The following is a 57,671-nucleotide window of genomic DNA, read 5'->3' on the forward strand; positions in this document are numbered from 1 at the left end:
CTTATCGTATTTCTCGGGAATTTAGCATGACAGGATGTCAGGTCATGGCCAAGCCGGCCAGTTCACGTTGTAACCTGGATTGTCGTTACTGCTTTTACATTGATAAACCCGCCCACCCGGTGATGGATGACACCACGTTATCGACGTTTATTCAGCAGCACATTACCGCACAGCCAGGGCCAGATGTTCTGTTTGCCTGGCAGGGAGGAGAACCGACACTCTGCGGTCTGGATTTTTTCCAGCGCGTGGTGGAGTTACAAAAGCAGTTCGGCGCGGGGAAGCAGATCCAGAACGCTTTTCAGACCAACGGCATTTTGCTCAATGACGCATGGTGCCGTTTTCTGCACGACAATAACTGGCTGGTGGGGCTTTCACTGGACGGTCCCGCCGATTTGCATGATGCCTTTCGCGTTAGTCGTCGCGGCAATCCGACCCATCAAAAAGTGATGATTGCGCTGCAAAAACTGGTCGAATACCGCGTGGAATTCAATCTGCTGGTGGTGGTGAATCGCCTTAACAGCAGCCAGCCGGAGCGGATGTATCACTATCTTCGCCAGCTTGGGACGCCTTTCTTACAGTTTATTCCGCTCGTTGAGCAGGATGAGCACGGCAGGTTGACGGCGGAATCGGTCGAGCCACAGGCGTGGGGGCAGTTTCTTAACTCGGTATTTGATATCTGGGTACGGGAAGATATTGGCCGTGTGTATATTCAGCTCTTTGACTCGACCCTGGGCGTGTGGTGCGGCTATCCGTCGCAGATGTGCGCGCTAAGTCAGGACTGTGGTCATGCTTTCGCGCTGGAGGCCAATGGTGATTTGTACCAGTGCGATCATTATGTTTATCCGCAATACCGGCTGGGCAATATTCATCACACTCCGCTGAAGGCGCTCAATGCCAGTCCGCAGGCGATAGCTTTTGGGGAGCTGAAAAGGTCCACGTTAAGCGCAGCGTGCCAGACCTGTTCGCTGCTGCGCTTTTGTCATGGTGATTGCCCTAAGCATCGGGATGAGAGTGGGAAAAGCATGCTGTGCGCCGGATACAGCGACTTTATCCGTCATACCGCGCCTCACATGCGCGTGATGCGCGATCTGATCAGGCAGCATCGCTCACCGGCAGAGCTGATGGCGATGCTGCGTGCCGGGCGTTAGCGCCCTTTCGCCAGGTATTGCGCCATTTCTGCTTCTGGTACCATGCCGCCGCCCGTCGCCCAGACCAGGTGCGTTGCATTATTGAGCTGCTCAGCGCTAATACCCTGCATTTGCTGATAGTCAGTGGATGCACAAACACGCTGAGGTCCGGCCATTCCCGCCAGCGCCGACGGTTCCAGACGAATGTTCTCTTCCTGCGCCAGCCAGCCCAGCATGTCATACATGGACTGATCGCTGAGGGTATACAACCCATCGAGCAGGCGTTCCATCGCTCTGCCGACAAAGCCCGATGCCCGCCCTACCGCCAGGCCGTCTGCCGCCGTCAGGTTATCAATACCGATTTCCTGCACGGAGATCGCATCATGCAGACCGGTATACACACCCAGCAGCATGCAAGGCGAATGAGTCGGTTCAGCGAAGAAGCAGTGCACGTTATCGCCAAATGCCAGTTTCAGACCAAACGCCACCCCGCCAGGGCCACCCCCACGCCGCACGGCAGGTAAACAAATAACGGGTGATTGGCATCTACCACGCGACCTTGCTGTTCGAATTGCGCTTTCAGACGCTGGCCCGCAACCGCATAGCCTAAAAACAGCGTGCGGGAGTTTTCATCATCGATAAAGAAGCAGTTCGGATCGGACTCCGCCGCCTTACGGCCCTGTTCAACCGCCACGCCGTAATCATCTTCGTATTCAACAACCGTGACGCCGTGGCTGCGCAGTTTGGCTTTCTTCCACGCACGGGCATCCGCAGACATATGCACCGTGACGTTAAAGCCAATGCGGGCGCTCATAATGCCGATAGACAGCCCCAGGTTGCCGGTTGAACCCACCGCGATACTGTACTGACTAAAGAACGCTTTGAACTCCGGAGAAAGCAGAACGCTGTAATCCTCTTCGGGGGTCAGCATCCCGGCGTCCCGCGCCAGTTTTTCGGCGTGCGTCAGCACTTCATAAATGCCGCCGCGCGCTTTAATTGAGCCGGAAATCGGCAGATGGCTGTCTTTTTTCAGCAGGATTTCGCCACTGATTTTCTGGCCATACTGTTTTTCCAGGCGCTGCTGCATGGCCTGAATGGCGACGACTTCAGATTCAATAATCCCCCCGGTCGCAGCGGTTTCCGGGAAGGCTTTGGCCAGATACGGCGCAAAGCGTGCCAGACGGGCGTGGGCGCCCTTAACGTCTTGTTCCGTCAGCCCTACATAAGGTAAACCTTCCGCCAGAGAGGTGGTTCCCGGGTTGAACCAGGTCGTTTCTCGCAGAGCCACCAGATCCTCCACCAACGGATACTGGGCGATGAGTTTTTGTATGTTTTCCATAGGACGTCTCTTTGCGCTTAGATGATAAAGGAAAGCAGGAATGTGCAAGCCAGTGCAATGACCGAGGCGATAAATGTCGCGGTCGTATAGTATTTGAACGTCTCATTCAGGGTGGCGCCGCAGTACTGCTTAACCAGCCAGAAGAGGGAGTCGGTAACGATTGTGCAGCCAATAGCGCCGGAACCGATGGCAATGGCGATAATCTCCGGACTGACGTTGGGATAAAGCGGCAGCATCGGCGCGACAATCGCCGTGGCACCCATCATCGCGACGGTGGCTGAACCGACCGCCGCGTGCAGAATCAGCGCCACCAGCCAGGCCAGCAGAATCGGGTGCATATCCATGTTGGAGAGGATCACCGCCAGCGTGTCTGCCAGACCGCTGCTCTTGAGGATGGCGTTGAACGCCCCGCCCGCCCCGATAATCAGCAGAATGTTGGCGATAGAACCAAAACCGTTTTCGGTATGGGTGAGCAGTGCGCTCATACCGATATGCTGGCGCAGACCGAGAATGTAATACGCCACGAAGACGGCGATAAACATCGCGGTGATCGGGTTACCGATAAATTCCAGCAGAGTGTACAGCGTGCTGCCTTTGGTCATGTTCAGTTCAGCCACGGTTTTCACCAGCATCAAACCAATCGGCAGCAGGACGGTAAACAGCGTTGCGCCCAGTGACGGCAGCGTGCTTTCTTCGCGAACCTTGAGGTCTGCAAACTCAGCAGGAACCGGTTTGAACGGCAGGCGATTGCCGAGAAATTTCAGGAACAGCGGGCCGCCGATCAGCGATGCCATCAGGCCAACCAACAGGCCGTAGACGATCACCGAACCAATATCCGCGCCCAGTTTATTGGCGACAAACAGCGCTGCCGGGTGCGGTGGTACGACGCAGTGAACGGCCATCAGCGCGGTACACAACGGGATGGCCAGTTTCAGCAGCGAGGTGTTGGTTTTTTTCGCGATGGAGAACGCCAGCGGAATTAACAGCACCACGCCAACTTCAACGAACAGCGTGATCCCGCAAATCAGCCCCACCAGCACCATAATGACGTCAGCAGAGAGCCAGCGACAGCGCTGGAGCGTTAAGCCGATACGTTCTGCCGCGCCGGAAACCTCCATCATTTTGCCGAGAATCGTACCCAGACCGATGACGGCGGCGAGAAAGCCCAGCGTTCCGCCAATCCCGCTCTCAATGGCGTTGACCATATCCAGCGGCCCCATGCCCATCATGGCTCCCACAAAGAAACTGGCGAGCAGCAGTGCCAGGAACGGGTGGAATTTGAATTTCACGATGGTCAATACAATTAACACAATGCTAATTAGCAGCGTGCTCACAACCCAGATTTGAGAGTGCATATCTCACCTTGCCCTGTGATTAACCTGTCCTTATTGGACAAAAATTCGGCGTGGGCTGACAAACGATATAAATCCTCACTCACATGAATCAGATTGAATCAAAGAGGTGATTTACATCGAATATTCACGCAATTTTGCGATATGGTTCACTCTCATTCATCTTTGTGCTGTTTTTTTCTGCGGTTTTTTTTACACTTCGCCGGACTGAAGCTGAAGTCACCGAGGTATCCATGGAACCCCTTCGCGAAGTCAGAAACCATCTCCTCAACGGCTGGCAATTATCCAAACTGTACACGTTTGAAGTGGCCGCGCGGCATCAGTCGTTTGCGATGGCCGCAGACGAACTGTCGCTGAGTCCCAGCGCCATCAGCCACCGCATTAACCAACTGGAAGAAGAGTTGGGGATCCAGCTTTTCGTGCGTTCGCACCGCAAAGTGGAGCTTACCCATGAAGGTAAGCGGGTGTTCTGGGCGCTGAAATCGTCGCTGGATACGCTGAACCAGGAGATCCTCGATATCAAAAATCAGGAACTCTCCGGGACGTTGACCGTCTATTCTCGCCCGTCTATCGCGCAATGCTGGCTGGTGCCCGCGCTGGGTGACTTCACCCGCCGCTATCCATCAATCTCGCTCACGATCTTAACCGGCAACGACAACGTAAACCTGCAGCGCGCCGGGGTCGATCTGGCGCTCTACTTTGACGATGCGCCGTCGGCCCAACTGGAACACCATTTCTTGATGGACGAAGCGATTCTCCCCGTTTGTAGCCCGGATTATGCCCGGCGCTTTGATTTAATGGGTTCGCTGGTGAATTTGCCGCATTGCACGCTGTTGCATGACCGTCAGGCCTGGAGCAATGATTCAGGAACCGATGAATGGCATAGCTGGGCGCAACATTTTGCAGTGAATTTGCCGACATCGTCCGGAATTGGCTTCGATCGTTCCGATTTAGCGGTGATTGCCGCCATGAACCATATCGGCGTGGCGATGGGACGCAAACGGCTGGTACAGAAGCGACTCGAAAGCGGTGAGCTGGTCGCCCCGTTTGGCGAGATGGCGTTGACCTGTCACCAGCATTACTACATGACGACGCTACCCGGCAGGCAATGGCCGAAAATTGAAGCCTTTATCAGCTGGCTGCGTGAGCAGGCGAAGTCGTTTTCCCAAAGCGAAACTGCTACACGATAACGCAAAAAGCGTGCTAAATACGTGATAGTGCGCCTGCAACATTACTGAGGGTCATCGTGATTAAACCGCTCGTCTCGCTCTTCGTGTTGGTCAGTTTCGCTCTGGGGGCGGCGCAACCGCCGCTGACGGCGACACATTATGCGCAGCAGCTCGGTGTGGGGATGGACGTCGACTGGGCGCGTACCGAACAAGGCATCCGGGAGTTTGACCCGCTGGTGGTGCGGGACTTCCACGCGAAAGGGATTACCCATGTACGCATTCGGGTGGCGGGAGAACCCACCGAGGCGCGGCTTATTCATCTGCGCAAGCTGGTGGAAGCTTGCGAGCAGTATGGCGTCATTCCGATTATCGCCTACCAGGCCGATGAGTATAAAAATGATCCCAGTGCGAGCAACGAAAAAGAGGTGACCAACTGGTGGGTCGCGGTGGCGCACTATTTTGCTCACAGCGCGCCGCTGCTGGGGTTTGATCTGATTTACGAACCAGCCGGTAAGCTGAATCATAATCTGACCGCCCTGAACCGGGTGTATGACAAAACCATTCGCACTATCCATGCCATCGATTCGCAACGGATGATTTTTGTCGCGCCGCGTCTGCGCGCCGCGCCGGAAGATCTGCAGAATCTGCGACTGCCGCCGCAGAGCCAGAACTATGTCCTGGCGGAATGGCATATCTTCCCGTGGGGACCGGTGAAAAATAACGGTAAATACCCCTGGACGTCGGGGACGGCGACAGAGAAAGCGGCGATTCGCGCGCGCATCGCTACCGCCGTGCACTGGCAACAAAAAAGCGGACATGTCAGCTGGGTTGGCGGTTGGGCCACGGGAGAAACCAGTAAGACCCCCCCATCCTCTTCACAGCTTGCCTTTGCCACGTTTATGGCCTGCGAATTGAAGAAAGCGAAAATTCCCTATGCAATCAACGCCGATACGCAGTTCTACGATGGGGAAGAGGGGGCGTGGCGGCCCGCGCCCGAGCCGCTGTTAATGGCGATGATTACGCCGGACTGCGAAACGCCCGGCCACACGGTCATTAAATCGCCTGCCCCTGGTGTGAAAAACGCGCCGCCAGCGGCAGCCAGCACAGTAAAATCAGCAGCCCCATAAGCGTCATCAACAGGCCGAGACTGCCCTGCCCGGTTTGCGGTAGCATCGCAGAAAGCCATGCCAGTACGCCGGAGCCGATGTTTTGCAGACCGCCGACCAGCGCGCCTGCCGTACCGGCGAGGAACGGGAATGGCTCCATTGCACCGCTGGTTGCCAGCGGGAACAGCATCCCGGCGCCGAAGAAGAACAGCGCGGCGGGGATCAGCAGCGTCCAGACGTTCATCACGCCAAACCAGCCGGGGATCCACATCATCAGCCCCGCCAGCAGACAACTCACCACCGACTGCCACATCAGCGTGGAGAAGCGCTTATTCGGGCGACCGGCAAACCATGCGCCGAAAAACGCCGCCGGGATCGGCAGGATAAACAGGATGCTCACCACCATACTGCTCAGCCCTAACACCGCGCCCATCAGCACGCCGGAACACGCTTCGAACACCGCGATGCCCGCCAGTCCGCCAATCAACATCAGCAGGTAGCAGTTAAACGCGCTGTGACCAAACAAAGTTTTATAGCTGGCAATCAGCCGCGTGCGCGGCGCGCCGGTAGGACGCGTTTCCGGCATCCAGCGCGCCATGCTGAAGGTGACGCCCGCACAGAGCACGAGCAGGAAAACGTAACAGGCGCGCCAGTTCCACATCGTATCCAGCAGCCCGCCAATCAGCGGAGCCAGTAGCGGACTGACCAGGATGCCCATATTCAGCATGCTGTTGGCGTGGCGCAGCTGTGTGCCTTCGTACAGATCGCGCGGTAAGGTTCGTGCCATTACCCCGCCGACGCCGGTCCCCATTCCTTGCAATGCACTGGCGGTGATTAGCACCGTCAGGCTGTGAGTCGTCATCGCGACCAGCGTGGCAAGCATGAAAATCGACATCCCGACGAGGATCACCGGGCGGCGTCCGACGCGGTCAGAAAGCGGGCCATAAAACAGTTGCGATACGCCATAGGTCAGCAGATAGGCTGCCATCACGCTTTGCACGGCCCCTTCGCGAACGTTTAGCTCGCGTGCCATGTCGGCAATGGCAGGGATATAAATGGTTTGCGCCATCTGACCCACAGCCACAAGTAATACCAACATCAACAACAAATTGACGTTTCTCTGCCTTTTCATTTCGCTGAATACTTTTCAAAAAGAGAAAAAATAAGAATAAGGTGCTGCGCATTCCCATAAATGCGAGTGAAATCTACCACACTGAAAAAAGAAGGCCAGATGGTGAGCGGGAATGGAAAGGGACTGAACGGCAGGATATGTAAACAAAAAGCGGCAACAAATGTTGCCGAGTGTGTGTTCTAGGACAGGCGTAACAGAATGGCGCCAGCGGCAATCCCGCCAGCAGCCACCAGGCGCAACCCCGCCACTCGTTCCTTCAGCAGCAGCCAGGCAATCAGCGCACCGAACAGGATTGAGGTTTCACGCAGTGCAGCGACGACCGCCAGCGGCGCGAGAGTCATTGCCCAGAGCGCCAGTCCGTAGGAACCCATGGTAGCAATGCCGCCAAAAATCCCCTTCTTCCAGTGCTGCGTCAAATAGCGCAATGCCTCACGGCGACGGGCCATCATCGCCCATCCCAGCAGGCAGGATCCGTTCAAAAAGAAGGTCCAGAGCGTGTACCCCAGTGCGGTTTCCGAGAGCCTGACGCCAGTGCCGTCGACCAGCGTATACCCGGCAATGAAACAGGCGTTAATCAGGGCGAGCACAATACCTTGCTGCGAACGAGCCCGGCCGTTAAAGGCCATGCCGAGGATGGCGGCGCAGATCACCGCGATACCCGTCCATGCCACTGCGGACAGGCTGTCGCCAAGAAACAGTACGCTGATGACGGCCACCAGCAGCGGCGCTGTCCCGCGCATCAGCGGGTAGGTCTGACTCATATCGGAAACGGTATACGTTCTGGCAACCAGTACGGTGTAGACCACCTGTAATGCGGTCGAGGCCGCTAAAAACGGGATGCTGGCGGTTGAGGGGTGTGGCGCAAAGGGCAGGCACAGGAGCGCCATAATGGCGGCGGAACCGCTGACGCTGATGGCGGCGTAGAGCTTGTCGTTTCCGGCTTTCACAATGGCGTTCCAGCTGGCGTGCAGCAGTGCGGCGAACAGCAAAATGCAGAAAACGGAAAGGGTCATAGCTCAGGCGTCATCAGGGAATGTCATAAAAACGTAACATATCATCGCCACACAAGCATCTGCGATGTAAAAGGGGAGCGGTTGCCCGCTCCCCTTTGGTGCGACTTGAATCTGAATTATTTCAGGTATTTCAGAACAGCATCAAGCAGTTGCATGGCTGCAACGATGAGTTTCAGGATAAGAATAGCGATATCCACGAGGCTCATACGCGTCTCCTTTTGGCAAAGGAGCACGGTGCTGACGTACCTTTCCGCCGCCTGTTACCAGCACCTTCGTTGACATAACACAGTGTGCTCACCGGGGGGTTAAGGCGCTGACGGCACCACCCGTTTCAGCCAGGACTTTGTTGCGCCGGTTTACGATGCGGCCCCACCTAACACATTGCGTACGGAGATATTATAGATAAATACTGTATGAATGAACAGGTATTTGTGGACAGTACCTAACTTCTGATCCATACTCAAAAGCGTCAAAATCCGTGCCGAAATTGCGTGTTCTTCGTAGAACGCGTATACTTTTGCTGTTGACATAACACAGTGTGCTTTGCGGCAACCAACCGCATAACGCTGAAAAAACCTCGCTCCGGCGGGGTTTTTTGTTTTGGGCGTTTTTTCCTGGCAAAACGTGATCGTCGGCGCATTTTTACGCAGATGAAAATTTTTCCGTTGTCAGCTTATGAAAGCTGTGCTTGTATAAATCCTGTTAATCATTAAACAGACAAGGTCCCTAATGAACCCTTCCATGCTGACGTCGACCCTACTAAACACTGCGCCATCTCGCGCAGCGGTCGTCGTGCGTGTGGTGGTGGTCGTCGGCAATGCGCCGTAGGGTCCGGAACAACACACGATTCCAAAACCCCGCCGGCGCAAACCGGGCGGGGTTTTTCGTTTAAGAGACCTGCCCGGAGCGTCGGCCCAGAACAAAAGGACTGGAGCATGGCAAGTTCGGGCACAACATCAACACCCCAGCGTATGCGTTTTACGGGCGCTGAATTCATCGTTCATTTTCTGGAACGTCAGGGCATTAAGATTGTCACTGGGATCCCGGGCGGATCGATTCTCCCCGTCTATGATGCCTTAAGTCAGAGCACGCAAATCCGCCATATTCTGGCGCGCCACGAGCAGGGTGCGGGGTTCATTGCGCAGGGCATGGCGCGAACCGACGGCAAACCGGCGGTGTGCATGGCCTGTAGCGGGCCGGGTGCGACCAATCTGGTGACCGCTATCGCCGATGCGCGCCTGGATTCTATCCCTATGGTGTGTATCACCGGGCAGGTTCCGGCCTCCATGATCGGCACCGACGCCTTCCAGGAAGTGGACACCTACGGCATCTCTATCCCCATCACAAAACATAACTATCTGGTCAGACATATCGATGAACTCCCGCAGGTGATGAGCGACGCATTTCGTCTTGCTCAGTCCGGACGTCCTGGCCCGGTGTGGATAGACATACCTAAGGATATCCAGATGGCGATTCTCGAGATTGACGAGATGCCAGAACCGGCACAGAAAATGGCGACGCCGGAATTCAGCGCAGACAGCATTCGTGAAGCTGCCGCAATGATTAACGCTGCACAGCGCCCGGTGCTGTACCTCGGCGGCGGGGTGATTAATGCGCCGCAGCGGGTGCGTGAACTGGCGGAAAAGGCGCAGTTGCCCACCACCATGACGTTGATGGCGCTGGGAATGCTGCCGAAGGCGCATCCGTTGTCGTTAGGCATGTTAGGGATGCACGGTGCGCGCAGCACCAACTTCATCCTGCAAGAGGCGGATCTGCTGATCGTGCTGGGCGCGCGTTTTGATGACCGGGCGATAGGCAAAACCGAGCAGTTCTGCCCGAATGCCAAAATCATCCACGTCGATATCGACCGCGCGGAACTGGGCAAAATCAAGCAGCCGCACATCGCTATTCAGGCTGATGTGGATGACGTGCTGACCCAGTTGATTCCGCAAATTGACGCGAACCCGCGCGCAGACTGGCACCAGTTGGTCAGCGATTTGCAACGTGAGTTCCCGTGCGCCATCCCGCAAGAACGCGACCCGCTGTGTCACTACGGCCTGATCAATGCGGTGGCGGCCTGTGTGGACGATAACGCGATTATTACGACTGACGTGGGCCAGCATCAGATGTGGGCGGCGCAGGCTTATCCGCTGAACCGTCCTCGCCAGTGGCTGACCTCAGGCGGGCTGGGCACGATGGGATTTGGTCTGCCGGCGGCAATTGGCGCGGCGCTGGCGAACCCGGATAAGAAAGTGCTGTGTTTCTCCGGCGACGGCAGTCTGATGATGAACATTCAGGAGATGGCGACCGCCAGCGAAAACCAGCTGGATGTGAAAATCATCCTGATGAATAACGAAGCGCTGGGGCTGGTGCATCAGCAGCAGAGTCTGTTCTACAAGCAGGGCGTTTTTGCTGCGACGTATCCGGGAACCATCAACTTTATGCAGATTGCCGCCGGGTTTGGTTTGCATACCTGCGATCTGAATAATGAAGCGGACCCGCAGGCGGCCCTGCAGGAGATCATCAGTCGGCCGGGACCGGCGCTGATCCATGTCCGCATTGATGCGGAAGAAAAAGTGTATCCAATGGTACCGCCAGGCGCGGCAAATACTGAGATGGTGGGGGAATAAGCCATGCAGAAACAATCACATGAGAACGTCATTCTGGAACTCACCGTCCGCAACCATCCAGGCGTTATGACCCACGTCTGCGGGCTATTCGCCCGCCGTGCATTTAACGTCGAGGGCATCCTCTGTCTGCCGATTCAGAGCAGCGACCAGAGCCGCATCTGGCTACTGGTCAACGACGATCAGCGTCTGGAGCAGATGATTAGCCAAATCGATAAGCTGGAAGATGTGGTGAAAGTGGTGCGTAACCAGTCAGACCCGACGATGTTCAACAAAATTGCCGTATTCTTTGAGTAACTTAATCGCCGTCTGAATCAGGGGTGATCACTTTGACAGAACCGTTCCGGCAGTGGGTGGCGTAATCTGCCGGTAACGGACGATCGCATATCAGGACATCAAAGGTGGAAAGCGGACCAATGCTGGCGGGAGCGACCTCATCGAACAGGGCGTAACGCGTCAGTAAAATTTTACGCAGTCCGCGTTCCATTGCTTTGCGCTTGGTGGCAAGGTCGTCCGGGTTAAACCAACTGACGCCGAAGTGCTCGTGTACGCCGCTGGAGGAGATAAAGACTTTCCGCGGATTCAGTGAATCCAATGGTGACGGGTTATTGGCATCGTAGAACGCATCGCTCTTCGCCCGATAGGTTCCCCCACAGAGGATTGCTGTGGCGTTGGGTTTTTCATTGAGCGCGATAAAAACCTGATGCGAATAGCAGATCCCGGTAAAGGTGATCTCGTCCGGGATCATGCTGATCACCAACGGCATCTCCGGACCATTATCGAAAAAGATCAGATCGTTTTCGCTCACCAGACCGGCCGCCAGGATCGCGACAGGTAAATCGTCGCGATGATGGGTCTTTTTTGTCGGCAGGGGCGCGTTAACGGGCGCGGCGGGCTTGCTGACCATCACAATATAGCCGCCGAGCAGCGTCAGGGGTAACGGTTCGTCATCCTGACTGAGGTCCCGGCGGATGGTCATTACGGAAACCTCCAGCATCCGCGCGGCGTCTTTCAGATGGATGCGGTCGGTCTTCTTCAACAGTTCCATCAGACGTCGAATACGTTCTTTTTGCTTGGTTTCCATTCACCCTCTCCGCGATTCATGTTGCGTATGTTCCATGAGTAACATTTTTGTGTCTGCTGGAACATTATGTTGCTGCATTACTATACGTCCGGCAGGCAGGAATTAAAAGCGCGTTTGTTCGCGTTTTTTTGATTATAACTAGTTTAATTTCAGTTAATTGTAACGAGTAATGGATGAGGGAGGGGGATCGCTTGTGCAGAATGCGCCTAATAAATAAACAGTGAAATGATCTTCCAATCGCGATCGTAGTCACAAATGATACGGAAGTAACATGATAATGTTATTTTAATATCATTGTTGTGTGATTGTTTCTGAGAGGTAGTAAAATGGATATCGCGGTTATTGGCTCTAACATGGTGGATCTCATCACCTACACCAATCAGATGCCTAAAGAAGGGGAAACCCTGGAAGCGCCAGCGTTCAAAATCGGCTGCGGTGGAAAAGGCGCGAATCAAGCTGTTGCAGCGGCGAAGCTCAACTCGAAAGTGCTGATGCTGACCAAAGTCGGTGACGATATCTTTGCGGATAACACGATTCGCAATCTCGAATCCTGGGGCATCAACACCACCTATGTCGAAAAAGTCCCGTGCACCAGTAGCGGCGTGGCGCCGATTTTTGTGAATGCGAACTCCAGTAACAGCATTCTTATTATTAAAGGGGCGAACAAGTTCCTCTCCCCGGAAGATATCGATCGCGCAGCGGAAGATTTAAAAAAATGTCAGCTTATTGTCCTGCAGCTGGAAGTTCAGCTGGAGACGGTTTATCACGCTATTGAGTTTGGTAAAAAGCATGGCATCGAAGTGTTATTAAATCCCGCTCCGGCATTGCGGGAATTAGATATGTCGTACGCCTGTAAATGTGATTTCTTTGTACCGAATGAAACCGAGCTGGAAATATTAACCGGCATGTCGGTGGAGTCGTATGACCATATTCGTGCCGCCGCCCGCTCCTTAGTGGATAAAGGGTTAAACAATATTATTGTGACCATGGGCGAAAAAGGTGCGTTATGGATGACGCGTGACCAGGAAGTCCATGTTCCGGCGTTTCGCGTTAATGCTGTTGATACCAGTGGCGCAGGCGATGCTTTTATCGGTTGCTTTGCCCATTACTATGTCCAGAGCGGAGATGTTGAAGCCGCGATGAAGAAAGCCGTCCTTTTCGCTGCGTTTAGCGTTACCGGGAAAGGTACACAATCCTCTTATCCGAGTATCGAACAATTTAATGAATTTCTTACCCTAAACGAATAATACTCCTGCACTGTAAAAGGTAGCACTATGAACGATAAAAACATCATTCAGATGCCCGATGGGTATCTGAATAAGACCCCTCTGTTCCAGTTTATTTTGTTATCCTGTTTATTCCCGTTATGGGGATGCGCAGCCGCATTAAATGATATTCTGATTACGCAATTTAAAAGCGTGTTTTCACTCAGCAACTTTGCCTCAGCATTAGTTCAGAGCGCCTTTTATGGCGGTTATTTTTTAATTGCGATCCCGGCATCCCTGGTGATTAAAAAGACCAGCTATAAAGTGGCGATATTAATCGGCCTGACGCTGTATATCGTCGGCTGTACGCTCTTTTTCCCGGCCTCGCACATGGCAACCTACACCATGTTCCTTGCGGCGATCTTCGCGATTGCCATTGGTCTGAGCTTCCTGGAAACCGCGGCGAACACCTACAGTTCGATGATCGGTCCAAAAGCCTATGCCACCTTACGGTTGAATATCAGTCAGACTTTCTACCCGATTGGCGCGGCATCCGGCATTTTGCTGGGTAAATATCTGGTCTTTTCCGAAGGCGACAGTCTGGAAAAACAGATGGCGGGGATGAATGCCGAGCAGATCCATAACTTTAAAGTGTTGATGCTGGAAAACACCCTTGAGCCGTATAAGTACATGATTATGGTTCTGGTAGTGGTGATGGTGCTGTTCCTGTTGACCCGCTTCCCGACCTGTAAAGTAGCGCAAACCGCCAACCATAAACGCCCGTCGGCGATGGACACGTTGCGCTATCTGGCGAGCAATGCCCGTTTCCGCCGCGGTATTGTGGCGCAGTTCTTGTATGTGGGGATGCAGGTGGCCGTGTGGTCATTCACCATTCGTCTGGCGCTGGAGTTGGGCGATATCAACGAGCGTGATGCTTCTAACTTCATGGTTTATAGCTTTGCCTGCTTCTTTATTGGCAAGTTTATCGCCAACATCCTGATGACCCGTTTTAATCCGGAAAAAGTGCTGATTCTTTACTCCATTATCGGTGCGCTGTTCCTTGCCTATGTTTCGCTGGCGCCGAGCTTTAGTGCGGTATACGTCGCGGTGCTGGTAAGCATTCTCTTTGGACCTTGCTGGGCGACTATCTATGCCGGTACGCTGGATACGGTCGATAACGAACATACTGAAATGGCGGGTGCGGTGATCGTGATGGCCATCGTTGGCGCCGCCGTGGTCCCGGCGATTCAGGGTTATGTGGCGGATATGTTCCACTCGCTACAACTCTCGTTCCTCGTTTCCATGCTGTGCTTCGTTTACGTGGGGGTCTATTTCTGGCGTGAAAGCAAAGTGCGCAGCCTGGCTGAAGCGACCGCATCCTGAGGAGAACGATTATGACAACACGTATCACGCTGTGGCGGACGCTCTTTGGTGAACATCCTCAAGTCCTGCTGGAGAACAGCGATTTCACGGTCACCGCCTTTCGTTATGCCAGCGGTGTGGAAGGGCTAAAGGTGCAGAACAGTCGTGGTCATCTGGTGATTCTGCCCTGGATGGGGCAGATGATCTGGGATGCCCGGTTTGATGGTCACGATCTGACCATGCGCAACATGTTCCGCCAGCCGAAACTCGCAACGGAAGTCGTGGCGACCTATGGTTGTTTTGCCTTCCATTCCGGACTGCTGGCCAATGGCTGCCCGTCGCCAGAAGATACTCACCCGTTGCACGGTGAAATGGCCTGTGCCGCGATGGACGAGGCCTGGCTTGAACTGGATGGCGACAGTCTGCGTGTGACCGGACGCTACGAGTATGTGATGGGATTCGGTCATCATTATCAGGCGCAGCCTGCGGTGGTGATGCATAAAGCGAGCGCGCTGTTTGATATTCAGATGGCCGTCACTAACCTCGCATCCGTCGCGATGCCATTGCAGTACATGTGCCATATGAACTATGCGTACGTACCGCAAGCCACCTTCAGCCAGAATATCCCGGATGAGGCGCTGCGGCTTCGCGAATCGGTCCCGGCGCATGTGAAACCCACCGAACAGTGGCTGGCGTTTAATCAGCGGATCTTACAAGGCGAAGCGTCGCTGGCAGCGCTCAATGAACCTGACTTTTACGATCCGGAAATCGTCTTCTTTGCAGACAAACTGGACAGGTATACGGATAAACCCGAATTCTGCATGATCGCCCCGGATGGCACCACGTTTGTCACCCGGTTCGCCAGTTCGGAGCTCAACTACGTGACCCGCTGGATCCTGTATAACGGCGATCAGCAGGTCGCGGCATTCGCCCTGCCCGCCACCTGCCGTCCGGAAGGATTTCTCGCCGCCCAGCGAAACGGCACGTTGCTTGAGATCCAACCCCAACAAACCCGGACATTTTCGGTCACCACCGGCATCGCCTGATCGCTCAAGGCTTGAACAGCAACGCGCTTATCGTTAAGGTAAGCGCGTTTTTTTTAGCGCCAGGATGAACCCCATGATTACCGTTGCCCTGATAGACGACCACCTTATCGTTCGCTCCGGCTTTGCCCAACTGCTGGGGCTGGAGGCCGATTTGCAGGTGGTTGCCGAGTTTGGCTCGGGGCGTGAGGCGCTGGCGGGATTGCCGGGACGCGGTGTTCAGGTGTGTATTTGCGATATCTCGATGCCGGATATCTCCGGCCTGGAACTGCTGAGCCAGTTGCCGAAAGGGATGGCAATCATCATGCTCTCGGTACACGACAGCCCGGCTCTGGTGGAACAGGCGCTGAACGCCGGGGCGCGCGGTTTTCTCTCCAAACGCTGCAGCCCGGATGAACTGATTGCCGCGGTGCATACCGTGGCTACCGGCGGCTGTTATTTGACGCCGGAAATTGCCGTCAAACTGGCGGCCGGACGCCAGGATCCACTGACCCGACGCGAGCGCCAGGTGGCGGAAAAGCTGGCGCAGGGGATGGCGGTAAAAGAGATTGCCGTCGAGCTGGGGCTATCGCCGAAAACGGTGCACGTCCATCGCGCTAACCTGATGGAAAAACTGGGCGTCAGCAATGACGTTGAGCTGGCGCGGCGCATGTTTGACGGCTGGTAATGAAAACTCTGTTCTCGCGGTTAATCACCGTTCTCGCCTGCTTTTTTATCTTCTCTGCGGCCTGGTTTTGTCTGTGGAGCATCAGTCTGCATCTGGTTGAGCGCCCGGAACTGGCGGTACTGCTGTTCCCGTTTGGCTTACGCCTTGGGCTGATGCTGCAATGTCCACGCGGCTATTGGCCGGTATTGCTGGGCGCGGAATGGCTGCTGACCTTCTGGCTGGCGCAGGAAGTGGCGCTGGCGCATCTTCCCCTTTTGCTGATCGGCAGCCTGCTGACGCTGCTGCCCGTGGCGCTGATCTCCCGTTATCGCCATCAGCGCGACTGGCGAACGCTGTTGCTTCAGGGGGCGGCGTTGACGGCGGCAGCGCTGTTGCAGTCGCTGCCCTGGCTGGGACAGGGGGAGGCGGCGTGGAATGCCCTCCTACTGACCCTGACCGGCGGACTGACGCTGGCGCCGATCTGCCTGGTGTTCTGGCACTATCTGACCAGCACCACCTGGTTGCCGCTGGGCCCGGCGCTGGTGTCGCAACCGGTGAACTGGCGCGGTCGGCACCTGATCTGGTATCTGCTGCTGTTCAGCGTCAGCCTGTGGCTCCAGTTGGGATTACCCGCTGAGCTTTCGCGATTTACCCCCTTCTGTCTGGCGCTGCCGATCATCGCGCTGGCCTGGCATTACGGCTGGCAGGGAGCGCTGATCGCAACGCTGATGAACGCTATCGCGCTGATTGCCAGCCAGACCTGGCACGATCACCCCGTGGATTTATTGCTCTCCCTGTTGGCGCAGAGCCTGACCGGACTGCTGCTCGGCGCGGGTATTCAGCGTCTGCGTGAGTTAAATCAGTCGCTGCAAAACGAACTGGCGCGTAATCACCGGCTGGCGGAGCGCCTGCTGGAAACGGAAGAGAGTGTACGCCGCGACGTGGCGCGTGAGTTGCACGACGATATCGGCCAGACCATCACCGCGATCCGTACTCAGGCCGGAATCGTGCAGCGCCTGGCGGTTGAAAACGGCGGCGTGAAGCAGAGCGGGCAGCTTATCGAACAGCTGTCGCTGGGCGTCTATGATTCCGTGCGCCGCCTGCTGGGACGCCTGCGTCCGCGCCAGTTGGATGATTTAACGCTGGAACAGGCGATCCGCTCGCTGATGCGGGAAATGGAGCTGGAAAGTCGCGGCATCGTCAGCCATCTCGACTGGCGGATCGACGAGACGGCGCTCAGTGAGGGCTTGCGGGTGACGCTGTTTCGCGTCTGTCAGGAAGGGCTGAATAATATAGTGAAACATGCCAACGCCAGTGCGGTGACGCTACAGGGCTGGCAGCAGGACGAGCGGCTGATGCTGGTGATTGAGGATGACGGCAGCGGTCTGCCGCCGGGTTCCGGTCAGCAGGGTTTTGGCCTGACCGGGATGCGCGAGCGCGTGACGGCGCTCGGCGGTTCGCTGACGATTTCCTGCACGCACGGTACGCGAGTCAGTGTCTCGCTACCCCTGCGTTACGTTTGAGGAGCGGCAATGCTAACCTTTTTTAACGCCCCGGCGAATGCGCCGCAGTTAACGGACAAGCGCGAGATCGACGATCTCTATCGCTACTGGCGTCGCCATATCCTGCTGACTATCTGGCTGGGCTACGCTCTGTTCTATTTCACCCGTAAAAGTTTTAACGCCGCCGTGCCGGACATTCTCGTCAGCGGCGTGTTAACCCGTAGCGATATCGGTCTGCTGGCGACGCTGTTTTACATCACCTATGGCGTGTCGAAATTCGTTTCCGGCATCGTCAGTGACCGTTCTAACGCCCGCTATTTTATGGGAACAGGGCTGATTGCCACCGGCATCGTCAATATTCTGTTTGGTTTCTCCACTTCACTCTGGGCGTTTGCCCTGCTGTGGGCGCTGAACGCCTTCTTTCAGGGATGGGGCGCGCCGGTGTGCGCACGTCTGCTGACGGCATGGTACTCCCGCAACGAGCGTGGCGGCTGGTGGGCTATCTGGAATACCGCACACAACGTTGGCGGCGCGTTGATTCCGATCGTCATGGCTGCTGCGGCACTGCATTATGGCTGGCGTGCCGGGATGATGATGGCCGGAACGCTGGCAATCGTCGTCGGTGTTTTTCTTTGCTGGCGACTACGCGACCGTCCGCAGGCCGTGGGGTTGCCACCGGTGGGGGACTGGCAGCACGATGCGCTGGAAATTGCTCAGCAGCAGGAGGGCGCGGGACTGACCCGTAAAGAGATCCTCACAAAATACGTACTGCTCAACCCTTACATCTGGCTGCTATCGCTCTGTTATGTGCTGGTGTACGTGGTGCGCGCGGCCATCAACGACTGGGGCAATCTGTATATGTCCGAGACGCTGGGCGTCGATCTGGTGTCTGCCAACATGGCGGTGACGATGTTCGAGCTGGGCGGATTTATCGGTGCGCTGGTGGCAGGCTGGGGGTCGGACAAACTGTTCAACGGCAACCGTGGACCGATGAACCTGATTTTTGCCGCCGGAATTTTACTTTCGGTGGGTTCACTGTGGCTGATGCCGTTTGCCAGCTATGTGATGCAGGCGGCCTGCTTCTTCACCACCGGATTCTTTGTCTTTGGTCCGCAGATGCTGATCGGTATGGCGGCAGCGGAGTGTTCGCACAAAGAGGCGGCAGGAGCGGCAACCGGGTTTGTTGGACTGTTCGCCTATCTCGGCGCATCGCTTTCCGGCTGGCCATTGGCGCAGGTGCTGGAAACCTGGCACTGGACGGGGTTCTTCGTCGTTATTGCTATCGCGGCAGGCATCTCTGCCCTGTTGTTATTGCCGTTCCTCAACGCTCAGGCTCCACGTGAGGTCAGCGAAGCGTGATGCAGCTCACTTTTTTATCGCGAGTGGGGCAAAACTAAGAAATTTTCCCGGTTTCGCCTGGACGCTGTCTCAGGCGTGTCTCCCGACTGATTTTTACAATGCCTGCCATTCGCAGGTATAAAAATTCGCTCGGGAGTGTCCTATGCTGGCCTTTCTAAACCAGGTGCGTAAACCGACCCTGGATCTGCCGCTCGATGTGCGGCGCAAGATGTGGTTCAAACCGTTCATGCAGTCTTATCTGGTGGTCTTCATCGGTTATCTGACCATGTATTTGATCCGCAAGAACTTTAACATCGCCCAGAACGATATGATTTCCACCTACGGGTTGAGCATGACGCAACTGGGGATGATTGGTCTGGGGTTCTCCATCACCTACGGCGTGGGTAAAACGCTGGTTTCCTATTACGCTGACGGCAAAAACACCAAGCAGTTCCTGCCGCTTATGCTGATCCTTTCTGCGATTTGTATGCTCGGCTTCAGCGCCAGCATGGGAACGGGTTCCGTAAGTCTGTTCCTGATGATCGCCTTTTATGCCCTGAGCGGATTCTTCCAGAGCACCGGCGGCTCGTGCAGCTATTCCACCATCACCAAATGGACGCCTCGCCGTAAGCGCGGCACTTTCCTCGGTTTCTGGAATATCTCTCATAACCTTGGCGGTGCTGGTGCGGCCGGCGTGGCGCTGTTCGGTGCGAACGTACTGTTCGACGGACACGTGATTGGGATGTTTATCTTCCCGTCGATTATCGCTCTGATTGTCGGCTTTATCGGTCTGCGCTTTGGTAGCGACTCGCCGGAATCTTACGGTCTCGGTAAAGCTGAAGAACTGTTCGGCGAAGAGATCAGCGAAGAGGATAAAGAGACTGAAGAAAATGAGATGACCAAATGGCAGATCTTTGTTGAGTATGTGCTGAAAAACAAAGTGATCTGGCTGCTGTGTTTCTCCAACATCTTCCTGTACGTGGTGCGTATCGGTATCGACCAGTGGTCTACGGTGTACGCTTTCCAGGAGCTGAAACTGTCCAAAGAGGTGGCAATTCAGGGCTTTACCTTGTTTGAGGTGGGGGCGCTGGTCGGTACGCTGCTGTGGGGTTGGCTCTCGGATCTGGCGAACGGTCGCCGTGCGCTGGTGGCCTGTGTGGCGCTGGCACTGATCATCGCGACGCTTGGCGTGTATCAACATGCCAGTAACCAGTATGTCTATCTCGCGTCACTGTTTGCGCTCGGCTTCCTGGTGTTTGGCCCGCAACTGTTGATTGGCGTGGCGGCGGTAGGCTTTGTTCCGAAAAAAGCTATTGGCGCGGCGGACGGTATCAAAGGCACCTTTGCCTATCTGATCGGCGATAGCTTTGCCAAGTTAGGTCTGGGGATGATTGCCGACGGTACGCCGGTGTTTGGTTTGACCGGCTGGGCGGGTACCTTCGCCGCGCTGGACGCTGCCGCGATTGGCTGCATCTGCCTGATGGCGATGGTCGCCGTCATGGAAGAGCGCAAAATCCGCCGGGAAAGAAAAATTCAGCAGTTAAGAACCGCTTAAGTGTGTAGTGGGTAACATTTTGCCCAGCCAGTGCGCTGGGCTTTTTTATGCCTGTTTCTGGCGATGGTTAACTGAAATCAGTCAGCGATCTCATGGGAGGTGAAGGTAAAGGTTTCACCGTCAAACAGCCCCTGGCTGGTGAGTTTTAGTGCGGGGATCACCGGCAGAGAGAGAAACGCCATCTGAATAAACGGCTCATCAGGCAGAGTGCCACATTCTCTACCCGCCGCTTTTAGCGCATCGATCTGCTCCGCCAGAGAATCGGCGGTGTCGGTGCTCATTAACCCGGCAATCGGCAGCGGCAAATGGCATTGCACCTGTCCGCTGCGGACGACACAAAGCCCGCCGCCATCGTCAATCACCTGATTAACCGCCAGAGCCATCTCTTCCGCGCTGCGACCGATCACCACAATGTTATGGCTGTCATGGCTGACCGTCGCCGCCAGTGCGCCTTCACGTAGCCCGAATCCACCTAATAAACTGCAGGCCGGGGGCGACTGGCGACCGTAGCGTTCAAGCACGGCGATATAGCAAATATCATGACGATCGAAGCCCTCCGCGGAGCACACGCAGTCACTGGCGCCTGTCACCAGCTCGTTAGGGATAACATCGATCACCCGATAGCGTTTGCCGGGGGTGAAATGCAGCGGGAAGTCATCGGCGCAAACGGAGAGGCGCGCAATGGTATTGCCATACGGCGGAACGGTTTGCGCCAGCCTTGCCGGTTCTTCGGTTTTCAGACGTTCGGTGTCAACGGGTTCTCCTTTGACAAACACCTGCTGTACCGTCACGTTGCGAGCATCGCTGAGCAGGACAATATCCGCCTGTTTTCCGGGGGCCAGTAAGCCAAGATGGCGCAGGCCAAAATGATGAGCGGCGGACCAACTGGCGACGCGATAAGCAACGTGTAGCGGGACATTATGATGCAAAATCAACCGGCGAATCAGGGCGTCGATATGCCCTTCATGAGCGATCTCCCACGGGTTGCGGTCGTCGGTGCAGAGCAGACACTGTGGGCTGTTGAACGCGTTGATCAGCGGTGCCAGCGCATCGAGGTTGCGGGCGGCGGAACCTTCGCGGATCATCAGTGCCATCCCGCGTTGTAGCTTGCGACGCCCCTCCTCCAATGTGTAGCTCTCGTGGCAATTCTCGATCCCGGCGGCGATGTAGGCGTTGAGCGCCTTACCGCTCAGTCCTGGACAGTGGCCGTCCAGCGTCAGAGGGCGAAAGGCGTCCATTTTGTCGAGCAACGCATCCTGTCCGGCAATGACGCCTGGGTAATCCATCACTTCTGCCAGTCCGGCGACCAGCGGGTGATCGCGCCAGGTCAGCATCTGGTCGAGGGAGAAATGTGCGCCATTCACATCACATCCCTCCAGAGCGGGAACGCAGGAACTCACCTGCAGATACTGATTCTGCTTCGCCTGTTCGGCGCAGCGGATAAACCAGGAGAATCCTTTTTCGCCCATCACATTGACGATTTCATGTGGATCGCACACGACGGTGGTGAGCCCGCGCGGCAGCGTCGCGGTTTCAAAGGTCACCGGCGTCATCATGCTGGATTCAATGTGCAGGTGAGAGTCGATAAAGCCGGGTACTGCCGTTGCGCCGTGGGCGTCGATGCGCCGTAATGCCGGAGCGTCACAATACTCCGCCCCGATGCCCGCGATATGCCGTCCTTTGATTACGATAGGGCCGGTCATTTCTCCGCCATTGATAATATCGAGAAGGATGACATTATCAATAATATAATCAGCAACCGCTTCGCCGCGTGCGACGGCTAACAATTCCTGCTGTTCCTGACGGCTAATATAATGAAATTTATGACTTATGACGTTATTCATATTTTTCTCATTTTGATTTTATCAATTTGATTATTATTTATCATTAAGAAATGCCGGGTGATTATTTTAAGTTTATCGATTAACGGGCATTTGCATTGTGATTACAATCACTGAATTAAAGACGGGAGATGTTTTAAATGAGGCCTGCTTATATCTTCATGAATGGATGAGAAAAATGAATAATGATATCAGTGATGACGTGCAGCATGATTCAAATCACCTTTCGCGATTATTTAAACTCCGCCAGCATGGCACCGACGTGCGGACCGAAACGATTGCCGGGATGACGACGTTTTTAACGATGGTGTACATTGTTTTTGTTAACCCGCAAATACTCGGGGCCGCGCAGATGGACCCCAAAGTGGTGTTTGTCACCACCTGCCTGATCGCCGGTATTGGCAGCATCGCGATGGGCCTCGTCGCTAATCTTCCCGTTGCATTAGCGCCGGCGATGGGATTGAACGCGTTTTTTGCCTTTGTGGTGGTGGGCGCGATGGGGGTAAGCTGGCAAACGGGAATGGGGGCTATCTTCTGGGGGGCGGTCGGACTATTTTTACTCACCCTTTTTCGCATTCGTTACTGGATGATTTCCAATATCCCGATTAATTTACGTATCGGCATCACCAGCGGAATCGGTTTGTTTATTGCGTTAATGGGATTAAAAAACTCGGGCGTCATTATTGCAAATAAAGACACTCTGGTGACCATTGGTAACTTAAGCTCCCACAGCGTTTTACTCGGTATTTTAGGTTTCTTTATTATTACCGTACTGTCATCACGCCATTTTCATGCTGCGGTGTTGGTCTCTATTGTCGTCACCTCCTGCTGTGGATTATTTTTCGGCGATGTCCATTTTAGTGGCATCTATTCTGTGCCTCCCAGTATTAGCGGGGTGATGGGTGAGGTCGATTTAAGTGGTTCTTTATCGCTTAATCTGGCCGGGATTATCTTTTCGTTCATGCTCATCAATTTGTTTGATTCATCAGGAACATTAATTGGTGTGACGGATAAAGCCGGGTTAATCGGTAGCGACGGTAAATTTCCTGGTATGAGGCGAGCGCTGTATGTCGACAGTGTGAGTTCGGTTGCCGGGGCGTTTATCGGCACCTCTTCCGTGACGGCCTATATTGAGAGTACCTCGGGCGTGGCGGTTGGCGGGCGCACCGGCCTGACGGCGGTGGTGGTTGGCGTGCTCTTCCTGTTGGTCATGTTTTTTTCTCCGCTGGTGAGTATGGTTCCCGCTTATGCAACGGCAGGCGCGCTGATCTTTGTCGGTGTGCTGATGACTTCCAGCCTCTCCCGCGTTAACTGGGATGATTTAACCGAATCGGTACCTGCGTTTATCACCACGGTGATGATGCCTTTTAGTTTTTCCATTACTGAGGGGATCGCGCTTGGTTTTATGTCGTACTGCATCATGAAAGTGTTTACCGGACGCTGGCGGGAACTGAACCTGTGCGTCGTTGTGGTCGCGGTGCTGTTTGCGCTGAAAATCATTCTGGTGGATTAGTATTCACGGGCCGTTTCCAGATATCATGAGCGCTGATAAAGCAGGAGAACGCATGATCTGGATAATGCTGGCCACACTGGCGGTGGTGTTTGTTATCGGGTTTCGGATACTCACTTCCGGATCCCGACGGGCGATTCGCCGCTTGAGCGAGCGTCTGAATATTGATGTGGTGGCGGTAGAATCGATGATCGATCAGATGGGCAAAGCGCAGGGTGAGGCATTTATGCAGTATCTCCATCGCCCCGACGAGTCACATCTGCAAAATGCCGCTCAGGTTTTGTTGATCTGGCAGAGCGTCATTGTGGACGGCAGTGAGCAGAACCTGTTGCAGTGGCATCGCCTGCTACAAAAGGCCAGGCTGGCTGCGCCAATCACCGACGCGCAGGTGCGTCTGGCGCTCGGTTTCTTACGTGAGGTTGATCCGGATATGCAGGACATCAATGCCTTCCAGATGCGCTACAACGCTTTTTTTCAGCCCGAAGACGGTGTGCACTGGCTGCATTAAGATCAATATGGATGATGAATGTCGTTAACTGAGCTGACGATATTCATCATGAACCCTGCCATTCGTCTTTATACCAGAACTTTTAGTCCATGCTTTTGGACGACGCTCAGTAGTTTGAGAGACATTCCGCTTGGGCGTTTCGCACCGCTCTCCCATTTTTGCACTGTGGACACACTGGTGTTCAGGTAGCGTGCGAATACGGGTTGGCTCACGTTGAACTTCTCGCGCAGTGCTTTAATTTCAAGCGGCAGGAGATCGTTAACCTCGCTCAGACAGGTCTTGTCGAAATGGCGCATTGTTTCCTGAGGAATCACCTCAACGCTATACAATCCGGATGCTGCGCTGTGGATGGCTTCGAAGGCTGGGCTTTTAAAGTTATTTTTTTCCGTCATCGCTGACCTCCACCAGTTCTTTACTCTTAAGCAACGCCATAATGTTGTCATCAGTTAGACGAGAGTAATGTTTTGCTAACTCACGAAAGCCCGCCAGTTCGTTGATAGTGATATTTGTCATATCCTGTTTGGCATACAAAAACGTGTAAAACCAGTGGATTCCACCCCTCGCGAGGATAATTGCGCGGTCACGGTTCTGGTTTAGACGCTTTTTAAACACGCCGCCTCCCAGATCGTCTGCCTGCCCCTGCAAAATGGCTGCAATTGCCTGATATAACGCATCATCTTTGATGGCATGGTTTTTTGCTTCCCTGGAAAACCATTTGGTTTTGAATACACGCATCGGAGACATCCTGTAACTATAAGTATAGCACCTGGTGGCATACTATGCGTTTCAAAACGATGTTAAATAACCTCTACGCATATATTTCATCTCTGCGAACCTCCTCGAAAGCGACGATGCAAACGACGAAAGTTGCCAAAACGTTAAATACGTCACAATTAAAATGTTACACTGCGTGACTTTTCCACAAGAACACCACGCAGGTCGCATAAATGAGTGAATGTATCGAAGAGAAAACCCGCGCTGACGTTGTCGCCCGCCCGAACTGGTCGGCGGTATTTGCCGTGGCGTTCTGTGTTGCTTGCCTGATTACCGTCGAGTTTTTACCCGTCAGTCTGTTGACGCCAATGGCGCAGGACCTGGGGATTTCTGAAGGCGTTGCCGGACAGTCGGTGACCGTCACCGCGTTTGTCGCCATGTTTGCCAGTCTGTTTATCACGCAGATCATTCAGTCTACCGATCGTCGCTATGTGGTGATTCTGTTCTCCGTATTACTGACCCTTTCCTGCCTGCTGGTCTCTTTTGCCAACTCCTTTGCGTTGTTGCTGGTGGGACGCGCCAGTCTGGGGCTGGCGCTGGGCGGATTCTGGGCGATGTCGGCTTCACTGACCATGCGGTTGGTTCCGCCGCGTACGGTGCCGAAAGCGCTGTCGGTGATTTTCGGTGCAGTTTCCATCGCGCTGGTGATTGCCGCTCCGCTGGGCAGTTTTCTGGGCGGGATCATCGGCTGGCGTAACGTCTTTAACGCGGCGGCGGTGATGGGTGTGCTGTGTATTGTCTGGGTGGTGAAATCACTGCCGTCACTGCCCGGCGAGCCTTCTCATCAGAAGCAGAACATGTTCAGTCTGTTGAATCGTCCCGGTGTTGCGGCAGGGATGATCGCCATCTTTATGTCCTTTGCCGGACAGTTTGCGTTCTTCACTTACATCCGCCCGGTGTATATGAATCTGGCAGGCTTTGATGTCGATGGCCTGACGCTGGTGCTGCTGAGTTTTGGCATCGCCAGTTTTGTCGGCACCTCGCTGTCGTCCATGATTCTTAAACGCTCGGTCAAGCTGGCATTAGCCGGTGCGCCGCTGGTACTGGCGCTGAGCGCGTTGGTGCTGACGCTGTGGGGGAGTGACAAGATTGTGGCGGCCAGCATTGCGATTATCTGGGGACTGGCGTTTGCGCTGGTGCCGGTGGGGTGGTCGACATGGATTACCCGATCGCTTGCCGATCAGGCTGAAAAGGCTGGATCCGTCCAGGTCGCCGTGATCCAGCTTGCCAATACCTGTGGGGCTGCGGTGGGAGGCTATGCACTCGATAACCTTGGCCTGCTGTCGCCCCTGATGCTCTCCGGCAGCCTGATGCTGCTGACGGCGCTTCTGGTGGCAGCGAAAGTTCGCATAAAGGGTATGCAATGATCTCACACTCTGTTTGCCGGATGGCGCTGCGCTTATCCGGCCTACAATACAGAGACTTGTAGGCCGGATAAGGCATTTATGCCACCATCCGGCATAACGCGATATTGCCCATCAGAACCACGCTTCCCACATCGCGCCGACGTTGAAATCGTCCAGCGTTTCGTCATCCGTGCCGTTCACGCGAGCGGTGCGGTCGTTATCCACTTTGCCGCCGGTGACGTAGAAGCGCAGCATCGGGCGGAACTCCGGTCCCATCGCAATCGACATGTTCTGCGACAGCGTCAGCTTCCAGCCTTTGTTATCGCCGCCGTTGTCATAGTCAACACGCTGATAGCCCGCTTCCAGCCAGGTGGAGTGCACGTCGTTCCAGAAGTACATTGGACGCACAATGGCACCGTAGTTCTTGCGATTTTCACTCTGATCGGCGCTGTTGTCGTAGTCATGGAATGCCAACAGGTATTCAACCTGCGCCTGCTGCGTAAACTTGTGGCTACCTTCGAAGCTGGCGTAAATTGCCGTCAGATCGTCGGTTTTGTTGTAGACGCTATTGTCGGAATTATCAGAGTAACGGGCGATCACTTTGTTGACGCCGCTGTCATTGGTATGGCTTACCACAAACGCGCCCTGCCAGGCGTTCAGGCGGTCGTCGGTATCGACAGCCTTCGAGTCAAAGCCATAGTTGGCATAGATTTCCAGATCTAACGGGCCGAGCTTCATACCGTGAATTTTTGAGGTCACGGCGTAGTTGCCTTTGTCACCGGTGCCGGAACCGCCGGTACAGGTGATGCGTGACGGGTTGGCTTCATCCTCCATCACTTCCGGGCTGCACGATTCCACGGCGGCCACGGTCGCCACGTCAAACTGCACGCCGCCAATATCGAAGTTCTTCACCCCGGCGCCCTGGCCGTCGTGGTTCATCCAGAAGTAGTCGTTGATCCCTTGTTGCGGACGCTGGTGGAAGTCGCGACCCGCCCAGATATAAGCGTTCGGGTTAGATTCCAGAACGTTGGTCACTCCCGCGTAGGCTTTTTTGAGGTTCACCTCGTCGCCCCAGTGGTCGATCATGACGTTGATATCCCAGATTGCGCCGTTGTCGCCTTTGAATGCTTTGGAAAGCTGGAATTCGCCGCCGTTGCCTTCATTACCCAGACGACCAATGGCGGACGCGCCGTTATAGGAACCGTCCACGCCGACGTACTTCTGATCGCCGCTCTGGAAGTGCGCGCCGTAACGCGCATAGCCGCTGAATTTCACACCGAACGGAATGGCCATATCGGGCGACTGCGCGGCGCTTTGCGGCTCAACAATCACATCGGTTTTTTTCGCCACAGCAGCGTCCATTTTCGCCTGACGTTCCGCAAGGGCGTTGTCTACGGCTTTGGCGACAATGGCGTCGATTTGTTCCTGAGTAAATTCCTGTGCGAGTACAGAAATCGGGCAAAGCGCGGCCACGACCGCCATGGCTAATGGAAGTTTTTTTATCATGTTCATGGTTATCTCATTTACGTTTTATCCTTCAGTTTGCATTGAGCATTCTGAATAGATGTGCGCATTAATTTATTTTAAGATAATAACCATCCCGCCTCGGTGTCATTCGCTATCACCAAAACAAGTTGATCTGTTATTTATAGATAGAGGTACAGATAGTATTTATTTAATCGTAGTGACGTCTCCGTTTATTATTATACCCTTCGTCTTTCAAGCAGCTTCTTTGTTGGCTACGTTCGTTCACCCCAGTCACTTACTTGAGTAAGCTCCAGGGGATTCTCTCTCTTGCCGCCTCGAAGCAACTCGAAATCCATTGGGTATAGATTTAAATTAACGTTGATAGAGGTGAATAATTTCTTCTGACAGTTCGCGGGCTAGCAGCGATGTCATTAAATGATCCTGCGCATGCACCATAATTAACGTCATGGGTTGCCGGGCTTCCCCGGCATCCTGTTCGATCAATTTGGTTTGCATGTGGTGGGCCTGACGGGCGTAACCGTCAGCTTCCCGAAGCAGGCTTTTCGCCTCGTCAATGTTGCCTGCGCGCGCGGCGTGCAGCGCCTCGAAGCACAGACTACGGGACTGTCCGGCATTGACGATAATTTCCATTACTGCTTCTTCTAATGCAATCATTGTCTGTATCTCTTAATCGAATCCGTTATGTTCGGCGGTATTGGCGAACCACTCGCCGCTCTTTTTCACCGTACGTTTTTGCGTATCTAAATCTAACTGGACAAAACCATAGCGGTTTTTATATCCGTTGAGCCATGACCAGTTATCAATAAAGGTCCACATATGGTAACCAAGGCACTGACAGCCTTCACTGATCCCTTTATGCAGCCATTTAAGATGTTCAGCGACAAATTCAATACGGTAGCTGTCGTTAATTTGTCCATCCTGAATAAAGCGGTGTTCGTTTTCTACGCCCATTCCGTTTTCAGAAATAAAGCAGCGTGGGTTGCCGTAATTATCACGCAGATTGGTAATAATATCGTAAATACCCGGCTCATAAATTTCCCAACCACGATAAGGGTTCATTTTGCGGCCTGGCATTTCATAGTAATCAAACAGCCACTCCGGCATAAAGGGCGCATTCAGATTAACGGCGGTATCGCGGCATTTCACCCGACGCGGCTGGTAGTAGTTAATGCCCAGCAGGTCGATTTTGCCCTCTGCAATCAGCTGCGCGTCACCCGGTTGGCAGGCTGGCAGTTGATCGTACTCTTTCAGTAATGCCACCAGATCAGCTGGATATTCCCCTTTCAGCACCGGGTCGAGGAAACTGCGGTTGAACAGCAGATCCGCGTGGTGCGCGGCTTTCACATCCGCAGGGTGCTGTGAGCGCGGATAAGAAGGCGTCAGGTTGAGCACGACGCCGATTTCGCCGTCGTTGTTGCCCGCGCGATATGCGCGAACCGCCGTCGAGTGTGCCAGCACGGTGTGATACGCCACGGTGGCTGCGCGTCTGAAATCCACCACGTTGGGGTAATGGAAGTCATACAGATAACCGCCTTCCACCGGCACAATCGGCTCGTTAAAGGTGAACCAGTGCTTAACGCGGTTGCCGAACAATTCGAAACACGTCTGTGCGTAGCGGCCAAAGGCTTCCACGACGTCACGGTTTTCCCAGCCGCCTTTCTCCTGCATCACCATCGGCATGTCGAAGTGAAACAGTGTGATAAACGGCGTGATGCCCTGCTCCAGCAGTTCGTCGATAACGTTGTTATAGAACGCCACCGCATCAGGGTTCACCTCGCCCGTGCCGTCAGGAATCAGGCGCGACCAGCTTAACGAGGTGCGGAAGCTGTTATGTTTCAACTGCTTCAGCAGCGTGATGTCCTGTTTCCAGTGCTGATAAAAGGTTGAGGTGTTCGCCGGGCCAACCCCCTGATGGAAACGACCTGGCTGGCGGTCGAACCACACATCCCATGTGGTCTGGCTTTTGCCGCCGTTCAGGCTATCCCCTTCGGTTTGCAGCGCTGAGCAAGCACTGCCCCACCAGAAGTTTTCAGGAAAACGGTATCTCATTGTTCTGACTCCTTGATTCATTATGAGTTGCTACGGGCAGCGTTCGCCACGGAGACGGCATCCTGGGCTTTTTGCTCTTCTGTTTTCATCAGGGAGCGTTCGTATGCGCGCAGGAACGGGAGGTAAATCAACGCTGACATCACCATACAGATCAGGCACATCACCACCGGACTAAAGGCCCAGTTTGCCGCCCACGAGGCGCCAATGGGTGCGGGCGTGGTCCACGGCGTCAGTGACACCACCTGATCCAGCCAGCCCAGGCGGGTCGCGGCGTAAGCCAGTACGGCGTTGATCATGGGCACGAAAACGAACGGGATAAACAGCATCGGGTTCATGATGATCGGCGCACCGAACAGAATAGGCTCATTAATGTTGAAGAAGCTAGGAACGATGCCCATTTTGCCGATCGTCCGCAGATGGGTAATGCGACTACGCAGCAGCAGGAAAGCCAGTGGTAAAGTCGAGCCCACGCCGCCAATCAGCAGGTAGTGATCCCAGAAACCTTGTAGATAAACGTGCGGCAGTGCGACACCCGCCGCGAGAGCGGCCTGGTTTGCCGACAGATTTGCCATCCAGAATGGGTTCATAATGCCCGTGACGATCAGCGAGCCGTGAATACCGGCAAACCAGAAAATCTGGCACATCAGGACCGAAAGCAGAATCGCCGGCAGGGAGTCAGATGCTGAAACCAGCGGTGCCAGCAGGTGCATAATCGCCTGCGGAATAATCATTCCGGTCTGCGCTTCAATAAACAGATTCAGCGGATGTAGCGTCGCAATGACCACCAGAACCGGGATAAGGATCTCAAATGAGCGGGCGACGCCGGTCGGAACCTCTTTCGGCAGGCGGATAGTGATGTTGTGTTGCTTCAGCCAGGCATAAACGCGGGTGGAATAAATCGCGGTGATCAGCGCGGTAAAGATCCCCTGACCGGAAAGGTACTGTGTGGAGATTTTCCCGTCGGCATACGGTGCGGCGACCAGTAAAAAGGCCATAAACGCCAGCAGACCGGACATAATCGGATCGAGATTAAACTGACGGCCCAGACTGGCGCCAATGCCCACGGAGATGAAGAACGTCATAACGCCCATGCTGAGGTTAAACGGCAGCATCAACTGTTCACGGTATGTGGCGGAAAAATCGAGCCAGCCACGGGCAAAGCTGTTGGTGGTTTCGGCAGAGAACGGCGGGAAAATAAACACCAGCATGAACGAGCCGATGATCATAAACGGCAGCGCCGCGGTAAAACCATCACGAATCGCAATCACGTATTTCTGCTGGCCCAGTTTACCGGCAAGAGGCGTGATGGATTGTTCTATGACAGCAACCATTGACTGATATAACGAACTCATAATGACACCTTTCTAATGTGCCGCTTCAATCAGCGACAGAGCAAAATCCAGCACCTTGTCACCGCGTTGCATTCCGTAATCCTGCATATCAATGGCCTTTACGGGGATGTTTTGGGTGGCAGCCTTCTCTGAGAGCGTGTTAAGCATGTATTTTACCTGGGGGCCAAGCAGCACCACCTGGTAATTTGGAAACTGAATGTCAAATTCGGAAACGCCATATGCATCAATTTGGACTGGCAGCTTCCGCTCTTCTGCGGCTTCGACCATTTTACGAACCAGCAGACTGGTGGACATCCCTGCAGAGCAACACAACATAATCCTGAACATTATTAACCATCCTCAAAATGTAAAAACTTATTGCGAGTCTGATTTGATATCATACGGAAACCGGTTTCCATACGAAGCAAACGGAACTGTGACAACCGTCAATATCTTATTCTTATAAGGCTAATTATTTGGATTTGGCTCACGCTTTTGGTGCTATTTCACGCTTTTTGAGTGGAAACGGAAAATCGGTTTCCATGAAAAACGGAAACAGCTATACTGCGGGTGGTGATTATTTGAGCCAATGTTAAATTCAGGATTGAAGGAGCCAGGCAGGCTCTGTCAGGGGAGAATGATGTCTACTATCAACGATGTATCGCGTTTGGCTGGCGTGTCTAAAGCCACGGTGTCGCGCGTGTTGAGCGGATCGCGTGGTGTGAAGGAAGCCAGTCGTCTTGCCGTGTTAAAGGCGGTGGATGAGCTGAACTATCGTCCGAATGTGATTGCCCAGTCGCTACTCAGCCAGAGCACCGGCTGCATTGGCGTGATTTGCGCGCAGGACAACATCAACCAGACGACGGGCTACCTTTACGCACTGGAAAAACATCTGAGCCAGCACCAAAAACACCTGTTGCTTCGCTTCGCTAACACCAAAGCAGAGGTGATGAGCGCCCTCGATGAATTAAGCTGTGGCCTGTGTGACGATGTGCTGATTATTGGGGCGCGTTTCCCGCTGAATATCAGCCAGGAAAACGTCATTCTGGTAGATTGTCTGGAAGCGGGCGACGATGTGACCAGTATTCAGTTTGACCACAGCTTTGCCACCGAAACAGCCTGTAACTATCTGATTAGTCAAAATCGTCGGCAGATAGCCCTCATTCATCCTGAAGGCATGGGTTTCTCCAAACAGGTGCTGCTCGGCTACAAACATGCGCTGGAGAAGAATTTCCTGCCCTTTAACCGTAACCTGGTGTTTATGGAAGCCACCTCTTCCTCGGTAGCGTTACAGGAGTTGTTGAATAACGCCTCCACGCTCAATTTTAACGCGCTGCTGGTGGCGGATGAGCAGCAGGCTCAGCGGGTGATCCCGCAATTGCAGGCGTTTAATAAGTCGGTTCCGGAAGATATTATGATCTTCAGCCTTGCCGGTTCGCTGCATCTGCCGGGGATCCCGACCATCCCGGCAATCGAATACTCCATGGATGCGATGGCGGCGCGGATTGTCAGCTGGCTGAATGAAAAAACGCAAAGCATGTTGGGATCGTACGTGCTGCGCGGCGACCTCATCATTCCGGATGTTCGCCAGCGGTAAGCTTATTATCGGGCGTGAAGCGCAGGCTTCACGCTACATATCCGGGCATTCCACCTTGCCGAGCGCTTCCCAGTAGTTGCTCTGATTATTCCTTTCCATCGCCACCGCCGCCTCGCGGATGTGCTGCTGATTGCCTTCATTCGCCATGATCGTTTTTTCCCACGCCTCGTCTGAAGGCGAACCTTGCGGCGTACAAATTTTGCGTAAGTCTTTGAGTATCGTATTTTTTTCGTGCGCGGATTGCAGTGCGCCGTAAGGCGAGTCGGCCTGCGCCAGAGCCGGCAGCAAGAAAAGGGCGGCAATGATCGGTAAAACGGCTCGTTTCATGATAATAATCCTTGTAGTCGATGCGCATCATTTCAAGAATAAGTGTAGACGGTGTACGACTCTCTCAGCTGCCCGTGCGAATGTCGGAAAACGCTTCAGCCAAAAGTTGTATTTTTTCAGGAGGATAGAATGCAGATACAGATTACCGATACCGTTACCGAAGACGATCAAAACGCGCTGCTCACCGGATTGCGTGCTTACAATTTTCAGTTTCTGCAAACGAGAAATTTTGGCGATCTGGCGGTTTACTGGCGTGACGAGCAGCAGAAAATCCGGGGGGGATTAATTGGCAAAATCAAAGGGGAATGGCTGAGCATTGATTTGTTATGGATGCATGAATCTCTGCGTAAAGGCGGTTACGGTAGCCAGCTAATCCAGGCCGCAGAGCACGCCGCTCGCGAAAGAGGATGTCTCCATGCGCTGGTCGATACCCTGAGTTTTCAGGCGCTGCCGTTCTACCAGAAGAACGGTTACCAACTGCAACTGACGCTTGATGACTTCCCGGAAAAAGGGGCTGCCCGGCATTATTTATCGAAAACATTTTGATGACCGGAGGCATTCGCCGTGACGTCTGGACGCCGATTCACTTTCTTGCATAGCAGAATAGTGTATGTTCTGAACAATCATTTAATTCTTAAGCGGTAAAGAGATGAGACGGATCGAGATCGTACTGGGAGAGCTTGAAAGGCTGACGCGTGGGCTGGATCGTGCCGATTTGGCGCAGGAGACGGCATTCACCGCGGAGGCGATTGGCTTCAACCTGGGGCTGGCGCGCAACTCGGTCAGTAAAGATCTCAACCAATTGTGGAATGACGGTCTGGCGATTAAAAGCCGGGGGCGTCCGGTGTTCTTCCTGCACCGCCAGACGCTGGAGACATTGCTGGGACGCAAACTGGAGAGTAGCGAGCGCGAGGTGCGCTCAGTGGCCGACCTGCTTCCGCAAGCGGAAAATACGGGCGACGACGATCCTTTCACCGGCCTGATTGGCTACGACCGCAGCCTGCGCGATGCGGTTGAAAAAGGCCGCGCCGCCGTGCTCTATCCGCAGGGGTTGCATGTGCTGCTGACCGGCCCGTCCGGCGTGGGGAAAACCTTTTTTGCCGAACTGATGCACCGCTTCGCCTGCGAAAAGGCCGTCGGTTCCCCGCCGCCGCTGGTCTACTTTAACTGCGCCGAGTACGCCCATAACCCGGAACTGCTCTCTTCACACCTGTTTGGCCATCGTCAGGGGGCATTTACCGGCGCGAACGAGAATAAACCCGGTCTGGTTGAGCAGGCGGATGGCGGCTATTTACTGCTTGATGAAGTGCACCGTCTGCCCTACGAAGGTCAAGAAAAACTGTTCTCTATTCTCGATAAGGGTGAGTACCGTCCACTGGGGGACAGCAGCAAGGCGCGTCCGATCTCGGTACGGCTGATTTGCGCCACCACGGAACCGGCGAGTTCGTCGCTGTTGCGTACCTTCCAGCGACGAATTCAGGTGAGTATCGATTTGCCGGGAATTCGTCAGCGATCGATTGAAGAACAAGTGGAGCTGATTGTCGGTTTCCTGCAGCGCGAAAGTCGCAAAATCGAGCGCACGGTCAGCATCGACAAAACGCTACTGCTCTGGCTGTTGAACAAACCGCTGGAGGGCAACATTGGTCAGTTGAAGAGCGATATCCAGTTCCTGTGCGCCCAGGCGTGGGCGTCGGGGATGACGGAACATAATGACACACTACAGCTGGATAAACGGCTGGCAGAGATACCGTTCCACGCCACGCCGGAGCAACGTCTGCTGGTTGATGCCTTGTTTGAAGGGAAAGAGCGGCTGAACATTGATGCGCGCACGTTGCCGGCGCTGAAAACGTCGCTGGCGACCGGGGCGGAAATCGAAGAGAGCGATCTGTTTTACAGCTTCCTGACCCGTGAATATGTCAATCTGCGCAACAGTAATGTCCCGCCAGCGGAAACGCTGGCTATCCTGAAAAACAAGCTGAGTTCAATCTTCGAATATGGCCTCTATAGTCGCGATAGCGTGGCGCATCCACCGCGTTATGGCGATCAAATCGAAGAACGTGTGACGCTGTTGATCGGCTGCGTGGAACAGGTGCTGGGTTTTACGCTGCCGGAAAATCTGGTAAACCCGCTGCGCAAGCACTTCCTGGCGCTGATTGGCTATGTCCAGCGCGGGTTGATTCCCCAGCTCTACTCTTCCAGCCTGATCCTCGATCGCTGCAAAGATGAATACGATAACGCCACGCTGCTGTGCCGCAAAATCAATGAACTGCTGCATATTCAGTGCCCGGCGACAGAAGTCGTCTGGCTGTGTCTGTTCCTGAAAGAGTGTCGTCACTACCGCCAGCGCATTGATGCCAGTCCGGATTGCGGGGTGATTCTGGTCGCTCACGGCGCGACAACCGCGACCAGCATGGCGCAGTATGTTAACCGTGTACTGGAACGCGACCTGTTCAGCGCAGTCGACATGCCGTTTGAGCAGTCAGTACATGACACGCTGGAAACGCTGACCCAGATTATTCAGACCCAACGCTATCAGCGGCTGATCCTGATGGTCGATATTGGTTCGCTGGTACATTTTGGCAGTACGATCAGCAAGTTATTTCAGATAGACGTCCTGCTGATGCCCAACATCACGCTGACCAGCCTGCTGGAGATTGGGCTAGATTTAAGCTACGAAACCAGCGATTTACCCCAGTTGGCGGCGCTCATGCAGAGTAAAAACATCCCCTGCCAGCTGTGTACGCCGCAGCAGGAAAACGGCGGCAAAGTGCTGGTCGTCTCCTGCATTACCGGCATGGGGACGGCGGAAAAGATTAAAAAAGTGCTCGAGGAGAGCTTCGGCGAACTGATGTCGCAGGACACGCGAATGGTGATCCTCGATTACAACGACGTACGCAGTCTCGAACGAGTCCAGCAGGCGCTGAATGCCAATGAGCGACTGGCGGGGATTGTCGGCACTTTCCAGCCCGGTCTACCGGATATTCCGTTTATCTCGCTGGAAGAACTGTTCTCTGAGCAAGGACCGGAGCTGGTGTTAAGCCTGCTGACGCCGGATCTCTCCAGCGCCGAGCGCCGTCTGGAGATGGAGCGCAGCGCGATGCGCTTTATCAGCGCGCTGACTATGGAGAGCATCATCAACCATATTTCAGTGCTCAATCCGCAGCGCATTCTGAAGGAGATGGAGGGCGTGCTTAACCATCTGACGACTGCGCTTTCCCTCAAACCCAGTCGCCAGGTGACACTACGCTTCCTGATCCACTGTTGTTGCATGGTTGAGCGTATCGTGATCAACCGTAAACCGTTACAGATGGCGCTGGAAAACAAACCGAATCTGGATCCCCGCGCGTTTAGTGTCATTAAATCTGCGTTTCTGCCGACCGAAGAGGCCTATGCCATCCGGTTATCGGATGCGGAATATTTTTATATCTACGAACTGCTTTATAGCTGATCCCTTAACGGGCGAGGCGTTGCGCCTTGCCCGCTCTCCTTTCCCCCTCGCGTGACACAAATACTGGCACAGCCTTTGCTCTTACTTTGATGAGTTTTGCCGGATGGCGGCATAAATGCCTTATCCGGCCTACAAAAGCACTATCCGTAGGCCTGATAAGCGAAGCGCCATCAGGCATTGCAAGTCTCATGTAATCGCGCCAGGAGGCCATTTTGACTACCACTCAACCGTTGCCCGAAATTCTGCTGCTTACGCATGGCGGCTGGGGACAACAGCTCTGTAACAGCCTGCGCATGGTGATGGGCGAAATTAAAGGCGTGACGGAAATTGCGCTGATGCCCGTCGATACGTTGGGCGAGTTTTATCAGCGTGTCGAAGACGTGGTGAAAACCATGCCGGATGGCTCACTGATTCTGACCGATTTTGTTGGCGGCACGACGTCGAATGTGGCGGCGCGGCTGAGCGCGGATTATCCGGTGGCAGTCATTTCCGGATTGAACGCGTCGCTGCTGCTGGAAGCACTGGACAAACGTGAACACGGTTCACTGACCACCTGCGTCAGCGAACTGGTGGAAGCCGGACGCAGCAGTTGCCTGGACGTTGTCGCTCACGTCCGTCAATTACAACAATCACAATAAGGAAAATCATCATGGCAAACATCGTGTTATGTCGTATCGATAGCCGACTGATCCACGGACAGGTGGTGACGAAGTGGGTCGGACAGTCCCAGGCCAACCGCATCGCGGTGGTCAGCGATGAACTGGATGCCGATCCGTTTATGAAAAACATCTACCTGATGGCCGCGCCGCCGAACATCAAAGTGGATTGCTACAGCAACCAGAGCTTTGCGGCCTCATGGCAAGAGAGCCAACTGGGCGACGGCAATGTGCTGGTGCTGTTCCCTTCTCTGGCGGCGATTCAGCAGGCCGTACAACAGGGGTTTGATGTCTCCACGATTCAGGTTGGTGGTCTGGGCGGTGGACCAAACCGCAAAGCGGTATTCCAGAACATTACGCTCGATGAAAAAGACGTTGGCATTCTTAACGACCTGAAAAGTCGTGGGATTCAGGTGTTCTTCCAGACTATCCCGGAAGATAAACCGCAGTCGCTGGACGATATCCTGAAAAAATTCTAATTCTCTGATAATGGGATAACACTATGGATACCTTAGTTTTTGCAAGCCTCATGGGGTTGTATTACTGGTTTGCCCGCTTACGCCTTGGCTACACCTTCTCTGCCATGCTGCTTCAGCCGGTGGTGGTGGCTGTCTTCGTCGGGCTGCTGCTTGGCAACATGCAGACCGCGATGATTATCGGCGCGGGGATGCAGCTCGTTTATCTCGGCGTGACCTCAACGCCTGGCGGTAACGTGCCGTCAGATCCGGCGCTGGCGGCCTGTATCTCGATTCCCATCGCGGTGAAAGCCGGGATGGATCCGAACCTGGCCATTGCGCTGGCGATCCCCTTCGGCGTGATCGGCGTCTTCCTTGACCAGTTACGTCGTACCCTGAACGCCGCCTGGGTGCATATGGCGGATAAGCACGCGGAAACGGCGAACATGTCGGGCATTATGCGCTGTGCGTTCCTCTACCCGGCGCTGCTCGGACTGGCGTTGCGTTTCCCGGTGGTGTTTGCCGCGAACTACTTCGGTCAGGACGTGGTGGAAAGTTTCCTCAAACTGATGCCGCACTGGCTGACCCACTCCTTTGAAATCATGGGCGGGATCCTACCAGCGCTGGGCTTCGCGATCACCATTATGGTGATCGGTAAAAAGAGCCTGCTGCCGTGGTTTATCGGTGGATTCTTCGCGGTGCTGTACCTCAAGGTGGACATCATGGCGATGGCGATCTTCGGTACCTGTGTGGCCTTCCTGATTAAAGGTCTGGCGAAAAATGAAGGAGCAGCATGATGAGCAGCGACGTAATGCAGCATGAACTGGTTGAGCGCGCACGGACAACCGGGGCGTTGACCAAAGCGGATATCACCAAAGCGTGGTTTATCTACTGGCTGGGCGCGGAAGTCTCCAACTCTTATGAACGTTTGCAGAGCCTGATTTTCTGCGCCTCGATGACACCGATCATCAAAAAGCTCTACCCGCAAAAAGAGGAACAGGTGGAGGCGCTGAAACGACACCTGAACTTCTTCAACTCCGAGCAAACATTTGGCGCGGTGATCCAGGGGATTTCCATCGCCATGGAAGAGCAGAAAACGCGCGGCGAGCCGATCAGCGATGCCTCAATTACCGGGATTAAAACCGGTCTGATGGGTCCGCTGGCCGGGATGGGCGACTCCATCGTCTGGGCTGCCGTCATGCCGCTGCTCATTGCGATTTTCATCCCTTTCGCCGCCAATGGCAGCGCGTTTGGCGGTATTGCGCCGCTGATCCTCTATCCGGCGATTACCCTGGCGATCAGCTACGGTCTGATCCACAAAGGCTACACTCTGGGACGTGATTCTATCGTCGGGCTATTGCAGGGGGGGCGAATCAAAGAACTGATCTACGGCGCGAACGTGCTGGGGTTGATCATGATGGGCGCGCTGTCGGCAAGCTACGTCAAGATCACCACGCCGTTGAAAATCAGCGCCCTGAAGGGTTCTGAAGTGGTCGTGCAGCAGATCCTCGACTCCATCGCGCCGGGTCTGTTGCCGCTGGCGGCGGTGTTTGCCATCTACATCTTTCTGGTGAAGAAAGGGCCGCGATACACCACCATTCTGCTGTCGATTGTGGCGCTTAGCGTGGTCTGTTCGCTGCTGGGAGTGTTGTAAGTCATGACACAAAATATCTATCAACAGCTGGGGCTAAAACAGGTGATTAACGCCTGCGGCAAGATGACGATTCTTGGCGTCTCCAGCGTCGCGCCGGAGGTGATGCAGGCCACGGCGCGGGCGGCCTCCGCCTTTGTCGAAATCGATAAGCTGGTGGATCGCACCGGTGAACTGGTTTCCCGCTTTACCGGCGCACAGGACAGCTATGTGACCTCCTGCGCGTCGGCGGGGATCGCCATTGCCGTGGCGGCCGCCATTACCCGCGGCGATCAGGCGCGTGTAGCGTTGATGCCGGACAGCCGCGGAATGGCCAACGAAGTGGTAATGCTGCGCGGGCATAACGTGGACTACGGCGCGCCGATTACCAGCGCCATTCGTCTGGGCGGCGGGCGCGTTGTGGAAGTCGGCTCGAGTAACCTGGTTGCACGCTGGCAACTGGAGAGCGCCATTACTGACGAGACCGCCGCGCTGCTGTATGTGAAATCGCACCACTGCGTGCAGAAGGGCATGCTCAGCATTGACGACTTTGTGCAGGTTGCGCAGATTCATAACCTGCCGCTGATTGTCGATGCTGCCGCCGAGGAGGATTTACACGCCTGGATCGCGAGCGGGGCGGATATGGTTGTCTACAGCGGGGCGAAAGCCTTTAATGCGCCTACCTCCGGATTTATCACCGGCAATAAAACGTGGATTGCCGCCTGTAAAGCGCAACATCACGGGATTGCCAGAGCGATGAAAATCGGCAAGGAGAACATGGTCGGGCTGGTGTATGCGCTGGAAAACTATCACCAGGGGCAGGCCGTGGTGACCGCCGAACAGTTGCAACCGACGGCGGAGGCGATTTCGTCCATTCGCGGGCTGACCGCTGATATCGAGCAGGACGAAGCCGGGCGCGCCATCTGGCGCATTCGCGTTCGGGTTGATGCGCAGGCGTTTGGTCTGGACGCGCGTGAAGTCGAAGCCCAACTGCGAAGTGGCGATATCGCCATTTACGCACGGCGCTATAACCTCCATCAGGGCGTATTCAGCCTCGACCCACGTACGGTCGCTGAGGGGGAAATGGCGTTGATTGTGGCGCGACTCAAGGAGATAGCAGAACATGCAGCAGATTAACTTTTATCGTCAGCGTGTGGCGATTAACGTGCTGGCGAAAGATATCGCTAACGCCAGGGAAATCTATGACGCCGCTGAGGGACATGCGGTGATTGGCATCCTGTCTGCGCAGTTTTCGTCGGTCGACGAAGGCGTTCAGGAGGTGAAACGCTGGATGGTAGACGTTCCCTCGATTTCCGTAGGCCTGGGGGCGGGCGATCCCGCGCAGTATTACAAAGCCGCGATGATTGCGTCACAGGTTCATCCGGCGCACGTCAACCAGACCTTTACCGGCAGTGGTTTTGCCGCGGGCGCGCTGGCGGCGACGGGGGGAGAACAGACCCATATCAATGCGCTGGTCAGCCCGACGGGCACGCCGGGTGAGGTGCTGATCTCCACCGGCGTCAACAGCAGCCAGGGCACGCCGGCGCGCGTCTCCTGCGATGCTGCCGTGCGGATGATGCAGGATATGGGGGCGCACGCGGCGAAGTTCTTTCCGATGGGCGGAGAGGCTTCGCTGCCGGAGTTGTACGTGCTGGCAACCACTGCCGCCCGCAACGGCATGACGTTGATTGAACCAACCGGCGGTATCGACCTGGATAACTTTGGCGTCATATTGCAAACCTGCCTGGAAGCGGGGATGCCGCGTGTTATGCCGCATGTGTACAGTTCGATTATCGACCCGCAAACCGGCAATACCCGCCCTGAAGATATCGTCCGTTTAATGGAGAGCGTCAAAGCGTTGGCCTGAACCGAATGGCGCTGCGTGTGATTTGCGCAGCGCCGTCGGTTTTTCATTTATTCCCCCGTTATGCCTTTTTCTTCTTATTGATGCCTTTTCGTTTTTTAAACCGCAGCGGCCTTCCCGCTATAGTCATTTCATTACTCATCAGGCGGTTATTTCAAAAGGATAAAAACGTGAAATTGACGATACCTCATTTACGGACAGGGGCGGCAGTACTGTTGGCGGGATTGTTGCTGGCCGGTTGCGACCAACAGAGCAGCGATGCAAAGCACATCAAAGTCGGGGTGATTAACGGCGCCGAGCAGGATGTGGCGGAAGTCGCCAAAAAAGTGGCGAAAGAGAAATACGGTCTCGACGTTGAACTGGTCGGTTTCAGCGGCTCGTTGCTGCCGAACGACGCCACCAACCACGGCGAACTGGATGCCAACGTTTTCCAGCATCGTCCGTTCCTTGAGCAGGATAATCAGGCACACAACTATAAGCTGGTGGCGGTGGGGAATACCTTTGTCTTCCCGATGGCCGGCTACTCGAAAAAAATAAAAACGGTCGATCAATTAGCGGACGGCGCGACGGTGGCAATCCCGAACGACCCCACCAACCTTGGGCGGGCGCTGTTGTTACTGCAAAAAGAGAAGCTGATTACCCTGAAAGAAGGAAAAGGTCTGCTGCCAACGGCGCTGGATATCACCGCCAATCCGCGTCATTTACAGATCATGGAGCTGGAAGGGGCACAACTGCCACGCGTACTGGACGACCCGAAAGTCGACGTGGCGATTATCAGTACCACCTACATTCAGCAAACCGGGCTTTCGCCGGTACACGACAGCGTCTTCATTGAGGATAAAAATTCGCCGTATGTGAACATCCTGGTGGCGCGGGAAGATAACAAAGAGGCGGAAAATGTTAAGGAATTTCTGGCGTCTTATCAGTCACCTGAAGTCGCAAAAGCGGCTGAGACGATTTTTAACGGCGGCGCGGTGCCGGGCTGGTGATCGGTAACGTATTCAGATACATAAATTTTATCGCCAGAGGTGTTCTTCTGGCGATAAAGCTCATTGCGATCGTTATCCTGAACGCGTATTGAGAATACCCCTTCTTTTTCTTGTGTTCGGATTTTTCAATCAACAATGTTCTTCCCTTCTTTTTTGTACTCAAAAACCCCGTTTCTAATAGTCATTTGTCCTTTTTTGTAAGGTTATGATGAGTAATCTGTAGATTTATATTCTAAGAAAAAGTATGTGACTAAAAGAAAAGATCGTTCCGGGAAAATTCCTGGAATTGGCAGGTTTTGCAACACCAGCTTAACGATGGTTACGTTTTTTATTGATTTAAGATTTTTCTTACAAAAAAATGAAAAAATGTTTCATTCGTAATTAATTATTAGTTATTAATGCATTACGTAAAGTACTTGAGTCGATTTATCAGGATTATTCTCTTAATTGTGAAAAAAGGTATTTATGGCTAAAAATGCGGCAATAAATGTATCTTTTTTGTTTAAATTGTTTTTGTTTTTTGTTTTAAATGTGATCTTGAGGCGTTTAATTTAGGTGCGTTTTTCTTTATGCATTGATCTAGATCAATTTAATCGATTTATAAAATTATATCTTTTTTTAACCGATGCTGTCTTATAAAAACCTAATAATCGATATATTTATAAGGGTGAATAGCACAGATAGAAGGCAGCACTTTATTTTCCTATAAGCATTTGGATTGATCTGTTTCGGTTGAAAAATCCTAATATTGCGGATGAAAGTTTTGCGTATATCATGTCAATGGAACCGAAAGGTGTTATTCAGTACCCGTATTCATAATGGGGCGATAATCGTTTTATCTTAATAACACATTCAATGGGCTGTTCATTTATATCAACCACAACAGGGAATTTATTATGCGTAAATATAATTTTGCGTTGTCCGCATTAGCAATGGTTTTCACTTCTGCATTTACTGCTTCGGCATTTGCAGTTGATGGCACTATTACAATTAACGGACAAATTACTGATACCACTTGTACTATTTCTGTCGATGGCGGCAGTAATGATGCAACGGTAACACTGCCAACCGTCTCTGCTTCTACCCTCGCCACAGCAGGGGCAACAGCCGGTGCGACGCCATTTACGATCTCACTGAGCAACTGTTCAGGTACGGCGTTGAATAATGCCAGCACCTATTTTGAACCCGGTACCTATGTTGATAGCACCACCGGTCGTCTGAATATTGATACTGCAGCGGCTGATGCAGCAACTTTCGTTCAGGTTCAATTATTAAATGCCGATCGTAATGCGATTGTGGCAGGGGCTTCTGTAACGGCTGGTCAGAATGATATCCCGGTTGATATCTCGTCTGGCAGCGGTTCACTGAATTACTTTGCACAATATTATGCAACAGGCACATCTACTGCGGGTTCTGTAACGACTCAGGTCGATTACACCATGGTATACGAGTAACAGAAACAGGAGTAAGGGGGACATCCTTTACTCCTGATTATGAGGTAACGAGATGTTAAAGATATTATCTTCCGGTATGGTTTTATTATTTTCGATGTTCTCACTGAACGTCATGGCTGATGTTGTTATTAATGGGACACGCATTGTCTTTAATGCAAAAGACAAGGAGTCGACAGTACAGCTAAAAAACCGGGGGAGTCATCCTTATCTTTTACAAATATGGATGGACGATGGTAACCCACGGGCAAAACCTGGAGAAGTCACGGTTCCATTTCTCATTACGCCTCCTGTGGTTCGAATCGACCCGGCGAAAGGACAGGCTGTGCGAATCATGGCGACAAATCCAGCATTGCCGCGGGACAGAGAGTCTCTTTTTTGGTTTAACATGCTGGAGATTCCGCCAAAAGCACAGGCTGCGACGTCGGGGAATACACGTATGCAGTTGGCATTTCGTACCCGTATTAAATTGTTCTACCGTCCGGATAATCTGCAGCCAACACCATTACAGTCATATAAAGAACTAAAACTATCCCTGCAAGGGAACAATATAAAAGTTGTCAACGACTCTCCTTATTACATCACCTTTAGCAAGGTTGAGATTCGTAAGACAAAAGAGTCCGAAGTCTTAGCATCTGTAGAGAACTTTCCACAACGGATGGTCAATCCTAAAAGTGAAATAGTCTTCCCCCTCGCTAATAAAAAGTCAGCAAGGTTAAGTGATGCTTCATTTTTTTACAGTGTAATAAATGATTATGGTGGAGAAACAACAAATGAGCATAAATTACAAAATAGCCCATAATGCTATTTCTTGTTCTCTGAGACTCACCCGCGTTGCTCAATTCATTGTCTTTTCTTTCGTATCCGTTCAGGTTGCCTTCGCTGACACTGATGACGTGCAATTTAATAGTGATTTTTTGCGTTCAGCGATTGATGTGAGTAATTATTCACGGGGAAATCCTGTCCCGCAGGGACAATATCATGTTGATCTTTATGTGAATGATAAGTGGAAAGGACGCGGCGAAGTTAAATTTGAAAACGACAAAAGTAATCCTCTCGTCGCCAGACCTTGCTTTACGTTAACGCTGGTCTCCATGCTGGGTATCGATATTGATAAAATTGAACCAGAAATGCGTCAGTTGCTCAAAAATGATGACAGCTGCGTACGTATTAATGATATTTCTCCCGATTTAACAGCCTATTACGATGTGACATCGCAGCGTATTAATGTGCAGGCGCCTCAGGTATGGCTACTTCGCCAGGTTCGCGGCTATGTGAATCCGGAATTATGGGATAACGGCATCCCTGCTGCGACGCTGCAATATGATTACAACGCATGGCATGCCGATATGTCCGGATCGGATTCCATGTCTTCCCAGTATTTAGGTCTGATGGGGGGACTCAATTGGGAGGCGTGGCGCTTACGCTATCGCGGTATTTTTAACTGGAATAATGATAAGGGCTGGCAATATGACTCAACCAGCACTTACCTTGAACGGGGCATTATCCCGTTACGCAGTAAGCTGGTGATGGGCGATTCCACCACCGATGGTCAGGTTTTTGACAGCGTTGGTTTTCGCGGCGTGATGCTGACTTCAGACGATCGTATGTATGAGGATTCACAGCGTGGATATGCGCCGGTCATTACTGGCGTGGCCAACACGAACGCTCTGGTCAGCGTCAGTCAGCGCGGCGTGCGCATTTACCAATCGACCGTCCCGCCTGGCGCGTTCCGTATTGATGATCTGTACCCCAACGGCACGGGCGGCGATCTGCTGGTTACCGTTAAAGAGGCAGACGGAAGTGAGCACAGCTTTACCGTCACCTACGCCTCTATCGCTGAATTACTGCGTCCGGGAACCAGTCGCTATTCGCTGATGGCCGGGCGCTATCGAAATTCCTCCGTTAATGAAAAGCCGCAGATTGCGATGGGGACGTTTCGTCACGGTTTCACCAACCTGTTGACGACTTACACCGGTGCCATTGGAGGGGAAGATTATCAATCTGTCGCCGGCGGTGTCGCGCTCAATACCCCTATTGGCGCCCTTTCTGCTGATATCACGCATGCTCGCACGACGCTTGCGGATGACAGTAAACGTGAAGGCCAAAGCATCCGTTTTTCATTTGCCAAGATCTTACCTGTCGTGGATACCAACATCACGCTGGCGAGCTATCGCTATTCCAGTTCGGGTTATTACGATATTGATGACGCAATGCTGATGCGCGACTTAGAGCGAACGAATAAAGGCGCCTATTCCAGCAGTATCAACCGTAAAAATCGGCTGCAACTCAGCGCGACGCAAACCATTTCAGATACGCTCGGGAGTATTAACGTCAGCGCCAGTACCCAGGATTACTGGAATAAAAGCGGACGCGATACCGAATATCAATTGGGCTATACGAATGCGTTTAAGTGGTTCAACTTTAACCTCAATGCCAGTCGTACCCGCGATCTGGTTAAAGACAAGTGGGACAACAAAATCGCAATTGGTATCTCTTTACCGTTAGGGAACAGTGCGCGCTCAGCTTATCTCAGCTCCACCTATGTCCAGGAGAGCGGGCATCGGGGATTGCAAAACTCAATCGCCGGAACTTCCGGAGAAAACCGCCAGTATAACTGGAGCGCGTTTGCCAATCAGGATCATTACGATCATAGCAGCAGTAAAACCACCGGTGGGGCCAGTGGAAGCTGGACGTCACCCTGGACCACCATGGGGGGCAACTTCTCTGCGGGTCAGGGTTATCAACAGTATGGTATGAACCTCTCTGGCGGTGCTATTGCCTGGCAAAACGGCGTTGTACTGACGCCGATCATGGGTGACACCATGGCGGTTATCGAAGCCGAGCATGCCGGAGGCGCGAAGATTGCGAACAACAGCAGCCTCAGCCTTAACCGTAGCGGTAATGCCGCTGTGCCTTATCTCTCCCCGTATCGCCAGAACACCATCGAACTCGATCCGAAAGGGTTATCGAATGATGTCTCCCTGGACGTCACCAGTCAGAACAGCGTGCCTACCGCAGGCGCGGTGGTATTGATGAAATACGCAACGGACAAGGGATATTCGGTTCTTTTTACCCTTCAACATACCGGCGAGCTGCTGCCGTTTGGCGCAGATGTCGTGGATGAGCGTGGCAATATTGTTGGTTATATCGCCCAGGGTGGGCAAAGTTTCGCTCGCGTTAAGAATCTGTCGGGCACATTACGCGTGAAATGGGGAAGTGCTGCAGGTCAGGAATGCCAGTTCAGCTACCGCTTATCAGAACAAGAAAGTGCGAATGCCGCCGATTTACGTCGCGCTGACGCGGTATGCCAGTCATTAAGGAGTGAAAAATGAAATCTATCGTAACGGGAGTCGTACTCTCTTTTTTGACACTGGTCGCGATGTGCGGCGTGGCGCGTGCCGACGGGACATGGGTAAATTGTGATCGTACTAATGGCTACTACCAGTACTTTGACTCGACGACCATCCAGGTGGGTAAAGACGCTGCAGTAGGGGACTTACTGGGAAACTGGGTAACCTCATACAACCCAACAGCCTGGACCTGCTCTCATCGAACCAACTACCAGAGTTATGCTATCCCGATGGCCGTACAGGGATACCCTCCCTATACCATTTGGGGCACCACCCAGGTTGATGGACAAAGTTACAATGTCTATAACACCGCGGTAAAAGTCGGTCTGGGCTATATTGCCCGCTGGCGTTACACGGTGAAAGGGCAAACCAGCGACTGGTATCCGCTCATGGTTGCCAACGGGGTTTATCAGACACCCACGCAGTTATTCACGGTGACAGGCGATGGCAGTTCATGGAATCTTGGCGTGGATGTCCAGATTCGCTTTGTTAAAACCTCCACGTCATTGACCGCGGGCAGCACCTCCGTTTTCGACCCGATGTACATGCGTCATTACCAGACTTATGGGGGCAGCACTTCCGTCGGAAGCGGAACCTATATGATTGCTGATTTTCTGGCGGGGGGACTGGTGATTTCGACAACAGGGGGAACCTGTACGACATCGGATGTCACGGTTAATTTGCCCCCGGTCAGTCGAACGGATTTTAGCGGCGTAGGGTATACCGCGGCGCGTACCGATTTTAACCTGAATTTCACGAAGTGCCCGGCGGGATTATCGAGTATCAGTTATTTATTTACGCCGACCACGGCCATTATTAATAATGCCAATGGTGTTTTTGCGCTGGCAAGTGCGTCAACCGCCAGCGGGGTTGGGATCCAGTTATTGAACGATCAGGATATCCCTCTGTCATTTAATACCGCGTATCTTCTGACCGATTACGATTCGACGCAGAATAACGCGAATTATACCGTGCCGCTACGTGCCGGGTTATACCAGACTGAGACGAACGTGTCTTCAGGAACTGTCAATGGCGCGGTGACCTTTACCCTGGTTTATAAATAAAGGAGGGTGCATGAAGAAACGACTCAAGCATGTTTTGAATCACTTCCTGATTTTACTTTTTCTACCGTCATCGGTAATGGCGGCGACCTATATTAATTACACCCGAGTGATAATTAATGAGAAAGATCGTGAGTCTACATTTACGGTTTACAATGAAGGGTTGAGGCCTGTTTTATTACAGCTATGGACGGAAAAAGAGTCACTTTTAGAGCGTCCAGAGGAAATAAAAACGCCGTTTATGATTTTGCCGCCAATTTTCAGACTTGAAGGCAACACATCTCGTACGGTGCGTATTCAGTTCGTCGGCGATCGGCATACGCTGCCTGGAGACAGAGAGTCTCTATTCTGGCTGAATACGCTGGAAGTCCCGCCAGTTGCGGAAGACAAGAGTGGCTCCGGCGCGTTGCAGGTCGCTTTTCGTACCCGCGTAAAGTTATTCTGGCGACCGCTGGCGTTGGCGGATAACACGCTGGAAGACAGTGTAAAAAAAATACAGATAACCGCCTCGAATTGTGGAGAGAATCGTTGTTTGTTGGTAAAGAATAATTCGCCTTTGCATGTGACATTAATGGATTTTACGCTCAAAGACGGTACGGAAATAAAACAGTTGCCTGATGATGGTCTCCTCACACCGTTGTCGACAAAAACGGTTGTTTTACCTAAAAGTGCAACGGGAAACAGTACTGTCAAAACATTTTCATGGATTGATGATTATGGCGTGGTCAATACCTATAAAAATTAATGCGAAGGATACTGCTATGCTCAATTTTAATTCCTCATCCTTACGGTATAAGTTTATTTATCTGACAAAAAATATCTATGATGGTATTGCTATTCATACACTTTTTGAAGATGCATTGCATGAATCCGGATTGAAAATGGAACTCAATGAAGATATTCCATTTCACCTGATTGATAAATACATTAACTTTATCCCGTTTTCATTGCGTTTTAATGTGACTTATAAGCAACGCGATCGCGTACTTGAAAATGACATCACCCTGTCGGCAAAAGGGGAAGAGATAAAGCGAATGAGTTTTAATCATATCCTTTTTTTTGTGGACATGTATAAACCAGAACATACCTCTTTTCTGTCGTTCGAAGGGCTGCAAGACCTCAATGCGACCAGAGAGCGCATAGATGCTTTCATGGTGCATTGTGATGCCGTGATCAGTGGTAATAGGAAATGCCGTTCACGAAGTTTTTTGTTCACATTACGCGAACAGCAAATTGTTTTTCATTTACTGCAGGGAATGTCAGTTAAAGAAATCGCGCTTGAACTTGAGGTGAGCGACAAGCTTGTCTACCGGGAACGTTGGGCGCTAACGCGTAAGCTGATTGACCAAAAAAATAGCAGACTATACAAACGGTTAATAAATACTAAAGCGACATGAAGGAACAGAGTGGACAGCACGGACGTGAGTCCACTCTCATTTGTTATATCGTTCTGGCGCGGCGACGGGAATCCATTGAGATCAACACCACGGAAGACAAAATCAGCAGCGTGCCCAACCAGTCCGGCAGGGTGAAGGTAATTCCCAACAAGAGCAGCGACAACAAGGCGCTACTCAGCGGTTCGGCGCAGCTTAAAATGCTCGCTTTCGGCCCGCCAATCATCTGCGCTCCTTTCAGATACAGGCTGAACGTCAGCGACGTGCCGATCACGACCAGGTAGAAAAATGCCAGAATCAGGCTGCCATTGACCACGAAATCCGTGCCCTCTCCGGCGTAAAACGGCAGCAGGATCATCCCGCCGATTAACATACTCCAGCCGACAATCGGCAAGGTGCCGTAGCGTGCAATCAGCGTTGACGGGTAGGTGGTATAAAACGCGGCGGCAAACGCCGAGGCAACTCCCCAGAACAGCGCGGCGGGCGAAATTGACAGCGAAGTAGGGTTGCCGTGCGTCACCAGTAAAAAGGTACCAATGAGCGAGGTGAGGATCGCGGTCAGCACCAGCACGCCGGGACGGGCCTTACGTACCAGCGCGAACCACGCCACGATAATGGTTGGCGACAGAAATTGAAGCACCGTGGCGGTCGCGGCGTTGGATTTTTCGATGGTCAACAGGAAGGTGAGTTGCACCGTCAGCGCGCCGACGACAGAGAAAATCAACAGGCTCAGAGCATCTTTGCGGTCTTTGAAAAGGGAAAAGATTTTGTCGCCGTGCACAAAGGAGAGCATCAGCAGAATGAATCCGGCAAATATCAGACGCGTCATGGTCAGAAACGGTGACGACATCTGGCTCTGTTCCATGATGTACTGCGCGCAAACCCCTGAACTTCCCCATAATACGGCGGCGATCAGGACATTCAGCATCCCTCTTCTGGTGGACCCCATGTTTTCCTCAGCTGTGTTTTTTCGACGTTGTTTGCAGGCATGATAGCAGATAAGGCGAGCGGTTCCGCGCTCCATCCTATTTCTGATTATTAACAAAAATAGAATAGTCTATTGCCATTTATATCATTTATGTCATTAGACCGTCAGCGTATTCTTCTCCCAACGCGTGATTCAACGCCAACCAATCAATTTACTCTGGGATTAAATATGAAAACCATTATCGCTATTTTCACCGCTTCTTTGTTCTCTGCTATGACCTTTAGCGCCTCTGCGCAGAGCGTTACGGCGTCTGGTACCACGCTAGATTCTGCTGAAGCAGTGATTGCGCAAAAAGCGAAAGAGATGAACGCCTCTGAATACAAAATCACCAGCGCTCGCATGGGTAATACCGTCACCATGAGTGCAGAACTGTATAAATAATCGCGAGGGGAACCCATTATGTTATTCGATCACTATGCGCTGAATGCCTTGCCGTTAAAAAACCGGATTGTTATGCCGCCGATGACGCGTTCTCGCGCCGGGGCAGGCGACGTTGCGACTGACATGATGGCGGACTATTACGCACAGCGTGCCAGCGCAGGCCTTATCATCAGCGAAGGCACGCAAATCAGCCAGCAGGGCCAGGGCTATGCCTGGACGCCGGGCATCTATTCCGATGCGCAGATAGCTGGCTGGAAAAAAGTCACTGACGCCGTACACAAGGCGGGCGGTAAAATCTTCGCTCAGCTGTGGCACGTCGGTCGTGTTTCACATACCGTTCTGCAGCCTGGCGGCGCGGCGCCGATCTCTTCTTCTGCCATTCAGGCGCCAGGAGTGAAGGTTTTTGTCGATGTGGAAGGGCGCGGCCCGGAAAATGGTGTCGGCGAGATGGTGCAGCATGACATGCCGCGCGCCCTGACGCTGGAAGAGATCCCGGCTATCGTCAATGACTATGCTCAGGCGGCGCGCAATGCTATCGCTGCAGGATTTGACGGCATTGAACTGCATGGGGCGAATGGCTATCTGATTAACCAGTTCATTGACTCACAGGCCAACCTGCGTAATGACGAATACGGCGGCTCGCTGCAAAACCGTCTGCGCTTTATGCGAGAAGTGGTGACGGCGGTCTCTGCGGCGATTGGTAAAGAGCGTGTAGGCATTCGTCTCGCCCCGCTGACCACGCTGATGGGGTCAAAAGATGATACGCCGGAAGCGACCTACCTGGCGGCGGCCAGCGTGCTGAACGAGCTGGGCATTGCCTATATTCATATCGCCGAAGCGGACTGGGAAGATGCGCCGGTTATGCCTGCCGCGTTCAAAGAAGCGCTGCGTATTATCTTCCACGGCACGCTGATTTACTCTGGTAAATACACCAAAGCGCGTGCTGAAAAGGCGCTGGCGAACGGCTGGGCCGATCTGATCGGTTTTGGTCGTCCGTTTATTGCCAACCCGGATCTGCCGCATCGCCTGAAAAATGACTTGCCGCTGAATGCGCCTATTAAAGAGACGTTCTTTGGTGGTGGGAAAGAAGGGTATCTGGATTACCCGGCTAGCTGATTTTCATGACACAGCGCGGCGAAGCCCGGCGAATAACATAACGCCGGGCTTTGTGCATCCCTTTCGTTTTCATGTGAATACCATCAGCGCAAACCGTGTTGTCCGCGGGTATGATGAGGCAGTCCAGTTGATTCAAGAAAAGGTAAACGCATGTCCACTCCGCTATTCCGTCAGGCTACGCCCGCCGATGTTAACCGCTGCTATGAAATTGAAACGCTCGCCTACGAAGGCGATGAAGCAGCAACCCGGGAAAAGATTGCCACCCGTATCCAGCGCTATCCGCAAGGATTTATGTGCATGGAGTTGAACGGCGAGGTGGCCGGTTTTATTAATGCCGGTTGCGCCTGGGAGGTGGTGATGTCTGATGAAGCATTTAAGGAGCTGGTCGGGCACGATCCGGATGCGCCCAATGCGGTGATTATGTCGGTGGTGGTGCATCCGGATTTTCAGGGGAAAGGTTATTCGTCATTGATGATGCGTGAGTTTGTGGCGCGGATGAAAGCGATGCACAAAAAGACGATTCACCTGATGTGCAAAGATCGCCATGTCGATCTCTATACCCACTTTGGCTATCGCTACGTCAAACCGTCTGCATCCGATCACGGCGGGATGGCGTGGCACGAGATGGTGATGGCATTGTAAGAGACGCGATGAAAACCGTGCGAAACATCATTTAGAAGGCGTTTTAGGCTTTTTGAAGCGGGAACAGGGCATAGGATTTTGGCGGAAGATCACAGGAGTCGAACCTGCCCGGGACCGCTGGCGGCCCCAACTGGATTTGAAGTCCAGCCGCCTCACCGGAGACGACGATCTTCCGCGCCTGCATTGCTACATGGAGGCGGGGCGCATTATAGCTACTTCCTGACGTTTCCACACCCCCTCACTGACTTTTTTAACTTCCCTTTCTTCTTACTATGATCGGTTTCATATAAATCCTCATAAATTCCTCTAGTTACATTTCCTCACATCTTCTGGCGCAACCGCGATCACAGAAAACAAGAATCGTAATTTGATAACGAGATATCGGAATATCCGTCGCCACCGCGAATGGTTTACAAAAACGGTAACCGGTACCAGTGCGCATGAGAGCGCGAAAGGATGCGTTATGACTATTCATATTTTGTCTGTTAAGGAAAAGATTGGCTACGGGATGGGCGACGCTGCCAGTCATATCATCTTTGATAACGTCATGCTGTATATGATGTTTTTTTATACCGATATTTTCGGCATCCCTGCCGGTTTTGTCGGCACCATGTTTTTACTGGCGCGCGCGCTGGACGCCATTTCAGACCCGTGCATGGGACTGTTGGCGGATCGCACGCGTTCCCGTTGGGGAAAATTCCGTCCGTGGGTGCTGTTTGGCGCGCTGCCGTTTGGCCTTGTTTGCGTTCTGGCATACAGCACGCCCGACCTCAGCCTGAACGGTAAGATGATTTACGCCGCGATCACCTATACGCTGCTGACGCTGCTTTATACCGTGGTGAATATCCCGTATTGCGCTTTGGGCGGGGTGATCACCAACGACCCAACGCAACGTATTTCCCTACAGTCCTGGCGCTTTGTGCTGGCGACGGCGGGCGGGATGCTCTCGACGGTACTGATGATGCCGCTGGTGAATCTCATTGGCGGCGATAACAAAGCGTTGGGGTTCCAGGGCGGGATTGCAGTGCTGTCGGTGGTGGCATTCCTGATGCTGGCGTTCTGCTTCTTCACGACCAAAGAGCGTGTAGAAGCGCCGCCGAGCACCACCTCAATGCGCGAAGATCTCCGCGATATCTGGCAAAACGACCAGTGGCGGATCGTGGGGCTGCTCACCATCCTCAATATCCTCGCCGTCTGCGTACGCGGTGGCGCGATGATGTATTACGTCACCTGGATTCTGGGAACACCGGAAGTATTCGTCGCCTTCCTCACCACCTACTGTGTCGGTAACCTGATTGGCTCCGCGCTGGCAAAACCCCTCACCGACTGGAAATGCAAAGTCAGTATCTTCTGGTGGACCAACGCAGCGCTGGCAGTGGTTAGCCTCGCGATGTTCTTTGTCCCGATGCAGGCCGACATCACCATGTTCGTCTTTATCTTCGTGATCGGCGTGTTGCACCAACTGGTGACGCCGATCCAGTGGGTGATGATGTCCGATACCGTCGATTATGGCGAATGGTGCAACGGTAAACGTCTTACCGGCATCAGTTTTGCGGGCACGCTGTTCGTGCTCAAGCTGGGTCTGGCGTTTGGTGGCGCGCTTATTGGCTGGATGCTGGCGGGTGGTGGCTACGACGCGGCCGCGAAAACCCAGAACAGTGCCACTATCAGCATCATTATTGCCCTGTTCACGATTGTCCCGGCCATCTGCTACCTGTTGAGCGCCGTGATTGCCAAACGCTTCTACACCCTGAAAACGCCTTACCTGAGAAAAATCCTCGACCAACTGGCACAGGGTGCGCGCCGCAATCAGCAAGAATTTACGCATAACGAATTTCAGAACTAAAGGAACAGAGTCATGAAGATTAGTGACGGAAACTGGCTGATTCAGCCTGGCCTTAATTTACTTCATCCGATCCAGGTGTTTGATGTTGAACAGCACGGTAACGAACTGGTGGTTTATGCCGCGCCGCGTGACGTCCGCGAGCGCACCTGGCAACTGGATACCCCGCTGTTTACGTTGCGTTTCTTTTCGCCGCAGGAAGGGGTTGTTGGCGTGCGCATGGAACACTTTCAGGGGGCGCTGGATAACGGTCCGCATTATCCACTCAACGTTTTACAGGACGTGAAGGTTGACATCCAAAACACCGCTGACGTGGCTGAGCTGAAAAGCGGTAACTTGAGCGTGCGCGTCACTAAAGGTGAGTTCTGGTCGCTGGATTTTCTACGTAATGGCGTGCGTATCACCGGCAGCCAACTGAAGAATAACGGCTATGTACAGGATAACAACACGCAGCGTAATTACATGTTCGAGCGCCTGGATCTGGGCGTCGGCGAAACGGTTTATGGCCTGGGTGAGCGCTTTACCGCACTGGTGCGTAATGGCCAGACGGTAGAAACCTGGAACCGCGACGGCGGCACCAGTACCGAACAGTCCTACAAGAATATTCCGTTCTACCTGACCAACCGTGGCTACGGCGTGCTGGTCAACCATCCACAGTGCGTCTCGTTCGAAGTCGGTTCGGAGAAAGTGTCGAAAGTACAGTTCAGCGTCGAGGGCGAATATCTTGAATATTTCGTGATCGACGGTCCGACGCCGAAAGAGGTGTTGAACCGCTATACTCGCCTCACGGGGCGCCCGGCGCTGCCGCCTGCCTGGTCGTTTGGCCTGTGGCTGACCACCTCGTTCACCACCAACTACGATGAAGCGACGGTAAACCGCTTTATCGACGGCATGGCCGAGCGCAATCTGCCGCTGCACGTCTTCCACTTCGACTGCTTCTGGATGAAGGCTTTTCAGTGGTGCGATTTCGAATGGGATCCGGTGACGTTTCCCGACCCGGAAGGAATGATTCGTCGGTTGAAGGAGAAAGGGCTGAAGGTCTGCGTATGGATCAACCCGTACATCGGGCAGAAATCGCCAGTTTTCAACGAGCTGAAAGAGAAAGGCTATCTGCTAAAACGTCCAGACGGTTCGCTGTGGCAGTGGGATAAATGGCAGCCGGGGCTGGCGATTTATGACTTCACCAATCCGCAGGCCTGTGAATGGTATGCCAACAAACTGAAAGGTCTGGTGGATATCGGCGTTGACTGCTTCAAGACCGACTTTGGCGAACGTATCCCCACCGATGTGCAATGGTTTGATGGCGCCGATCCGCAGAAAATGCACAATCATTATGCCTACATCTACAACGAACTGGTGTGGAATGTGCTGAAAGAGACCGTCGGCGAAAAAGAGGCGGTGCTGTTCGCCCGATCCGCATCGGTGGGGGCGCAGCAGTTCCCGGTGCACTGGGGCGGCGACTGCTACGCGAACTACGAGTCAATGGCGGAAAGCCTGCGTGGCGGCCTGTCTATCGGCTTGTCCGGTTTTGGCTTCTGGAGCCACGATATCGGCGGCTTCGAAAACACCGCACCTGCCCACGTTTATAAACGCTGGTGTGCGTTTGGTTTGCTCTCCAGCCACAGTCGCCTGCACGGCAGTAAATCCTATCGCGTGCCCTGGGCGTATGACGAGGAATCCTGCGATGTGGTGCGCTTCTTCACCGAGCAGAAGTGCCGCATGATGCCGTACCTGTACCGTGAAGCGGTTCGCGCGCACGAGCGGGGCACGCCGATGATGCGCGCCATGATGCTGGAGTTCCCGGACGATCCGGCCTGCGATTATCTCGATCGCCAGTATATGCTGGGGGATTCAGTGATGGTGGCGCCAGTGTTCTCGGAAACGGGGGATGTGCAGTTTTACCTGCCGGAAGGGCGCTGGACGCATCTGTGGCACAATGACGACGTGCAGGGCAGTCGCTGGTACAAACAGCAGCATGACTTCCTGAGTCTGCCAGTGTATGTGCGTGGCAACACCCTGTTGGCGCTGGGCAGCAATAATCAGAAACCCGATTACGCATGGAACGAAGGCACTGCCTTCCAGTTGTTCGCTCTCGAGGAGGGACGTGAAGCCGTGTGCGAAGTCCCTGCCGCTGACGGTTCAGTGATCTTTACGCTGACTGCTAAGCGCAATGGCAACACCCTCACCGTGACGGGCAAGGGTGATGCGCGCGACTGGACGTTGTGCCTGCGTAACATCGCGCAGATTAGCGGTATTCGCGGCGCTTCACACCGGGGAAGCGAACTGGGCGTGGTGGTGACGCCGCAAAGTCATGAGATCGTCATTTCACTTTAAGCTGATGTACCGAGGGGGCGGAGATTCAGCCGCCCCCACAGCGCCAGCAGCAGATACAACGCGACCGGTAACAGAAAGCTGAACCGGAGGTTGAGTCCGTCAATGCAGGCCGCCTGCAGTAAGGGAATAACCGCACCGCCAATCCCGGCCATCACCATTGCGGCGGCAGAAATATTGGCGATCGCCGGATTTTTGTTGATGGTGTGCCCGAAGATAATCGGATAGAGAATTGAGTTCCCCAAGCCGGTCAGGATAAGCAGATAACCGCCGGTGGTATTGTTCAGCCATATCGCCATGATCACCGCCGTTGCGCAGGCCAGCGTCGCCATCAGAAACGGCGTGTAATTGCCTGTTTTGTCGGCGAGAAAACCATAAAGAAAGCGACCCGCCAGTGCGCCTCCCCAGTAAAAAGAGACCAGCGACATCGCAACAGTGGTGCTCCAGCCGCTGATGGTGATGAGATATTTTACCAGACTGGTCGCAAGGCTCACTTCGACGCCGACATAGATAAAAATCGCCGCCACGCTGAATAACAGTTCTCTGTTCTTCCAGGCGTTATGCGTCCCCGACGCGGCTTTTTCCGGGCGCGCCACATCCGGCAGGCGGATCCAGAAAACCCCGGCAATCAATGCCAGCGAAAAGCAGGAGAGGCAAAGCCAGAGCGCACTGATGGGTTCTTCGCGCGCCAGGATATC

At 53.5% G+C, this 57,671-nt stretch carries 54 protein-coding genes, 1 tRNA gene and 1 pseudogene (2 of these 56 only partly in view); 38 read left to right on the forward strand and 18 right to left on the reverse strand.

The genetic code is table 11. The annotated features are described in order from the left end of the window. Positions 1-30 carry the final stretch of a DUF202 domain-containing protein gene (locus WM46_RS19750; protein WP_102603095.1) on the forward strand. It extends 333 nt beyond the left edge of the window, so 30 of the gene's 363 nt are visible here — the last part of the coding sequence; its start codon lies off the left edge, out of view; the stop codon is at positions 28-30. After that, the gene (locus tag WM46_RS19755) at positions 27-1,148 is read left to right on the forward strand and encodes an anaerobic sulfatase maturase (protein WP_187394404.1); all 1,122 of its coding nucleotides are present in this window, start codon (positions 27-29) and stop codon (positions 1,146-1,148) included. The genes WM46_RS19750 and WM46_RS19755 overlap by 4 nt, the downstream gene beginning before the upstream one ends. Here the strand turns inward: WM46_RS19755 and dsdA are convergent. Further along, positions 1,145-2,466, reverse strand: a pseudogene (gene dsdA, locus WM46_RS19760) (D-serine ammonia-lyase). The gene WM46_RS19755 and the pseudogene dsdA overlap by 4 nt on opposite strands. 17 nt (positions 2,467-2,483) lie before the next feature. Next, on the reverse strand, positions 2,484-3,821 hold the full coding sequence (dsdX, locus tag WM46_RS19765; RefSeq protein WP_061075839.1) for a D-serine transporter DsdX: 1,338 nt from the start codon (positions 3,819-3,821) through the stop codon (positions 2,484-2,486). Positions 3,822-4,051: 230 nt separating this feature from the next. On the opposite strand from dsdX, the gene dsdC reads away from it, so the two are divergent. Next, positions 4,052-5,008, forward strand: coding sequence for a DNA-binding transcriptional regulator DsdC (gene dsdC, locus WM46_RS19770; protein ID WP_061075840.1), 957 nt, complete (start codon positions 4,052-4,054; stop codon positions 5,006-5,008). A gap of 56 nt (positions 5,009-5,064) precedes the next feature. Beyond that, positions 5,065-6,114, forward strand: a complete 1,050-nt coding sequence (locus tag WM46_RS19775) for a cellulase family glycosylhydrolase (RefSeq protein ID WP_102603097.1) — start codon at positions 5,065-5,067, stop codon at positions 6,112-6,114. Here the strand turns inward: WM46_RS19775 and emrD are convergent. The 3 genes from emrD to tisB form a co-directional block, all read right to left on the reverse strand. Beyond that, positions 6,041-7,225 carry a multidrug efflux MFS transporter EmrD gene (gene emrD / locus WM46_RS19780; RefSeq protein ID WP_102603098.1) on the reverse strand — a complete coding sequence of 395 codons (1,185 nt, stop codon included), beginning with the start codon at positions 7,223-7,225 and terminating at the stop codon, positions 6,041-6,043. The two genes, WM46_RS19775 and emrD, sit on opposite strands and share 74 nt — an antisense overlap. A 179-nt stretch (positions 7,226-7,404) precedes the next feature. Beyond that, positions 7,405-8,238 carry a DMT family transporter gene (locus WM46_RS19785; protein WP_102603099.1) on the reverse strand — a complete coding sequence of 278 codons (834 nt, stop codon included), beginning with the start codon at positions 8,236-8,238 and terminating at the stop codon, positions 7,405-7,407. 116 nt (positions 8,239-8,354) lie between these two features. Beyond that, complete coding sequence (tisB, locus tag WM46_RS19790) at positions 8,355-8,444, reverse strand: type I toxin-antitoxin system toxin TisB (protein WP_042323479.1); 90 nt, start codon at positions 8,442-8,444, stop codon at positions 8,355-8,357. A gap of 523 nt (positions 8,445-8,967) precedes the next feature. Between tisB and ivbL the strand changes: the two genes are divergently transcribed. The 3 genes from ivbL to ilvN all read left to right on the forward strand — a co-directional run bounded on the left by ivbL (position 8,968) and on the right by ilvN (position 11,162). Continuing rightward, positions 8,968-9,066 (forward strand): ilvB operon leader peptide IvbL, encoded by a 99-nt coding sequence (gene ivbL / locus WM46_RS19800; RefSeq protein WP_061075844.1) that lies wholly within the window; start codon positions 8,968-8,970, stop codon positions 9,064-9,066. A gap of 107 nt (positions 9,067-9,173) precedes the next feature. Beyond that, positions 9,174-10,868, forward strand: coding sequence for an acetolactate synthase large subunit (gene ilvB / locus WM46_RS19805; RefSeq protein WP_102603100.1), 1,695 nt, complete (start codon positions 9,174-9,176; stop codon positions 10,866-10,868). A 3-nt stretch (positions 10,869-10,871) separates the two neighbouring features. Beyond that, complete coding sequence (gene ilvN / locus WM46_RS19810; protein ID WP_042998709.1) at positions 10,872-11,162, forward strand: acetolactate synthase small subunit; 291 nt, start codon at positions 10,872-10,874, stop codon at positions 11,160-11,162. A gap of 1 nt (position 11,163) precedes the next feature. On the opposite strand, the gene WM46_RS19815 is transcribed toward ilvN, so the two are convergent. Continuing rightward, on the reverse strand, positions 11,164-11,949 hold the full coding sequence (locus WM46_RS19815) for a DeoR family transcriptional regulator (RefSeq protein WP_102603101.1): 786 nt from the start codon (positions 11,947-11,949) through the stop codon (positions 11,164-11,166). A 326-nt stretch (positions 11,950-12,275) separates the two neighbouring features. Between WM46_RS19815 and rbsK the strand changes: the two genes are divergently transcribed. From rbsK to uhpT, 7 genes are all read left to right on the forward strand, one after another. Further along, positions 12,276-13,196 (forward strand): ribokinase, encoded by a 921-nt coding sequence (gene rbsK, locus WM46_RS19820; RefSeq protein WP_061075847.1) that lies wholly within the window; start codon positions 12,276-12,278, stop codon positions 13,194-13,196. 27 nt (positions 13,197-13,223) lie between these two features. Continuing rightward, on the forward strand, positions 13,224-14,537 hold the full coding sequence (gene fucP, locus WM46_RS19825) for an L-fucose:H+ symporter permease (protein ID WP_042998706.1): 1,314 nt from the start codon (positions 13,224-13,226) through the stop codon (positions 14,535-14,537). An 11-nt stretch (positions 14,538-14,548) separates the two neighbouring features. Next, on the forward strand, positions 14,549-15,562 hold the full coding sequence (locus tag WM46_RS19830) for an aldose 1-epimerase family protein (protein ID WP_102603102.1): 1,014 nt from the start codon (positions 14,549-14,551) through the stop codon (positions 15,560-15,562). Between the two features lie 73 nt (positions 15,563-15,635). After that, positions 15,636-16,226, forward strand: a complete 591-nt coding sequence (gene uhpA, locus WM46_RS19835) for a transcriptional regulator UhpA (protein WP_102603103.1) — start codon at positions 15,636-15,638, stop codon at positions 16,224-16,226. After that, entirely contained in the window at positions 16,226-17,728 is a 1,503-nt protein-coding gene (gene uhpB, locus WM46_RS19840; protein WP_102603104.1) for a signal transduction histidine-protein kinase/phosphatase UhpB, read from the forward strand. Before uhpA ends, uhpB begins: the two co-directional genes overlap by 1 nt. 9 nt (positions 17,729-17,737) lie before the next feature. Continuing rightward, positions 17,738-19,066 (forward strand): MFS transporter, encoded by a 1,329-nt coding sequence (locus WM46_RS19845; protein ID WP_102603105.1) that lies wholly within the window; start codon positions 17,738-17,740, stop codon positions 19,064-19,066. A 142-nt stretch (positions 19,067-19,208) separates the two neighbouring features. Next, positions 19,209-20,600: a hexose-6-phosphate:phosphate antiporter gene (gene uhpT / locus WM46_RS19850; protein ID WP_061075852.1), complete on the forward strand. Its 1,392-nt coding sequence runs from the start codon at positions 19,209-19,211 to the stop codon at positions 20,598-20,600. A 77-nt stretch (positions 20,601-20,677) separates the two neighbouring features. Here the strand turns inward: uhpT and adeD are convergent, their stop codons facing one another. Beyond that, positions 20,678-22,444 carry an adenine deaminase gene (adeD, locus tag WM46_RS19855; RefSeq protein ID WP_102603106.1) on the reverse strand — a complete coding sequence of 589 codons (1,767 nt, stop codon included), beginning with the start codon at positions 22,442-22,444 and terminating at the stop codon, positions 20,678-20,680. Between the two features lie 175 nt (positions 22,445-22,619). Here adeD and WM46_RS19860 point away from each other — a divergent pair, with 175 nt between their 5' ends. Both WM46_RS19860 and WM46_RS19865 read left to right on the forward strand, forming a co-directional pair. Further along, positions 22,620-23,954, forward strand: coding sequence for an NCS2 family permease (locus tag WM46_RS19860; protein WP_042998697.1), 1,335 nt, complete (start codon positions 22,620-22,622; stop codon positions 23,952-23,954). A 52-nt stretch (positions 23,955-24,006) separates the two neighbouring features. Then, a complete protein-coding gene (locus tag WM46_RS19865) occupies positions 24,007-24,459 on the forward strand; it encodes a DUF1198 domain-containing protein (protein WP_061075854.1) in 453 nt (150 codons plus the stop codon). A 68-nt stretch (positions 24,460-24,527) separates the two neighbouring features. Here WM46_RS19865 and WM46_RS19870 read toward each other — a convergent pair whose 3' ends face one another. Beyond that, complete coding sequence (locus WM46_RS19870) at positions 24,528-24,851, reverse strand: helix-turn-helix domain-containing protein (protein WP_102603107.1); 324 nt, start codon at positions 24,849-24,851, stop codon at positions 24,528-24,530. Beyond that, entirely contained in the window at positions 24,835-25,194 is a 360-nt protein-coding gene (locus WM46_RS19875; RefSeq protein WP_102603108.1) for a type II toxin-antitoxin system RelE/ParE family toxin, read from the reverse strand. The genes WM46_RS19870 and WM46_RS19875 overlap by 17 nt, the downstream gene beginning before the upstream one ends. A 212-nt stretch (positions 25,195-25,406) precedes the next feature. On the opposite strand from WM46_RS19875, the gene nepI reads away from it, so the two are divergent. After that, entirely contained in the window at positions 25,407-26,600 is a 1,194-nt protein-coding gene (nepI, locus tag WM46_RS19880) for a purine ribonucleoside efflux pump NepI (protein WP_061075855.1), read from the forward strand. A gap of 111 nt (positions 26,601-26,711) precedes the next feature. Here nepI and WM46_RS19885 read toward each other — a convergent pair whose 3' ends face one another. From WM46_RS19885 to WM46_RS19905, 5 genes are all read right to left on the reverse strand, one after another. Continuing rightward, positions 26,712-28,091 (reverse strand): carbohydrate porin, encoded by a 1,380-nt coding sequence (locus WM46_RS19885; protein ID WP_102603109.1) that lies wholly within the window; start codon positions 28,089-28,091, stop codon positions 26,712-26,714. 327 nt (positions 28,092-28,418) lie between these two features. Next, on the reverse strand, positions 28,419-28,721 hold the full coding sequence (locus tag WM46_RS19890; protein ID WP_008786514.1) for a PTS lactose/cellobiose transporter subunit IIA: 303 nt from the start codon (positions 28,719-28,721) through the stop codon (positions 28,419-28,421). 12 nt (positions 28,722-28,733) lie between these two features. Continuing rightward, complete coding sequence (locus tag WM46_RS19895) at positions 28,734-30,116, reverse strand: glycoside hydrolase family 1 protein (protein ID WP_102603110.1); 1,383 nt, start codon at positions 30,114-30,116, stop codon at positions 28,734-28,736. 20 nt (positions 30,117-30,136) lie between these two features. Continuing rightward, complete coding sequence (locus tag WM46_RS19900) at positions 30,137-31,468, reverse strand: PTS sugar transporter subunit IIC (protein WP_102603111.1); 1,332 nt, start codon at positions 31,466-31,468, stop codon at positions 30,137-30,139. Positions 31,469-31,480: 12 nt separating this feature from the next. Then, the gene (locus WM46_RS19905; RefSeq protein ID WP_042323435.1) at positions 31,481-31,795 is read right to left on the reverse strand and encodes a PTS sugar transporter subunit IIB; all 315 of its coding nucleotides are present in this window, start codon (positions 31,793-31,795) and stop codon (positions 31,481-31,483) included. A gap of 292 nt (positions 31,796-32,087) precedes the next feature. Here WM46_RS19905 and WM46_RS19910 point away from each other — a divergent pair, with 292 nt between their 5' ends. After that, complete coding sequence (locus WM46_RS19910; protein ID WP_102603112.1) at positions 32,088-33,044, forward strand: LacI family DNA-binding transcriptional regulator; 957 nt, start codon at positions 32,088-32,090, stop codon at positions 33,042-33,044. A gap of 33 nt (positions 33,045-33,077) precedes the next feature. Here the strand turns inward: WM46_RS19910 and WM46_RS19915 are convergent, their stop codons facing one another. Continuing rightward, entirely contained in the window at positions 33,078-33,371 is a 294-nt protein-coding gene (locus tag WM46_RS19915; protein ID WP_102603113.1) for a YicS family protein, read from the reverse strand. A 129-nt stretch (positions 33,372-33,500) separates the two neighbouring features. Here WM46_RS19915 and WM46_RS19920 point away from each other — a divergent pair, with 129 nt between their 5' ends. The 15 genes from WM46_RS19920 (at position 33,501) to WM46_RS19995 (ending at position 49,675) form a co-directional block, all read left to right on the forward strand. Then, positions 33,501-33,917 carry a GNAT family N-acetyltransferase gene (locus tag WM46_RS19920; protein WP_102603114.1) on the forward strand — a complete coding sequence of 139 codons (417 nt, stop codon included), beginning with the start codon at positions 33,501-33,503 and terminating at the stop codon, positions 33,915-33,917. A 103-nt stretch (positions 33,918-34,020) separates the two neighbouring features. After that, positions 34,021-36,819: a transcriptional regulator DagR gene (dagR, locus tag WM46_RS19925; protein ID WP_102603115.1), complete on the forward strand. Its 2,799-nt coding sequence runs from the start codon at positions 34,021-34,023 to the stop codon at positions 36,817-36,819. A gap of 212 nt (positions 36,820-37,031) precedes the next feature. Beyond that, complete coding sequence (locus tag WM46_RS19935) at positions 37,032-37,457, forward strand: PTS sugar transporter subunit IIA (protein WP_061075862.1); 426 nt, start codon at positions 37,032-37,034, stop codon at positions 37,455-37,457. Positions 37,458-37,468: 11 nt separating this feature from the next. Continuing rightward, complete coding sequence (locus tag WM46_RS19940) at positions 37,469-37,954, forward strand: PTS system mannose/fructose/N-acetylgalactosamine-transporter subunit IIB (RefSeq protein ID WP_061075863.1); 486 nt, start codon at positions 37,469-37,471, stop codon at positions 37,952-37,954. A gap of 23 nt (positions 37,955-37,977) precedes the next feature. Further along, positions 37,978-38,727: a PTS mannose/fructose/sorbose/N-acetylgalactosamine transporter subunit IIC gene (locus WM46_RS19945; RefSeq protein ID WP_042323417.1), complete on the forward strand. Its 750-nt coding sequence runs from the start codon at positions 37,978-37,980 to the stop codon at positions 38,725-38,727. After that, positions 38,724-39,584, forward strand: a complete 861-nt coding sequence (locus WM46_RS19950) for a PTS system mannose/fructose/sorbose family transporter subunit IID (RefSeq protein ID WP_161215577.1) — start codon at positions 38,724-38,726, stop codon at positions 39,582-39,584. Before WM46_RS19945 ends, WM46_RS19950 begins: the two co-directional genes overlap by 4 nt. A gap of 3 nt (positions 39,585-39,587) precedes the next feature. Next, entirely contained in the window at positions 39,588-40,697 is a 1,110-nt protein-coding gene (gene dgaE / locus WM46_RS19955; protein ID WP_102603117.1) for a D-glucosaminate-6-phosphate ammonia lyase, read from the forward strand. Continuing rightward, positions 40,684-41,427: a 2-dehydro-3-deoxy-phosphogluconate aldolase gene (dagF, locus tag WM46_RS19960; RefSeq protein WP_102603118.1), complete on the forward strand. Its 744-nt coding sequence runs from the start codon at positions 40,684-40,686 to the stop codon at positions 41,425-41,427. Before dgaE ends, dagF begins: the two co-directional genes overlap by 14 nt. Before the next feature lie 167 nt (positions 41,428-41,594). Continuing rightward, positions 41,595-42,413: a lipoprotein NlpA gene (gene nlpA, locus WM46_RS19965; protein WP_061077953.1), complete on the forward strand. Its 819-nt coding sequence runs from the start codon at positions 41,595-41,597 to the stop codon at positions 42,411-42,413. An 896-nt stretch (positions 42,414-43,309) separates the two neighbouring features. After that, entirely contained in the window at positions 43,310-43,867 is a 558-nt protein-coding gene (locus WM46_RS19970) for a fimbrial protein (protein WP_061075866.1), read from the forward strand. Positions 43,868-43,919: 52 nt separating this feature from the next. Then, complete coding sequence (locus tag WM46_RS19975; protein WP_061075867.1) at positions 43,920-44,666, forward strand: molecular chaperone; 747 nt, start codon at positions 43,920-43,922, stop codon at positions 44,664-44,666. Further along, a complete protein-coding gene (locus WM46_RS19980) occupies positions 44,638-47,199 on the forward strand; it encodes a fimbria/pilus outer membrane usher protein (protein WP_102603119.1) in 2,562 nt (853 codons plus the stop codon). Before WM46_RS19975 ends, WM46_RS19980 begins: the two co-directional genes overlap by 29 nt. Continuing rightward, positions 47,196-48,281: a fimbrial protein gene (locus WM46_RS19985; protein ID WP_102603120.1), complete on the forward strand. Its 1,086-nt coding sequence runs from the start codon at positions 47,196-47,198 to the stop codon at positions 48,279-48,281. Before WM46_RS19980 ends, WM46_RS19985 begins: the two co-directional genes overlap by 4 nt. Positions 48,282-48,291: 10 nt before the next feature. Next, entirely contained in the window at positions 48,292-49,023 is a 732-nt protein-coding gene (locus WM46_RS19990; protein WP_102603121.1) for a molecular chaperone, read from the forward strand. 16 nt (positions 49,024-49,039) lie between these two features. Next, positions 49,040-49,675, forward strand: coding sequence for a hypothetical protein (locus tag WM46_RS19995; protein ID WP_102603122.1), 636 nt, complete (start codon positions 49,040-49,042; stop codon positions 49,673-49,675). Positions 49,676-49,718: 43 nt separating this feature from the next. On the opposite strand, the gene WM46_RS20000 is transcribed toward WM46_RS19995, so the two are convergent. Continuing rightward, positions 49,719-50,621 (reverse strand): carboxylate/amino acid/amine transporter, encoded by a 903-nt coding sequence (locus WM46_RS20000; protein ID WP_102603862.1) that lies wholly within the window; start codon positions 50,619-50,621, stop codon positions 49,719-49,721. A gap of 207 nt (positions 50,622-50,828) precedes the next feature. On the opposite strand from WM46_RS20000, the gene WM46_RS20005 reads away from it, so the two are divergent. The 3 genes from WM46_RS20005 (at position 50,829) to WM46_RS20015 (ending at position 52,799) form a co-directional block, all read left to right on the forward strand. Beyond that, positions 50,829-51,041: a DUF1471 domain-containing protein gene (locus WM46_RS20005; protein ID WP_061075882.1), complete on the forward strand. Its 213-nt coding sequence runs from the start codon at positions 50,829-50,831 to the stop codon at positions 51,039-51,041. An 18-nt stretch (positions 51,042-51,059) separates the two neighbouring features. Continuing rightward, entirely contained in the window at positions 51,060-52,157 is a 1,098-nt protein-coding gene (locus tag WM46_RS20010; RefSeq protein ID WP_102603123.1) for an alkene reductase, read from the forward strand. Between the two features lie 150 nt (positions 52,158-52,307). Beyond that, positions 52,308-52,799 (forward strand): GNAT family N-acetyltransferase, encoded by a 492-nt coding sequence (locus WM46_RS20015; RefSeq protein ID WP_102603124.1) that lies wholly within the window; start codon positions 52,308-52,310, stop codon positions 52,797-52,799. 79 nt (positions 52,800-52,878) lie between these two features. Here WM46_RS20015 and WM46_RS20020 read toward each other — a convergent pair. Next, positions 52,879-52,973, reverse strand: a tRNA-Sec gene (locus WM46_RS20020). Positions 52,974-53,262: 289 nt separating this feature from the next. Between WM46_RS20020 and WM46_RS20025 the strand changes: the two genes are divergently transcribed. Together WM46_RS20025 and yicI are read left to right on the forward strand one after the other, a co-directional pair. After that, positions 53,263-54,645 carry a glycoside-pentoside-hexuronide family transporter gene (locus WM46_RS20025; RefSeq protein WP_102603125.1) on the forward strand — a complete coding sequence of 461 codons (1,383 nt, stop codon included), beginning with the start codon at positions 53,263-53,265 and terminating at the stop codon, positions 54,643-54,645. A gap of 12 nt (positions 54,646-54,657) precedes the next feature. Beyond that, positions 54,658-56,976, forward strand: coding sequence for an alpha-xylosidase (gene yicI, locus WM46_RS20030; RefSeq protein WP_102603126.1), 2,319 nt, complete (start codon positions 54,658-54,660; stop codon positions 56,974-56,976). On the opposite strand, the gene WM46_RS20035 is transcribed toward yicI, so the two are convergent. Further along, positions 56,973-57,671: the 3' portion of an MFS transporter gene (locus WM46_RS20035; protein WP_102603127.1), read on the reverse strand. 477 nt of this gene lie beyond the right edge of the window; the window shows 699 of its 1,176 coding nt (coding positions 478-1,176); its start codon lies off the right edge, out of view; it ends in the stop codon at positions 56,973-56,975. The two genes, yicI and WM46_RS20035, sit on opposite strands and share 4 nt — an antisense overlap.

Source organism: Citrobacter freundii complex sp. CFNIH2 (assembly GCF_002880615.1).
In the GTDB taxonomy this organism is placed as follows: Bacteria; Pseudomonadota; Gammaproteobacteria; order Enterobacterales; family Enterobacteriaceae; genus Citrobacter_A; species Citrobacter_A amalonaticus_F.

Coding starts and splice junctions, on each gene's coding strand:
- WM46_RS19755 (WP_187394404.1), top strand. CDS start 27: ATGACAGGATGTCAGGTCATGGCCAAGCCGGCCAGTTCACGTTGTAAC.
- dsdX (WP_061075839.1), bottom strand. CDS start 3,821: ATGCACTCTCAAATCTGGGTTGTGAGCACGCTGCTAATTAGCATTGTG.
- dsdC (WP_061075840.1), top strand. CDS start 4,052: ATGGAACCCCTTCGCGAAGTCAGAAACCATCTCCTCAACGGCTGGCAA.
- emrD (WP_102603098.1), bottom strand. CDS start 7,225: ATGAAAAGGCAGAGAAACGTCAATTTGTTGTTGATGTTGGTATTACTT.
- WM46_RS19785 (WP_102603099.1), bottom strand. CDS start 8,238: ATGACCCTTTCCGTTTTCTGCATTTTGCTGTTCGCCGCACTGCTGCAC.
- tisB (WP_042323479.1), bottom strand. CDS start 8,444: ATGAGCCTCGTGGATATCGCTATTCTTATCCTGAAACTCATCGTTGCA.
- ivbL (WP_061075844.1), top strand. CDS start 8,968: ATGAACCCTTCCATGCTGACGTCGACCCTACTAAACACTGCGCCATCT.
- ilvB (WP_102603100.1), top strand. CDS start 9,174: ATGGCAAGTTCGGGCACAACATCAACACCCCAGCGTATGCGTTTTACG.
- ilvN (WP_042998709.1), top strand. CDS start 10,872: ATGCAGAAACAATCACATGAGAACGTCATTCTGGAACTCACCGTCCGC.
- WM46_RS19815 (WP_102603101.1), bottom strand. CDS start 11,949: ATGGAAACCAAGCAAAAAGAACGTATTCGACGTCTGATGGAACTGTTG.
- rbsK (WP_061075847.1), top strand. CDS start 12,276: ATGGATATCGCGGTTATTGGCTCTAACATGGTGGATCTCATCACCTAC.
- fucP (WP_042998706.1), top strand. CDS start 13,224: ATGAACGATAAAAACATCATTCAGATGCCCGATGGGTATCTGAATAAG.
- WM46_RS19830 (WP_102603102.1), top strand. CDS start 14,549: ATGACAACACGTATCACGCTGTGGCGGACGCTCTTTGGTGAACATCCT.
- uhpA (WP_102603103.1), top strand. CDS start 15,636: ATGATTACCGTTGCCCTGATAGACGACCACCTTATCGTTCGCTCCGGC.
- uhpB (WP_102603104.1), top strand. CDS start 16,226: ATGAAAACTCTGTTCTCGCGGTTAATCACCGTTCTCGCCTGCTTTTTT.
- WM46_RS19845 (WP_102603105.1), top strand. CDS start 17,738: ATGCTAACCTTTTTTAACGCCCCGGCGAATGCGCCGCAGTTAACGGAC.
- uhpT (WP_061075852.1), top strand. CDS start 19,209: ATGCTGGCCTTTCTAAACCAGGTGCGTAAACCGACCCTGGATCTGCCG.
- adeD (WP_102603106.1), bottom strand. CDS start 22,444: ATGAATAACGTCATAAGTCATAAATTTCATTATATTAGCCGTCAGGAA.
- WM46_RS19860 (WP_042998697.1), top strand. CDS start 22,620: ATGAATAATGATATCAGTGATGACGTGCAGCATGATTCAAATCACCTT.
- WM46_RS19865 (WP_061075854.1), top strand. CDS start 24,007: ATGATCTGGATAATGCTGGCCACACTGGCGGTGGTGTTTGTTATCGGG.
- WM46_RS19870 (WP_102603107.1), bottom strand. CDS start 24,851: ATGACGGAAAAAAATAACTTTAAAAGCCCAGCCTTCGAAGCCATCCAC.
- WM46_RS19875 (WP_102603108.1), bottom strand. CDS start 25,194: ATGCGTGTATTCAAAACCAAATGGTTTTCCAGGGAAGCAAAAAACCAT.
- nepI (WP_061075855.1), top strand. CDS start 25,407: ATGAGTGAATGTATCGAAGAGAAAACCCGCGCTGACGTTGTCGCCCGC.
- WM46_RS19885 (WP_102603109.1), bottom strand. CDS start 28,091: ATGAACATGATAAAAAAACTTCCATTAGCCATGGCGGTCGTGGCCGCG.
- WM46_RS19890 (WP_008786514.1), bottom strand. CDS start 28,721: ATGATTGCATTAGAAGAAGCAGTAATGGAAATTATCGTCAATGCCGGA.
- WM46_RS19895 (WP_102603110.1), bottom strand. CDS start 30,116: ATGAGATACCGTTTTCCTGAAAACTTCTGGTGGGGCAGTGCTTGCTCA.
- WM46_RS19900 (WP_102603111.1), bottom strand. CDS start 31,468: ATGAGTTCGTTATATCAGTCAATGGTTGCTGTCATAGAACAATCCATC.
- WM46_RS19905 (WP_042323435.1), bottom strand. CDS start 31,795: ATGTTCAGGATTATGTTGTGTTGCTCTGCAGGGATGTCCACCAGTCTG.
- WM46_RS19910 (WP_102603112.1), top strand. CDS start 32,088: ATGTCTACTATCAACGATGTATCGCGTTTGGCTGGCGTGTCTAAAGCC.
- WM46_RS19915 (WP_102603113.1), bottom strand. CDS start 33,371: ATGAAACGAGCCGTTTTACCGATCATTGCCGCCCTTTTCTTGCTGCCG.
- WM46_RS19920 (WP_102603114.1), top strand. CDS start 33,501: ATGCAGATACAGATTACCGATACCGTTACCGAAGACGATCAAAACGCG.
- dagR (WP_102603115.1), top strand. CDS start 34,021: ATGAGACGGATCGAGATCGTACTGGGAGAGCTTGAAAGGCTGACGCGT.
- WM46_RS19940 (WP_061075863.1), top strand. CDS start 37,469: ATGGCAAACATCGTGTTATGTCGTATCGATAGCCGACTGATCCACGGA.
- WM46_RS19945 (WP_042323417.1), top strand. CDS start 37,978: ATGGATACCTTAGTTTTTGCAAGCCTCATGGGGTTGTATTACTGGTTT.
- WM46_RS19950 (WP_161215577.1), top strand. CDS start 38,724: ATGATGAGCAGCGACGTAATGCAGCATGAACTGGTTGAGCGCGCACGG.
- dgaE (WP_102603117.1), top strand. CDS start 39,588: ATGACACAAAATATCTATCAACAGCTGGGGCTAAAACAGGTGATTAAC.
- dagF (WP_102603118.1), top strand. CDS start 40,684: ATGCAGCAGATTAACTTTTATCGTCAGCGTGTGGCGATTAACGTGCTG.
- WM46_RS19970 (WP_061075866.1), top strand. CDS start 43,310: ATGCGTAAATATAATTTTGCGTTGTCCGCATTAGCAATGGTTTTCACT.
- WM46_RS19975 (WP_061075867.1), top strand. CDS start 43,920: ATGTTAAAGATATTATCTTCCGGTATGGTTTTATTATTTTCGATGTTC.
- WM46_RS19980 (WP_102603119.1), top strand. CDS start 44,638: ATGAGCATAAATTACAAAATAGCCCATAATGCTATTTCTTGTTCTCTG.
- WM46_RS19985 (WP_102603120.1), top strand. CDS start 47,196: ATGAAATCTATCGTAACGGGAGTCGTACTCTCTTTTTTGACACTGGTC.
- WM46_RS19990 (WP_102603121.1), top strand. CDS start 48,292: ATGAAGAAACGACTCAAGCATGTTTTGAATCACTTCCTGATTTTACTT.
- WM46_RS19995 (WP_102603122.1), top strand. CDS start 49,040: ATGCTCAATTTTAATTCCTCATCCTTACGGTATAAGTTTATTTATCTG.
- WM46_RS20000 (WP_102603862.1), bottom strand. CDS start 50,621: ATGGGGTCCACCAGAAGAGGGATGCTGAATGTCCTGATCGCCGCCGTA.
- WM46_RS20005 (WP_061075882.1), top strand. CDS start 50,829: ATGAAAACCATTATCGCTATTTTCACCGCTTCTTTGTTCTCTGCTATG.
- WM46_RS20010 (WP_102603123.1), top strand. CDS start 51,060: ATGTTATTCGATCACTATGCGCTGAATGCCTTGCCGTTAAAAAACCGG.
- WM46_RS20015 (WP_102603124.1), top strand. CDS start 52,308: ATGTCCACTCCGCTATTCCGTCAGGCTACGCCCGCCGATGTTAACCGC.
- WM46_RS20025 (WP_102603125.1), top strand. CDS start 53,263: ATGACTATTCATATTTTGTCTGTTAAGGAAAAGATTGGCTACGGGATG.
- yicI (WP_102603126.1), top strand. CDS start 54,658: ATGAAGATTAGTGACGGAAACTGGCTGATTCAGCCTGGCCTTAATTTA.